This is a genomic window from Aeromonas sp. Marseille-Q7275 (assembly GCF_965119515.1).
On the sequence record NZ_CBCPLW010000020.1, the window covers coordinates 1 to 56093 of the forward strand.

At 63.4% G+C, this 56093-nt stretch carries 46 protein-coding genes, 12 tRNA genes, 1 pseudogene and 1 riboswitch (1 of these 60 running past the window's edge); of the genes and pseudogenes, 29 read left to right on the forward strand and 30 right to left on the reverse strand.

All coding sequences use genetic code 11. The features are described from left to right. Window positions 1-186, reverse strand: a 186-nt coding sequence (locus tag ACWPWQ_RS16980; RefSeq protein ID WP_454010327.1) for a hypothetical protein, incomplete at its 3' end; no start/stop codon positions are given. Between the two features lie 111 nt (window positions 187-297). Here ACWPWQ_RS16980 and ACWPWQ_RS16985 point away from each other — a divergent pair. The 7 genes from ACWPWQ_RS16985 (at window position 298) to ACWPWQ_RS17015 (ending at window position 8054) form a co-directional block, all read left to right on the forward strand. Continuing rightward, on the forward strand, window positions 298-2904 hold the full coding sequence (locus ACWPWQ_RS16985; RefSeq protein WP_454010328.1) for a TonB-dependent receptor plug domain-containing protein: 2607 nt from the start codon (window positions 298-300) through the stop codon (window positions 2902-2904). Between the two features lie 103 nt (window positions 2905-3007). Then, a complete protein-coding gene (locus ACWPWQ_RS16990) occupies window positions 3008-3772 on the forward strand; it encodes a DUF3450 domain-containing protein (protein WP_202046608.1) in 765 nt (254 codons plus the stop codon). Further along, window positions 3769-5142: a MotA/TolQ/ExbB proton channel family protein gene (locus ACWPWQ_RS16995; RefSeq protein ID WP_454010329.1), complete on the forward strand. Its 1374-nt coding sequence runs from the start codon at window positions 3769-3771 to the stop codon at window positions 5140-5142. Before ACWPWQ_RS16990 ends, ACWPWQ_RS16995 begins: the two co-directional genes overlap by 4 nt. 10 nt (window positions 5143-5152) lie before the next feature. Beyond that, window positions 5153-5680 (forward strand): MotA/TolQ/ExbB proton channel family protein, encoded by a 528-nt coding sequence (locus tag ACWPWQ_RS17000; RefSeq protein WP_139439732.1) that lies wholly within the window; start codon window positions 5153-5155, stop codon window positions 5678-5680. Between the two features lie 67 nt (window positions 5681-5747). Beyond that, window positions 5748-6155: an ExbD/TolR family protein gene (locus ACWPWQ_RS17005; RefSeq protein ID WP_005327075.1), complete on the forward strand. Its 408-nt coding sequence runs from the start codon at window positions 5748-5750 to the stop codon at window positions 6153-6155. Between the two features lie 16 nt (window positions 6156-6171). Next, window positions 6172-6807 (forward strand): energy transducer TonB, encoded by a 636-nt coding sequence (locus ACWPWQ_RS17010; RefSeq protein WP_454010330.1) that lies wholly within the window; start codon window positions 6172-6174, stop codon window positions 6805-6807. Window positions 6808-6818: 11 nt separating this feature from the next. Next, window positions 6819-8054, forward strand: a complete 1236-nt coding sequence (locus tag ACWPWQ_RS17015; protein WP_247625654.1) for a tetratricopeptide repeat protein — start codon at window positions 6819-6821, stop codon at window positions 8052-8054. A 340-nt stretch (window positions 8055-8394) separates the two neighbouring features. Here the strand turns inward: ACWPWQ_RS17015 and ACWPWQ_RS17020 are convergent, their stop codons facing one another. Next, a complete protein-coding gene (locus ACWPWQ_RS17020; RefSeq protein WP_454010331.1) occupies window positions 8395-11430 on the reverse strand; it encodes a glycosyl hydrolase family 18 protein in 3036 nt (1011 codons plus the stop codon). Window positions 11431-11543: 113 nt separating this feature from the next. After that, a riboswitch (cyclic di-GMP riboswitch) is annotated at window positions 11544-11627 on the reverse strand. A gap of 294 nt (window positions 11628-11921) precedes the next feature. Here ACWPWQ_RS17020 and ACWPWQ_RS17025 point away from each other — a divergent pair. Further along, window positions 11922-14081, forward strand: coding sequence for an ExeM/NucH family extracellular endonuclease (locus tag ACWPWQ_RS17025; protein ID WP_454010332.1), 2160 nt, complete (start codon window positions 11922-11924; stop codon window positions 14079-14081). 149 nt (window positions 14082-14230) lie between these two features. Here ACWPWQ_RS17025 and ACWPWQ_RS17030 read toward each other — a convergent pair. The 6 genes from ACWPWQ_RS17030 to gltX form a co-directional block, all read right to left on the reverse strand. Continuing rightward, a tRNA-Ala gene (locus ACWPWQ_RS17030) sits at window positions 14231-14306 on the reverse strand. Between the two features lie 40 nt (window positions 14307-14346). Further along, window positions 14347-14422 (reverse strand) — tRNA-Ala (locus ACWPWQ_RS17035). Between the two features lie 58 nt (window positions 14423-14480). Then, window positions 14481-14556, reverse strand: a tRNA-Ala gene (locus tag ACWPWQ_RS17040). 63 nt (window positions 14557-14619) lie between these two features. Continuing rightward, window positions 14620-14695, reverse strand: a tRNA-Ala gene (locus ACWPWQ_RS17045). Window positions 14696-14723: 28 nt separating this feature from the next. Continuing rightward, window positions 14724-14799 (reverse strand) — tRNA-Ala (locus ACWPWQ_RS17050). 237 nt (window positions 14800-15036) lie between these two features. After that, window positions 15037-16452, reverse strand: coding sequence for a glutamate--tRNA ligase (gltX, locus tag ACWPWQ_RS17055; protein ID WP_139436726.1), 1416 nt, complete (start codon window positions 16450-16452; stop codon window positions 15037-15039). A 251-nt stretch (window positions 16453-16703) separates the two neighbouring features. Between gltX and ACWPWQ_RS17060 the strand changes: the two genes are divergently transcribed. From ACWPWQ_RS17060 to ACWPWQ_RS17070, 3 genes are all read left to right on the forward strand, one after another. Beyond that, window positions 16704-18806: a methyl-accepting chemotaxis protein gene (locus ACWPWQ_RS17060; protein WP_454010333.1), complete on the forward strand. Its 2103-nt coding sequence runs from the start codon at window positions 16704-16706 to the stop codon at window positions 18804-18806. 99 nt (window positions 18807-18905) lie between these two features. Continuing rightward, complete coding sequence (locus ACWPWQ_RS17065; protein ID WP_429160159.1) at window positions 18906-19574, forward strand: LysM-like peptidoglycan-binding domain-containing protein; 669 nt, start codon at window positions 18906-18908, stop codon at window positions 19572-19574. Window positions 19575-19845: 271 nt separating this feature from the next. Then, window positions 19846-20055 carry a cold-shock protein gene (locus ACWPWQ_RS17070; protein ID WP_005327092.1) on the forward strand — a complete coding sequence of 70 codons (210 nt, stop codon included), beginning with the start codon at window positions 19846-19848 and terminating at the stop codon, window positions 20053-20055. A 363-nt stretch (window positions 20056-20418) separates the two neighbouring features. Here the strand turns inward: ACWPWQ_RS17070 and ACWPWQ_RS17075 are convergent. From ACWPWQ_RS17075 to orn, 6 genes are all read right to left on the reverse strand, one after another. After that, a tRNA-Gly gene (locus ACWPWQ_RS17075) sits at window positions 20419-20494 on the reverse strand. Window positions 20495-20519: 25 nt separating this feature from the next. After that, a tRNA-Gly gene (locus ACWPWQ_RS17080) sits at window positions 20520-20595 on the reverse strand. 38 nt (window positions 20596-20633) lie between these two features. Continuing rightward, window positions 20634-20709: transfer RNA gene (locus ACWPWQ_RS17085), tRNA-Gly, on the reverse strand. A gap of 29 nt (window positions 20710-20738) precedes the next feature. Beyond that, window positions 20739-20814, reverse strand: a tRNA-Gly gene (locus ACWPWQ_RS17090). A gap of 24 nt (window positions 20815-20838) precedes the next feature. Continuing rightward, a tRNA-Gly gene (locus ACWPWQ_RS17095) sits at window positions 20839-20914 on the reverse strand. A 177-nt stretch (window positions 20915-21091) separates the two neighbouring features. Continuing rightward, a complete protein-coding gene (gene orn / locus ACWPWQ_RS17100) occupies window positions 21092-21637 on the reverse strand; it encodes an oligoribonuclease (protein WP_041205122.1) in 546 nt (181 codons plus the stop codon). Window positions 21638-21728: 91 nt separating this feature from the next. Between orn and rsgA the strand changes: the two genes are divergently transcribed. Genes rsgA through ACWPWQ_RS17125 form a run of 5 tightly spaced genes read left to right on the forward strand, consistent with a single transcriptional unit; the run spans window position 21729 to window position 24607 of the window. Then, entirely contained in the window at window positions 21729-22763 is a 1035-nt protein-coding gene (gene rsgA, locus ACWPWQ_RS17105) for a small ribosomal subunit biogenesis GTPase RsgA (RefSeq protein ID WP_041205120.1), read from the forward strand. A gap of 42 nt (window positions 22764-22805) precedes the next feature. After that, window positions 22806-23678 carry an archaetidylserine decarboxylase gene (asd, locus tag ACWPWQ_RS17110; protein ID WP_454010334.1) on the forward strand — a complete coding sequence of 291 codons (873 nt, stop codon included), beginning with the start codon at window positions 22806-22808 and terminating at the stop codon, window positions 23676-23678. Beyond that, complete coding sequence (locus tag ACWPWQ_RS17115) at window positions 23675-23947, forward strand: VF530 family protein (RefSeq protein WP_202046615.1); 273 nt, start codon at window positions 23675-23677, stop codon at window positions 23945-23947. The genes asd and ACWPWQ_RS17115 overlap by 4 nt, the downstream gene beginning before the upstream one ends. After that, on the forward strand, window positions 23937-24200 hold the full coding sequence (locus ACWPWQ_RS17120; RefSeq protein ID WP_454010335.1) for a DUF2960 domain-containing protein: 264 nt from the start codon (window positions 23937-23939) through the stop codon (window positions 24198-24200). Before ACWPWQ_RS17115 ends, ACWPWQ_RS17120 begins: the two co-directional genes overlap by 11 nt. Before the next feature lie 2 nt (window positions 24201-24202). Continuing rightward, window positions 24203-24607 carry a hypothetical protein gene (locus ACWPWQ_RS17125; RefSeq protein ID WP_454010336.1) on the forward strand — a complete coding sequence of 135 codons (405 nt, stop codon included), beginning with the start codon at window positions 24203-24205 and terminating at the stop codon, window positions 24605-24607. Between the two features lie 213 nt (window positions 24608-24820). Here ACWPWQ_RS17125 and ACWPWQ_RS17130 read toward each other — a convergent pair whose 3' ends face one another. Continuing rightward, entirely contained in the window at window positions 24821-25150 is a 330-nt protein-coding gene (locus ACWPWQ_RS17130; RefSeq protein ID WP_268424758.1) for a carboxymuconolactone decarboxylase family protein, read from the reverse strand. A gap of 113 nt (window positions 25151-25263) precedes the next feature. On the opposite strand from ACWPWQ_RS17130, the gene ACWPWQ_RS17135 reads away from it, so the two are divergent. Beyond that, window positions 25264-26181 carry an AraC family transcriptional regulator gene (locus ACWPWQ_RS17135; RefSeq protein WP_454010337.1) on the forward strand — a complete coding sequence of 306 codons (918 nt, stop codon included), beginning with the start codon at window positions 25264-25266 and terminating at the stop codon, window positions 26179-26181. Between the two features lie 63 nt (window positions 26182-26244). On the opposite strand, the gene ACWPWQ_RS17140 is transcribed toward ACWPWQ_RS17135, so the two are convergent. Beyond that, complete coding sequence (locus tag ACWPWQ_RS17140) at window positions 26245-26739, reverse strand: hypothetical protein (protein ID WP_025325936.1); 495 nt, start codon at window positions 26737-26739, stop codon at window positions 26245-26247. A 166-nt stretch (window positions 26740-26905) separates the two neighbouring features. Between ACWPWQ_RS17140 and ACWPWQ_RS17145 the strand changes: the two genes are divergently transcribed. Next, window positions 26906-28876: a putative bifunctional diguanylate cyclase/phosphodiesterase gene (locus tag ACWPWQ_RS17145; RefSeq protein WP_139436744.1), complete on the forward strand. Its 1971-nt coding sequence runs from the start codon at window positions 26906-26908 to the stop codon at window positions 28874-28876. Window positions 28877-28959: 83 nt separating this feature from the next. Here ACWPWQ_RS17145 and rraB read toward each other — a convergent pair whose 3' ends face one another. Next, window positions 28960-29295, reverse strand: a complete 336-nt coding sequence (gene rraB, locus ACWPWQ_RS17150; RefSeq protein WP_025325934.1) for a ribonuclease E inhibitor RraB — start codon at window positions 29293-29295, stop codon at window positions 28960-28962. 612 nt (window positions 29296-29907) lie between these two features. Here rraB and ACWPWQ_RS17155 point away from each other — a divergent pair. Both ACWPWQ_RS17155 and ACWPWQ_RS17160 read left to right on the forward strand, forming a co-directional pair. Continuing rightward, window positions 29908-29983, forward strand: a tRNA-Phe gene (locus ACWPWQ_RS17155). A 5-nt stretch (window positions 29984-29988) separates the two neighbouring features. Beyond that, window positions 29989-30064: transfer RNA gene (locus tag ACWPWQ_RS17160), tRNA-Asn, on the forward strand. Between the two features lie 64 nt (window positions 30065-30128). On the opposite strand, the gene ACWPWQ_RS17165 is transcribed toward ACWPWQ_RS17160, so the two are convergent. Beyond that, the gene (locus tag ACWPWQ_RS17165; RefSeq protein WP_080675078.1) at window positions 30129-30350 is read right to left on the reverse strand and encodes a hypothetical protein; all 222 of its coding nucleotides are present in this window, start codon (window positions 30348-30350) and stop codon (window positions 30129-30131) included. 522 nt (window positions 30351-30872) lie between these two features. Between ACWPWQ_RS17165 and ACWPWQ_RS17170 the strand changes: the two genes are divergently transcribed. Both ACWPWQ_RS17170 and ACWPWQ_RS17175 read left to right on the forward strand, forming a co-directional pair. Beyond that, window positions 30873-32150 carry an alpha/beta hydrolase gene (locus tag ACWPWQ_RS17170; RefSeq protein WP_454010338.1) on the forward strand — a complete coding sequence of 426 codons (1278 nt, stop codon included), beginning with the start codon at window positions 30873-30875 and terminating at the stop codon, window positions 32148-32150. Between the two features lie 99 nt (window positions 32151-32249). Beyond that, window positions 32250-35808 (forward strand): annotated as a pseudogene (locus ACWPWQ_RS17175) (ATP-binding cassette domain-containing protein). A 43-nt stretch (window positions 35809-35851) separates the two neighbouring features. On the opposite strand, the gene ACWPWQ_RS17180 reads toward ACWPWQ_RS17175, so the two are convergent. From ACWPWQ_RS17180 to trmB, 5 genes are all read right to left on the reverse strand, one after another. Then, a complete protein-coding gene (locus ACWPWQ_RS17180) occupies window positions 35852-36061 on the reverse strand; it encodes a YgdI/YgdR family lipoprotein (protein WP_041205103.1) in 210 nt (69 codons plus the stop codon). A gap of 202 nt (window positions 36062-36263) precedes the next feature. Continuing rightward, window positions 36264-37547 (reverse strand): rhodanese-like domain-containing protein, encoded by a 1284-nt coding sequence (locus ACWPWQ_RS17185; protein WP_454010355.1) that lies wholly within the window; start codon window positions 37545-37547, stop codon window positions 36264-36266. Between the two features lie 38 nt (window positions 37548-37585). Continuing rightward, the gene (gene glsB, locus ACWPWQ_RS17190; protein ID WP_202046621.1) at window positions 37586-38506 is read right to left on the reverse strand and encodes a glutaminase B; all 921 of its coding nucleotides are present in this window, start codon (window positions 38504-38506) and stop codon (window positions 37586-37588) included. Window positions 38507-38603: 97 nt separating this feature from the next. Further along, window positions 38604-38936, reverse strand: a complete 333-nt coding sequence (locus ACWPWQ_RS17195; protein ID WP_446699530.1) for a YggL family protein — start codon at window positions 38934-38936, stop codon at window positions 38604-38606. Window positions 38937-38978: 42 nt separating this feature from the next. After that, window positions 38979-39692 carry a tRNA (guanosine(46)-N7)-methyltransferase TrmB gene (gene trmB, locus ACWPWQ_RS17200; RefSeq protein ID WP_139436010.1) on the reverse strand — a complete coding sequence of 238 codons (714 nt, stop codon included), beginning with the start codon at window positions 39690-39692 and terminating at the stop codon, window positions 38979-38981. A 276-nt stretch (window positions 39693-39968) separates the two neighbouring features. Between trmB and ACWPWQ_RS17205 the strand changes: the two genes are divergently transcribed. Together ACWPWQ_RS17205 and ACWPWQ_RS17210 are read left to right on the forward strand one after the other, a co-directional pair. Then, window positions 39969-41036: a M28 family metallopeptidase gene (locus tag ACWPWQ_RS17205; RefSeq protein WP_342059115.1), complete on the forward strand. Its 1068-nt coding sequence runs from the start codon at window positions 39969-39971 to the stop codon at window positions 41034-41036. 195 nt (window positions 41037-41231) lie between these two features. Continuing rightward, the gene (locus tag ACWPWQ_RS17210) at window positions 41232-42413 is read left to right on the forward strand and encodes an aminotransferase-like domain-containing protein (protein ID WP_454010339.1); all 1182 of its coding nucleotides are present in this window, start codon (window positions 41232-41234) and stop codon (window positions 42411-42413) included. Between the two features lie 116 nt (window positions 42414-42529). Here the strand turns inward: ACWPWQ_RS17210 and ACWPWQ_RS17215 are convergent, their stop codons facing one another. Next, the gene (locus ACWPWQ_RS17215) at window positions 42530-44080 is read right to left on the reverse strand and encodes an EAL domain-containing protein (RefSeq protein WP_454010340.1); all 1551 of its coding nucleotides are present in this window, start codon (window positions 44078-44080) and stop codon (window positions 42530-42532) included. 281 nt (window positions 44081-44361) lie between these two features. Here ACWPWQ_RS17215 and ACWPWQ_RS17220 point away from each other — a divergent pair, with 281 nt between their 5' ends. After that, on the forward strand, window positions 44362-45267 hold the full coding sequence (locus ACWPWQ_RS17220; protein ID WP_454010341.1) for a TIGR01777 family oxidoreductase: 906 nt from the start codon (window positions 44362-44364) through the stop codon (window positions 45265-45267). Between the two features lie 63 nt (window positions 45268-45330). Here ACWPWQ_RS17220 and ACWPWQ_RS17225 read toward each other — a convergent pair whose 3' ends face one another. Both ACWPWQ_RS17225 and ACWPWQ_RS17230 read right to left on the reverse strand, forming a co-directional pair. Beyond that, complete coding sequence (locus ACWPWQ_RS17225; RefSeq protein ID WP_454010342.1) at window positions 45331-47772, reverse strand: ABC transporter permease; 2442 nt, start codon at window positions 47770-47772, stop codon at window positions 45331-45333. An 88-nt stretch (window positions 47773-47860) separates the two neighbouring features. Continuing rightward, the gene (locus ACWPWQ_RS17230) at window positions 47861-48586 is read right to left on the reverse strand and encodes an ABC transporter ATP-binding protein (protein ID WP_043132953.1); all 726 of its coding nucleotides are present in this window, start codon (window positions 48584-48586) and stop codon (window positions 47861-47863) included. A 57-nt stretch (window positions 48587-48643) separates the two neighbouring features. Here ACWPWQ_RS17230 and ACWPWQ_RS17235 point away from each other — a divergent pair, with 57 nt between their 5' ends. Continuing rightward, complete coding sequence (locus tag ACWPWQ_RS17235) at window positions 48644-49252, forward strand: arylesterase (RefSeq protein ID WP_454010343.1); 609 nt, start codon at window positions 48644-48646, stop codon at window positions 49250-49252. 104 nt (window positions 49253-49356) lie between these two features. Here the strand turns inward: ACWPWQ_RS17235 and ACWPWQ_RS17240 are convergent, their stop codons facing one another. The 3 genes from ACWPWQ_RS17240 to ACWPWQ_RS17250 form a co-directional block, all read right to left on the reverse strand. Further along, entirely contained in the window at window positions 49357-50301 is a 945-nt protein-coding gene (locus ACWPWQ_RS17240; protein WP_139435995.1) for a chemotaxis protein CheV, read from the reverse strand. Between the two features lie 349 nt (window positions 50302-50650). Next, on the reverse strand, window positions 50651-51721 hold the full coding sequence (locus tag ACWPWQ_RS17245) for a porin (protein WP_404837840.1): 1071 nt from the start codon (window positions 51719-51721) through the stop codon (window positions 50651-50653). Window positions 51722-52039: 318 nt separating this feature from the next. Next, window positions 52040-52450, reverse strand: coding sequence for a CBS domain-containing protein (locus tag ACWPWQ_RS17250; protein WP_139435991.1), 411 nt, complete (start codon window positions 52448-52450; stop codon window positions 52040-52042). Window positions 52451-52602: 152 nt separating this feature from the next. Between ACWPWQ_RS17250 and ACWPWQ_RS17255 the strand changes: the two genes are divergently transcribed. From ACWPWQ_RS17255 to ACWPWQ_RS17265, 3 genes are read left to right on the forward strand one after another with little or no spacing between them, the layout of a single operon-like run. Beyond that, entirely contained in the window at window positions 52603-54513 is a 1911-nt protein-coding gene (locus tag ACWPWQ_RS17255; protein ID WP_371159417.1) for an ABC transporter ATP-binding protein, read from the forward strand. Then, entirely contained in the window at window positions 54506-54967 is a 462-nt protein-coding gene (locus ACWPWQ_RS17260) for a DUF2390 domain-containing protein (RefSeq protein WP_162519175.1), read from the forward strand. The genes ACWPWQ_RS17255 and ACWPWQ_RS17260 overlap by 8 nt, the downstream gene beginning before the upstream one ends. Continuing rightward, window positions 54961-55815 (forward strand): 23S rRNA (adenine(2030)-N(6))-methyltransferase RlmJ, encoded by an 855-nt coding sequence (locus tag ACWPWQ_RS17265; RefSeq protein ID WP_005325910.1) that lies wholly within the window; start codon window positions 54961-54963, stop codon window positions 55813-55815. The genes ACWPWQ_RS17260 and ACWPWQ_RS17265 overlap by 7 nt, the downstream gene beginning before the upstream one ends. Before the next feature lie 81 nt (window positions 55816-55896). Here the strand turns inward: ACWPWQ_RS17265 and ACWPWQ_RS17270 are convergent, their stop codons facing one another. Continuing rightward, a protein-coding gene (locus ACWPWQ_RS17270; protein WP_319916290.1) for a hypothetical protein crosses the window boundary here: on the reverse strand, window positions 55897-56093 show its 3' portion. Its footprint extends 10 nt past the window's final position; the window shows 197 of its 207 coding nt (coding positions 11-207); the start codon falls outside the window, past its right edge; its stop codon occupies window positions 55897-55899.

Below are 56093 nucleotides of genomic sequence, written 5' to 3' on the forward strand. Positions count from 1 at the left end.
GTCATTACGCGATATGAAGAACATCGCGACAGGCGATTTATCGATAAGTTCAAAAATAATCAATAAAATGGCAAAATACAAAATTAACAACATCTTTACATTAATGTTCGCGCTCATTGCGGAATAAAACGCCAAAAAGAATGCCATCGCCCTGCATAGTCTTCTAACGCTCCATCTCTTCCCCATCCTGGCCGCTCCATTTGACGTCAATCATCAAACCTTGATAAGCCTTACGCACCGCTCCAACGAGGGCGGTAAGGGAAGCAAACAAAAAAACAATCAGGAAGGATACTAACGATGCTTAGGAAAAGCAGACTCTCTGCTGCCGTAGCGTTTGCCTTGGCGAGCGCGGCAGTTGTGGGCACCCCTGCCCTGGCCGAAGAGGGCCAGAATGTCGAAAAACTGCAGAAGATCAAGGTCACCGGCTCGCGGATCTCCCGGGTCGATGTGGAAGGCTCCACCCCGGTTGTCTCAGTGACCAAGGCAAAGATCGAGCAATCCGGTCAGCAGACCGTCGCCGATTACCTCAAACAGGCCTCTTACAACTCCTTCGGTGGCGTCTCCCCGGCCTCCGGCAGCTCCTTCCAGTCCCAATCCACCGTCGGCCTGCGCGGCCTGGGCTCAGAGCGCACCCTGGTGTTGCTGAACGGCAAGCGGGTAGCGGGTTCCCCCACCATGGGCGGCACCTCCATCAACCTCAACACCATCCCCATGGCCGCCGTTGAGCGGGTCGAAGTCAACCTGGACGGCGGCTCCGCCATCTATGGTTCAGACGCCATCGGCGGTGTCATCAACGTGGTGCTCAAAGAGGGCTACGACGGCCTGACCTTCCAGGGACGCCTCGGCTCCCCGACCGAAGAGGGCGGTGACGAGAGCAGTGGCTCCGTCGTGGCGGGGGTCAATGGCGAGAAGGGTTCGCTGATGGCGGTCTACGAGCACGACAAGAAGGACGTCATCTACAGCCGTGATCGCGATTATCTGGCCAAGCAGGGCAACGATGCCCCCAGCCCCTACGGCCGCAATGTGGAGGGGATCACCGGCCTCGACGCCAACGGGGACCCCATCTGGAAATACGGCCCCCTGGCCGGTGCCACCAATGCCGACGGCAGTTGCAAGGAGCCCTTCGTCGGCTTCGAGGGCGGCTGCAACTTCAACTACGGTCAGGTCGCGGCCACCACGGCCTCCCGCAGCCGTGACACCCTCTACGTGAACGGTCGCTACCACATCAACGACACCGTCGACTTCGTGCCGCAGATCATCGGCTCCCGGGTCGAGAGCTTCGGCCGCTTCGCCCCTGCCGCCGGCGCCTTCGCCATAGATCCGTCCAACCCGAACAACGCCCAGTTCTTCGCCGACAACGGCCTGGACGCCGCCGCCACCCAGGGTCTGGGTGAAGCCGCCTACGCCTACTACCGCTTCACCAACGTCGGTCCCCGTGACAACTATGTCACCGACATGACCGGCAGCCTGAACCTCGGCTTCGAGGGCACTGTCACCACAGAATCCGTGGGCGACATGCAGTGGAACGCCGGTTACATGTACTCCAAGACCGACAACAAGGAGAACGGCACAGGTTACGTGCTGCAATCCGCCGCCCAGCAGGCCATCGCCGACGGCAAGTTCGTCGGGGGCGAGTTCGATCCCAAGAGCACTGCCGCCATGGCAGCCGACACCAGCCGCCGCTCCACCATGGACTTCTACCAGTGGTACGCCGGTGTCCAGTGGGACATGGGTGAGCTGCCGGCCGGTCCGGTCAGCTGGTATGCGGGCGCCGAGTACAACGACTGGGTCTATACCGACAAGTACGATGCCCAGTCCGAGGCCGGCAACATCATCGGCTCCTCCGGCAACTCCTCCGGCGGGGTGCGCGACGTCACCGCCGCCTACATCGAGTCCCTGGTGCCCATCACGGATCAGATCGAGCTGAACCTGGCCGGTCGCTTCGATGACTACAGCGACTTCGGCAGCGCCTTCTCCCCCAAGGCGAGCCTGCGTTACCAGCCGCTGGACAACCTGATGCTGCGCACCTCCTGGTCCCGCTCGTTCCGCGCCCCCAGCCTGAGCGATCTCTACGCGGCTGACTCCTTCTCGGCCGACTGGGCCAAGGACTATGTCTACTGCGAGGCCAACGGCATCTCGGCGGCGGACTGCCCGAACCGCCAGTACGACACCACCCGCACCTCCAACGAGGAGCTGAAGGAAGAGACGGCGGACACCTGGAACTTCGGGGTGGCCTACAGCCCGCTGGATGACCTGAACCTCTCCCTGGACTACTACACCATCAAGATCGAGGACGTGATCCAGCTGAACTCCCTGCAGTCCGTCATCTATGACGAGCTGAACAACGGTGGCTCCAGCAACATCACCCGCAACAGCCAGGGCAAGATCAGCGGTGCCATCGCCCCCATGGTCAACCTGGGGACCCTGAACACCAGCGGTCTGGATCTCAAGCTGGATTACCGCTACGACCTGACCTCCGCCACCATCCGCTATGACCTCGGCGGCACCTACATCCTGGAGTACAAGGAAGGCCTGTACGCCGGTGGCCCCGTCATCGACAAGATCGGCCAGAACGGTCTGCCGCAGATGCGCTTCAGCTCCGGCGTGGGTGTCAACGTGCCCCAGTGGTGGAACATGGATACCTACCTGAGCGCGAACTACATCGACTCCCAGAGCCAGGACTACATCGCCGACACCGGTGAGGAAGTGGGCCACATCGCGTCCCAGACCACCTGGAACCTGAACGTCGGCGTGGATGCGCCCTGGAACGGCAAGATCCAGGTCGGGGTGAAGAACATGTTCAACGCGGGCCCGTCCCTCGAGAGCGATGGCTTCACCTATGACGAGGAGCTCTACAGCATCGACGGTCGCATCTACTACCTCGACTACGCCCAGAAGTTCTGATCCACCAGGAAAGTGACGAGCCGGCCCCCTCGGGCCGGCTCTGCCCAAGGTTCCAAGGAAGTCACGGAGATAGGGTAATCCTATGAAAACAAGGACTATTACAATGAAGAAAGCGCTCCTCGGCAGCCTGGTTTCGGCTGCCCTGCTGACCAGCTTCAATCTGAGTGCCGCCTCTGCCGGTCAGGCAGTGGACGCTCAAGCCGCCACCGACAATGCCTCCAAAGTATCCCAGCAGAAGATCGACAGCTACGCCGAGTCTGCCGAGTCTGCCCTGGCCCAGTACAAGGCCGCCCTGCGCCAGGTCGACAGCCTGCGCACCTACAACGAGCAAGTGGGCAAGATGGTCGACTCCCAGAGTGCCGAACTGGCCTCGATGCAGCGCCAGATAGCCCAGATCGATCAGACCAGCACCGAGGTGGTGCCCCTGATGCTCAAGATGATCGACTCCCTCGATCAGTTCGTCGCCCTGGACCTGCCGTTCCAGAAGGTCGAGCGGGAGGACCGCGTGGCGGCCCTGACCGACCTCATGAACCGGGCCGACGTCACCATCTCCGAGAAGTACCGCAAGATCCTCGAGGCCTACCAGATCGAGGAGGGCTTCAGCCGCACCATAGAGTCCTACAAGGCCAGCCTGGACAAGGACGGCGGCGAGAAGACCTACGAGTTCCTGCGCGTCGGCCGCATCGCCCTGCTCTACCAGTCCCCGGATGGCAACGAGACCGGCATGTGGAACAAGAAAACCCGCCAGTGGGAAGAGCTGCCCCAGGAGTATCGCAGTGCGGTTGAACAGGGCCTTCGCATCGCCAAGAAGCAGGCGCCCCCCGCCCTCATCAAGCTGCCGGTTCAAACTGCGGAGAAAGCATCATGAAAGGAATCAGACTCGCCATTGCCTCCCTGATCGCGGGAGCCACCCTGATCACCCTGCCGGTGACCGCCGCCGAGAAACCGGTGGATCTCAATGCCCTGCTGAGCCAGGTCAAGGCCGCCAGCACCAGCGAATCCCAGCTCAACAAGGAGCGGGAGGCCCGCTTCCTGGCTGACAAGAACGAGCAAGGGGCCCTGCTGGTCAAGGCCAAGGCGGAGCTGGCCGCCGAGACCGCCAAGGGCGAGCAGCTCAAGGCCACCTTCGATGCCCACGACAAGCAGCTCACCGAGCTGACCGAGACCCTGCGCCAGCGCTCCGGCAACATGGGCGAGATGTTCGGCGTGCTGCGCCAGTTCGCCGGCGAGTTCAAGGGGATCTTCAACGCCTCCGCCCGCCGGGTCGAACACCCTGAGCAGACGGCCCTGCTGACCCGCCTGGCGGAGAGCAAGGAGCTCCCCTCCAGCGACGATCTGACCGCCTTCTGGACCACCACCCTCGGCCGCATGGTCGATGGCGGCAAGGTGAGCCAGATCCCGGCCACCGTGGTCTACGGCGAGGGCAACCAGGCCGAGAAGACGGTGACCCAGATAGGCGAGTTCAACACCGTCTCCGAGGGCAAGTACCTCACCTTTGTGCCGGAGACCGGCAAGTTCGAGCAACTCTCCCGTCAACCGGAGAAGAGCGTGCTGGAGCCGATCGCCGAGTTTGAACAGGGCAACGGTACCGTCGAGCCCATCTTCATCGACCCGTCCCGCGGGGTGATCCTCTCCCTGCTGGTGCAGTCACCGACTCTCAAGGAGCGGATCGATCAGGGGGGTGAAGTGGGTTACGTCATCATGGTGCTCGGCGTGCTCGGCACCCTGCTGGCCATCTTCTGCGGTATCCGCCTGTCGTTGATCGGCTCGTCCATGCGCAAGCAGCTGAAATCCGAGCAGATCATCAAGGGCAACCCCATCGGCGAGATGCTGGGGGCCTATCAGTCCCACCGTGGTGACAACATAGAGGATCTGGAATCCAAGCTCGACGAGATCATCCTGCGCAACGTGCCCAAGTTCGAGAAGGGCATCAGCATCATCAAGCTGATCGCCTCGGTCGCGCCGCTGCTGGGTCTGCTGGGTACCGTAGTGGGGATGATAGCCACCTTCCAGGCCATTACCCTGTTCGGTACCGGGGATCCCAAGCTGATGGCGGGCGGCATCTCCGAGGCCCTGGTCACCACCATGCAGGGTCTGGTGGTCGCCGTGCCCATGCTGTTCCTCTACACCATAGTGCAGACCCAGAGCCGTCGTCTCATCCAGGTCCTGGAAGAGCAGAGCGCCGGTTTCGTAGCCCGTTATCAGGAACGTCTGCACGCCGCCAAAGCCGCAGCCTAAGGAGTCACCCATGTGGTTCTGGTTGATTGAAGAAGTCGAGTCGGTCCGCCGGTTTCTGGGATTGGGGGGCGACGTACTGGTCGCCCTGTTCTTCCTGACCCTGATGATGTGGGCCCTGCTGCTGGAGCGCTGGTTCTACTTCATGGCGGTCTATCCCAAACAGGTGAAGCAGACCAAGGCGACCTGGCTGGCCCGCAGCGATCACCTCTCCTGGTCTGCCAGGCAGATCCGGCGCGAGCTGGTCTCCCGGGTCGCCATGGCGGTGGACAAGGGGATGCCGGTCATCAAGGTGCTGATCGCCCTCTGTCCGCTGATGGGGCTGCTCGGCACAGTGGTGGGCATGGTGCAGGTGTTCGACACCCTGGCCATCACGGGCACGGGTTCCCCCAGGGCCATGGCCTCGGGGATCTCCAAGGCGACGGTACCGACCATGGCAGGCATGATTGCCGCCCTTTCCGGCCTGTTTTTTGTCAACCAGCTCGATCACAAGGCCAAGTTGGCGGTGCAGAAGCTGGAAGACAACCTGAAACACGGCTGATGCAGGATGCACATCCCCGGCAGGCCCAGGCCCGCCGGGGCACAGAACAAGCAAGGAGTTTTTTGCCATGAGAAAACGTCACAGCGACAGCGGTGCCGATGAGGCGGCCATCGATCTGACCCCCATGCTGGACATAGTGTTCATCATGCTGATCTTCTTCATCGTCACCACCTCGTTCGTCAAGGAGTCCGGCGTGGAGATCAACCGCCCGAGCGCCAGCACGGCCGAGACGGTGAAGAAGGGGAACATCATGGTCGCGGTCCGCGAGAACGGCCAGGTCTGGGTCGACAAACGGGTCGTCGAGGTGGGCGCCGTGCGTGCCAACATCGAGCGGCTGCGGGCGGAGAACCCGGAGAGCGCCGTGGTGATCCAGGCCGATACCGAGTCCCGTTCCGGGCTGGTGGTCCAGGTCATGGATCAGATCCGCATGGCCGGTGTCCAGAACATCTCCATCGCGGCGAGCAAGAGCAGCTGATGCCGGAGCGAGCACCATGAGATACCTGATAGCGATAGCTGTCTCCTGTGTGGTGGTGTTCTTCCTGTTTCTGGGAATGAACAAGCTCATCACACCGGATCACCGGGAGCTGACGGAGAGAGAAGACGTCACCATGACTGACTTCATTCGCCTCAAGCCCCAGGAGACCCTGCAAGAGAAACAACAGGAACTGCCCAAACCGCCGCCCCCGAACCGCCCGCCGCCCCCACCCGAGATGGAGGTGGCGAGCACGAACAGGCCCAAGATGGACAGTGCCCCCATGGACATGCCCAAGCTCGACATCCCGGTCAACATCGGCGGCGGCAACGCCCTGGGTGCCTACAGCACCGGCGGCGGTGGTGGCGGCATGGGCGGCAACAACGGCGCCATGCCCATGGCGACGTTCGAGCCCATGATGCCCCGCAAGGCGGCGCTGGCCGGTCTCGCCTCCGGCAAGGTACTGGTGGAGTTCACCGTCACCGAGCGCGGCACCGTCAGCAACATCCGGATCGTCAAGGAAGAGCCCCGCAGCTACGACCTCGGCAAGGAGGCGCGCAAGACCATTGCCAAGTGGACCTTCAAGCCGGCCATGGTGGACGGCAAGCCCCAGGCAAGCCGCATGCAGCAAGAGATCGAGTTCGCGGTCAACTAAGGAAGGTGGCGATGAAAAAGTTACATACCCTGATCCTCGCCCCGGTGGCCATGGCGGTACTGCTCAGTACCGCCGGCTGGGCCGCCGAGCAGCCCGCCCTGTCTGACCGCGCCTACCGCGCGGTCAACAAGGCCCAGGCGTTGATCACCGAGAAGAAATACGGCGAGGCCAATGCCAAGCTGCAGGAGGCGCTGTCCGGTGCAGGCGAGCGGGTCTACGACAAGGGGGTCATTTTGCAGACCCTGGGCTTCGTGGCCGCCCAGCAGGAAAAATACAGTCAGGCGACCAGATACTTCGCCGATGCCATCGCCACCGGCGGCCTGCCGCAGCCGGTGGCCCAGCAGGTGCGCTACAACCTGGCCCAGCTCTATATGGCGGAGGGGAACTTCAAGGGCTCCATCAGCACCATGAAGGAGTGGTTTGCGAACCTTAGCAAGGACGAGAAGCCGACCCCGCACGCCTACATCACCCTGGCCAACGCCCATGTGCAGCTCAAGCAGTACCGGGAGGCCATACCGGCGGTGGATCAGGCGATCAAGCTCTCCGCGGGCAAGGCGCCGGAGTCCTGGTATCTGCTGAAGATGGCGGCCCACTACGAGCTGAAACAGTACAAGCCGGCCACCGAGGTGCTGACCGCCCTGGTGGACAAGTACCCGGAGAAGAAGAAGTACTGGACCCAGCTCTCGGCCATGCACATGCAGGCGGGCAACGATGCCAAGGCCCTGGCGGCGCTGGAAGGCGCCTACAACCTCGGCATGCTGACCGAGGCGGCCGAGTTGCAGCGGCTCGCCAACTACCTGGCCTTCGCCGGCATTCCCCACCGCGCCGCCCGCGTGATGGAGAAGGCGATGAAGGAGGGGACCATCGAGAGCAGCGCGGCCAACTACAAGACGCTCGCCAACTACTGGCATCAGGCCAAGGAGCTGGATCCTGCCATCGACACCCTGGCCAAGTCCTATCAGCTGGCCCCCAGTGCCGAGCTGCAGCTGAAGATGGCGCGCATGATGATCCAGAGCAAACGCTACAAGGATCTGGTCGCCCTGGCCGCCAAGCCCGCCGCCAATGCCAGCGGCGAGCAGCGGGCGGATCTGAAGTTCCTGACCGGGGTCGCCTACTTCGAGCAGCAGAAACCCAAGGAGGCGCTGAGCGCCTTCACCCAGGCCGCCCAGAATGGCAACGTCAGTGGTCGCGCCTCCCCCTGGATCAGCTTCCTGAAGGAGCAACAGGGCGGCGCCGTCACTCAATAAACCGGCACGCCATGGGCAGGCATCCGTCCATGGCGACTGCCCATCCACAAGGGGGTCAGCCCCGCAGCTTGCCTGGTGGCAATTGGCCGCTCTTCGGAGCGGTCTTTTTTATGGTCCCCTCCCCCGATTGTCACGAGCTCCCTTCCTTGTATAAGGCGCAAAAAAATCCGGAGCCTGGGCTCCGGATTGGGTCATTGGGTTGACGCGGGGTTAACCCCTCAACCGATTATCTGTCGCTGCATACCAGCTTCAGCAACCGGGACAACTCAGTAGTTGCACACCAGCTTCCAGCCGCCATCGCCCGCTCTGAGCTCGCTGCTGGTACTGCAACCGGGACAACTCAATAGTTGCACACCAGCTTCCAGCTGCCGTCACCCGCCTTGGGCTCGCTGCTGGTCCACCAGTTGGCCTGCCACACCGCCTTGCCGTTGGTCATGCGGTCGTTGCCATTGGCGTGATCCCCGCGCGGCCAGGTCGGATAGGCATTGTAGTCCGCCGGGTTGACGTTCTGGCTGGTGCAGCTGGTGCCACCGCTGCCGCCGTCACCGCCACTGCTGCCCAGTACCGCCTCGGCCAGGGCCGGGAAGTCGGACTTCAGGCCTATGGTCTGGCTGCCGGCAATCAGGCGCATGCCGCTCGGCACGCCGGCGGCCGGCAGGTAGTAGGTCATGGCCACTTCCACCTCGGTGCCCGGCGCCCAGGCCTTCCAGGCCGGCAGCGTCAGGGCCACCTTGTGGAAGTCCTTCTCATTGGCGATGCCGTCGGAGTTCTGGTTGCCGCCGCTCTCCACCACTTTCAGCCCCATGCCGCTCTGGTCGGTGATGGTGTCCGAGGTGGAGGTGGGCATCAGGAACTCGATGCGAGTGCCGCCCGGTATGGTCTGGGTCGACTTGTTAGTGAGCTTGAGGGTCGGGTTGATCGGGTAGTTGGAGTCCCCTTCCTTGAAGCCGGAGAGGCTCACGCCGATGTCGAGCTGGGCGGCCGGGGCCGGCAGATCGTTCTGCTTCAGGGCCGCCTTGTCGGCCTTGCTGAACTTCTCGTAGGCGAGGCTGGTGAGGGTACTGCCCATCACGTACTCGTTCTTCGCGGCGTCGAAGTCATAGTCTCCCGCCATCTCCCAGAACATGACGCCCCCCAGGCCGCGCTTGACTATGTAGTCGAGCTTGTGACCCATGGACTCTTCATCTTCGGTGGAGAGGAACACCTTCTTCTGCTCGTTCCACAGCCAGGGCGCATGGGCCTTGTCGTCGTAGTAACGCACATACTGGCCTTGCATCACGTGGGCCGGGTTGTTGGGATCCAGACCCCAGGCCTGGCCGTAGCTCGGCAGTGTGGTGATGCCGAGGCTGGCCGCGTGCTCCAGGTTCTTGGCATGCCACATGGGCACGGCGCCACCGCCTATCTCCTTGCCGTTCTTGTCCAGATCATGCCAGATGTTGTCGATACCGACCGCCCCGTTGCCGCAGGGGATGGTGCTGCCACCAGTGCCCGGCTGGCAATCGCTCTGGCTCGGCAGCGCCGCCTTGCCCCCCAGGCCGTGGGTGCCACCGGTGACCCCCTGCCAGCCACGGGTGTAGTAAGGCACCCCTATGTTGATCTTGCCCGCCGCCAGGGCGCCGCGGAAGTAGTGGGCCGCCCAGGCGGAGTTGAGATAGCCGATGCCGCCAAACTGGACCTGGGTGTAGACACCCCACTGGGACAGCTCGGGATCCGCCTTGTTGTCGAACAGGGCGGCGTTGTGGCCGACGAAGTGGTTCCAGGCACCGTGGAAGTCATAGGTCATCAGGTTGACGTAGTCGAGGTACTGGGTGACCTGGAAGTTTTCCATGCCGCGCAGCAGGTAGGCCGAGGCCGGCGAGGCTATGGTCAGCATGTACTTGCGACCGTCCTCGGTCCCGGCGCTGTCGAGCTTGTTGCGCAGGGTCTTCATCAGCACTTCATAGTTCGCAAACAGCTTGCCGCGACACTGGTTGGAGAGCGGGAAGTCGTTGGGGTTGCCCGCATCCTTCATGGAGGTGGGGTACTCGTAGTCGATGTCCACCCCATCGAAGCCGTACTGGCGGATGAAGCCCACCGCCGAGTCGGCGAAGGCGTTGATGCCGGCGGTGTTGACCGAGCAGTCGCCCTTGGTGGTGGCGGCGTAGAAGCCGCGGGTATCGGCCCAGCCCCCCACGGAGATGAGGGTCTTCACGTCCGGGTACTGCTTCTTGTACTTCGACAGCAGGTTGAAGTGGCCCTGATAGGCGAACTCGGGATCCATCTCGGCGCCCGGCACTCCGTTCCAGGTCAGCTTGGTGGCGGCGTCATCCACCTTGATGGTGTGGCTCTGCTCGTCCACCGCCGCGAAGGCGTAGTTGATGTGGGTGATCTTGTCCCAGGGGATGTCGCCCACCAGGTAGGCGGGCAGACCGTTCTTGCCGGTGCGCCAGGAGGTGAAGTAACCGATGACGCGGCGGCCATGGTCATCCCCCATGCACTCGCTGCCGTCGGCGCGGTAGATCTGGCGCACGTCGCAGGAGAGGTTGCCGCCGGTGGGGGGCAGCGCCGCCTCTTCCACCTGGACGTCCACCAGGGCCGACTCGCCGGAGAGATTTGCCTTGTCGGTCGCCACCAGCTTGAGGCCGGTCAGCCCCTTGTTCTGGGGCGTCCAGCTCAGTTGCCAGGGGGCGCTGCTATCCTCGCCCACCTTCTGGCCATTCACGAAGAGCTCGACCTTGGCGACGTCGTCATTGGCGTCGGTGACATTGCCGGTCACGGTGAGGGCGCGGCCCAGGGTCACCCTGGCCCCGGCGGCGGGGCTGGCGATGCTCACCTTGGGCGCCTCTGGCGCCACCACGGCGGCGACCTGGAAGCTCGAATCCGCCTCGCTCAGCACCTTGCCGTCTTTATCCAGCGCCCGTGCCTTGAGGGCGTGATTGCCCACACCGGCGGCAGACCAGCTGGCACTCCAGGGGGAAGCCGTGGCCGTGGCGACCAGGGTGCCGTCGATCAGGTATTCCACCCGGGCGAGCGCCGTGACCGGGCCGCTCAGGGTCACCGCCAGGGCCAGGCTGGCCCCTTCGCTGACGCTGCTACCCACGGCGGGGGAGCCGATGGCGACCACCAGGGCCGGCGGCGGCACCTCGCCGCCATACAGCTTCCAGGCATCGGCCCAGACGGCGCCGACACCGGGTTCGTAGTGGTAAGGCGACGCGCCGCACCAGCCGGAGTAAGGGAATTCCTTGCATTCATAGAGGGCGCCTGCGTTGCTGACGATGTCGCCAGCCTTGTAGGCGGTGCCGGCCTGATAGGCGGGATAGGCGGCCTGCGCCCAGGCAGGGACGGCCGCAAGGGCAACCAGCATGGCGAGCCTGCAGGGCCTCAAGATCTGTTGCATATTGTTATCATCCTTGTTTTGTCTTGGCTTTTAAGACCGGGAAAAGCGCAATCGCAACAGGGAACAAGGGAGCGACAACAGGCCATGGACGGGCCACAAACCCTCAAGTCACCCTGGGTAACCCCGCTGTCTGGCCCGCTTGGGGCAGATCGGAGGCTTTGCGTCCCGGCATCACTGCCGGTTTGCCCTTTGCCTGGGTTCCGTGAGGAACGGCTCGAGTATAGGAAGCAAGTGGCAACCGCTCAATCTTTATTCTCTAAGGAAAATATGTGAATGCCGGCCGACTCACACTTCCCCTCAATCGGCCAACTAACCATTAAGTCATTAATATCAATCTGTTAGCCACGTCAAAAAAACGGACTCAGCCTCTTTTGTCTCCCCATAATGTGCGTTGCCTCACTGGTCAGAGCTGCCAGAAATGTGACAATGCGCGCCCTTGGCCAAAGCGCCAAGGCTATGGAAACACTGGCAAAAATAAAAAAGGAATACCCATGAAAGGAAGACCTACCCTGCTGTCCCTGGCCGTGGGGCTCGCCCTCGCGTCCCCGTCTCTCCATGCCGCCGGCTTCAGCTGCCCGGCCGACAGCGCCCTCACCCCCATCCCCGCTATCCAGGGCAGCGGCGACAAGAGCCCCCTCGTCCCGGGCGATCTGTTTGAAAGCCCCGGGACTGTCAAGGTCAAGGCCCTGGTCTCCGCCCTCGGCGAGAGCCTGAACAGAGGCTTCTACCTGCAGGATCTGCAGGGGGACGGCAACCCCGAGACGTCGGACGGCATCTTCGTCTACCTCAACGACAAGCAGTTCGCCAGCAAGTACCCGGACATCCAGCCGGGGGCCCTGGTCTGTCTGGAGGCCAGGGTCGAGGAGTTCTACGGCCACACCCAGCTCAAGCCACTGGTTGACGGCAGCACGCCGCGCCTGGCGGTGCTGGCCCAGGGCGCAGCCCCGGCCGCCACGGCGCTGCGGGTACTGGAAGGGGAGACCCTGGCCCGGGCCCTGGAGCGTCACGAGGGGATGCGGGTGCGCCTCGATGAGGGCAGCGAGCTCAAGATAAGCCGCAACTTCAGCTACGACTACGCCGCCAGGCGCAACAACCTGGTGCTCGCCCACGGCGCCCCGCTGATGAAGCCGACCCAGCTCCATGTGGCAGGCAGCCCAGAAGCCGTGGCGCTGGCCGAGGCCAACGCCGGCAACCGCGTCTTCCTCGAGTCGGACTTCAAGGCCGCCAACGGCAAGCTCCCCTGGCTGCCGGCCTGGGAGCCGGAGCAGGGCTATCTGCGCATCGGCGATGCCCCGGTCAACCTGGAGGCCATGGTGGGCTACAGCTATGACGAGTACCGCCTGATCGTGCCCAAGGATCAGCGCATCACCGCGGGGGATCTGCTGCGCACCGACGAGAACGATCGCCAGGGTGCTCCGGCCCGCGCTCATGGCAGCGACCTGCGGATCGGCAGCTTCAACGTGCTCAACTACTTCACCAGCCACTCCAGCGTGGGGGGCGCCCTCAACGTGCTCTGCGCGGATCAGGCGGATGCGGACAGCGCCAAGGGCTGCAACCGCGGCGCCAAGAGCCTGGAGGAGTTCCAGTTGCAGCGCGCCAAGATAGTCAACGCCATCGCCGAGATGGACGCCGATCTGCTCGGCCTGATGGAGATGGAGAACAACGGCTTCGACGAGCACGCCGCCCTCCACGATCTGGTGGAGAGCCTCAACGCCCGCCAGAAAGAGGCGAACAAGCACTACGCCTTCGTCACCCTGCCCAAGGCCCTGCTCACCGAGGAGCGCTTCTTCGGCGGCGACGCCATCATGGTGGCCATGATCTATCGCCCCGCCCTGCTCGCTCCGAGCGGGGATGCCGAGGTTATCCGCCTGCCTGAGCAGCGCTACACCGCGGGTGGCGTCGCCAAAAGCGCCGGTCAGCGGGACTCCCTGGTGCAGCGCTTCACCGTGGCGGGCAGCGACGCCCCCCTGACCCTGGTGGTCAACCACCTGAAATCCAAGGGTTCGGGCTGCTATGAGAACGGGGATGGCAAGACGGAGCCTGCGGATCTGCAGGGCAAGTGCACCGAGTTTCGGGTGAGCGCCGCCAGGGTGCTGGGAGAGGCGGTGAGCAAGATGCCGGGCCAGGTGTTGCTGGTGGGAGACTTCAACTCCTACGCCAAGGAGGATCCCATCCGGGTGCTGACCGACTATGCGCCGGTCGCGGGGGAGCGCCAGATCCGCTCCGCCTCCCACACCTTCATCGGCGAGCAGCCCTACGAGCAGATGGGCCAGGCGGTGGGCAAGGGTTACGGCCTGGTGGATCTGAACGTCAAGTTCAACCAGGCGAAAGCCATCTCCTACAGCTACGAGGCCGAGCTCGGCACCCTGGACTACGCCCTCGCCAACCCGGCGCTGGCAGACAAGGTGATGGCGGTGGCCGACTGGCACATCAACTCCTTCGAGAGCAACCTGTTCGAATATGGCGGCGCCTTCACCGGCGATCTCATCAAGTCGGACAACCCCTTCAGCGCCTCGGACCACGACCCCGTCATCGTCGACCTCAAGCTCAAGGAAGCGAGCAAGGGGGGTGGCGGCGCCATGGGGGCCCTGCTGCTGGCCCTGCTGCTGGCCCTGTTGCCGCTCGCCTGGCGGCGTCGGCACTCGTCATGATCCGTATTGAATAACGCCAAAAGCCCGCGACAGCCGCGGGCTTTTTCATTTTGGCCATTTGATTTGTAAATGAAGAGGCAGTCATCATGAAAAAAATAAATGCCAGAACAAACAAAAAGGCCACCGCGATAACGGTGGCCTTAAGTATTTGGTGGAGCTACGCGGGATCGAACCGCGGACCTCTTGCATGCCATGCAAGCGCTCTCCCAGCTGAGCTATAACCCCAAGTTGTGGCGAATCAAGGTCAAGACCTTCACTCTGAATTTGGTGGAGCTACGCGGGATCGAACCGCGGACCTCTTGCATGCCATGCAAGCGCTCTCCCAGCTGAGCTATAGCCCCAAATTCTTTCTTCATTAGACAACGGGTTCTGGCGGCCAGTTGCCTTACTGCTAAATAGTGGTGGAGCTACGCGGGATCGAACCGCGGACCTCTTGCATGCCATGCAAGCGCTCTCCCAGCTGAGCTATAACCCCACAAAGGTCGGCCTGGGTGATACACACCGCACTGCCCTGGGTACTTCATGTCAATCAGGAACCTGGTGGAGCTACGCGGGATCGAACCGCGGACCTCTTGCATGCCATGCAAGCGCTCTCCCAGCTGAGCTATAACCCCTTGGATTCCAGATTGTTCGAGGAGAATTTGGTGGAGCTACGCGGGATCGAACCGCGGACCTCTTGCATGCCATGCAAGCGCTCTCCCAGCTGAGCTATAACCCCAACTCACCTCGGCGCTACCAAAGTTATCTCTGGCAACGGAGGCGCATGATAGGCATCACCCGCTTTGCTGTCAACCCAAAAATAACGCCCGCTGGAGCGTTTAGTCAAAATTCAGGCAGTTAGCTGTTTTTACCGCCAACTGCGTCGCTATGTCGCTGTTTTATGTCATGAATCTGAGCACCGCGCAAAAGCAAAGGGCCCCCTTGCGGGAGCCCTTTTTCAAGCAATGGCAGAGGCTTATTCGGCTGCCATGCGCGCTTCAATGTACGCCAGGGCGCGATCGATACGGGCAAGGACCCGCTCCTTGCCCACCAGCGCCATCACGGCGTCGATGGCGGGGGACTGACCCAGCCCGGTCACGGCGACGCGCAGCGGCATGCCGACCTTGCCCATGCCCTGACCCAGCTCGGCGGCGGTGGCTTCGATCAGCTCGTGCAGCGCCTCCGTGGTCCAGGTCTCCAGCGCCGCCAGCTTGGCCCTGGCCAGGGTCAGCGGCTCGGCCGCGACGCCGCGCAGGTGCTTCTTGGCGGCCGCTTCGTCGATGGCCTCGTACTCTTCGAACAGGTAGCGGCTCTGGGCGGCCACCTCCACCAGGGTGTTGCAGCGCTCGGCCAGCAGGGTCACCACGGCAGGCAACGCCGGGCCCTTGCTGGTGTCGATGTTCTGGGCGGCCATGTGCCATTCCAGGTGCTTGGCCACATAGGCCGGATCCAGGCTGCGCATGTAGTGGTTGTTGAGCCACAGCAGCTTGTCGGTGTTGAAGGCGGAGGCGGACTTGGAGATGGCATCCAGGCTGAACAGCTTGATCATCTCCTCCAGGCTGAAGATCTCCTGATCGCCGTGGGACCAGCCCAGACGCACCAGGTAGTTCAGCAGGGCTTCCGGCAGGTAGCCGTCGTCGCGGTACTGCATCACGGAGACAGCACCGTGGCGCTTGGAGAGCTTGGCGCCATCGTCACCCAGGATCATGGAGACGTGGGCAAACTCAGGCACGGGCGCGTTCAGGGCCTTGTAGATGTTGATCTGGCGCGGGGTGTTGTTGATGTGGTCTTCGCCACGCACCACGTGGGTGATCTCCATGTCCCAGTCATCGACCACCACGCAGAAGTTGTAGGTGGGGGCGCCGTCGGTGCGGCGGATGATGAGATCGTCGAGCTCGGTGTTGGCGAACTCGATGCGGCCACGGACGTGGTCATCGAACACCACTGAGCCTTCGGTGGGGTTGCGGAAGCGAATGACGTGGGGCGCATCGGCCGGGTGATCGTGGGCGGCATCCCGGCACTTGCCGTCATAGCGGGGCTTCTCGCCGCTCGCCATCTGGCCTTCGCGCAGCGCCTCCAGACGCTCCTTGGAGCAGAAGCACTTGTAGGCGCGGCCATCGGCCAGCATCTCGTCGATGATGCCGTTGTAGCGATCGAAGCGCTTGGTCTGGTAGTAGGGGCCCTCATCCCAGTTCAGCTCCAGCCATTCCATGCCCTCAATGATGGCGTCGATCGCCTCCTGAGTGGAACGTTCCAGGTCGGTATCCTCGATACGCAGCACGAACTCGCCGCCCTGGCTCTTTGCGAACAACCAGGAATAGAGTGCGGTACGGGCACCGCCGACATGCAGAAAGCCGGTCGGGCTGGGAGCAAAACGGGTTTTGACTTTCATCTTTAAGCCTTGTGTAGAGGGCCTTGGGCCAATGCGTTAGAAAAAACCGTCGCATTTTAGCACTCAGAATCACGGATGGGAAAACCATGCAATAGCCGGGGCCTAAACAGGTCTTGATTCCGCCGGGGTACCGTTCTTTGAGAGGGATCGCAGAACCGCCCCTCATTTTCAGCTTTGCTGATCAACATTGCTGGAGGAATCTCCCGCCATGCCGATAATTCATACAACTTTCTACTCACAAGGAACACGAGATGCAGTTTCGCTCCATCCAGAATCGCATCCTGGTACTGGCGGGGGTCGCCATGACCACGGCCCTGGTCATCCTGATCCTGCTCAACCAATACTCGAGCAAGCAGTCCCAGCAGCTGACCATCAGTTCCAGCCGCGCCGCCCTGCAGCAGGAGGCCTGGCAGAAGGTGAGTGCCAACGCCCGCGCCGAGGCCGCCACCATCACCCAGTTGCTGCAAAAGGGTCTCTCCTATACCCAGCAGATGGCCAGCGTCTTCGCCCAACAGCAAGGGGGCAAGCTGCCGCTGGATCGCCAGCAGGCCACGGATCTGCTCAAGGCGCAGCTCGGCCTGGAACCCCAGCTCTATGGCGCCTTCGCGGGCTTCGAGCCGAACGGCTTCGACGGCCAGGACAGCGCCTTCGCAGGCCAGAGTGCCCTTGGCAGCGATGACAAGGGGCGCTTCGTCCCCTACTTCTATCGCGACAAGGAGAACATTAGCTCGGATCTGCTGCTCTCCATCGAGAAGAGCGACCCGGACGAATTCGGCAATCCGGCCAACGACTACTACGCCTGCCCGAAACGGGAGGGGCGCTCCTGCCTCATCGATCCCTTCAAGGTGGACATCAACGGCCAGCAGGTGCTGGTGAGCACCATCACCACCCCCATACTGGTGGGCGGTCAGTTCAAGGGCATTGCCGCGCTGGATCTGGCGGTGGACTCCATCAGCCGCCAGGCCCAGTCCCTCAACAGCAACATCTATGACGGCAAGGGAGAGACCCTGATCGTCAGCGCCGCCGGCGTCATCACAGGCACCAGCGGGGACCCCAGCCTGCTCGGCAGCCGCGCCGACAAGCTGCTGGGCGACGGCTGGCAGCAATACCTCAAGCCCGAGCTGCAACGCCAGGAGCTCGACGAGGCGTTTCGCATCTCTGTGCCCATCGCGGTGCCGGGCATGGCCCGCAACTGGGCCATCATAGTCACCCTGCCCTATCAGGTGGTGCTGGCGGGGGCCGATCAGCTGGAGAGCCAGCTCACCGAGATGAACCGGGCCGCCATGACCCAGCAGCTCATCGGTGCCCTCATCGTTCTGGTGCTGGCCCTGGCCACCATGCTGGTGATCGCCCGCAGCATCACGGGCCCCATCCGCCAGATGGTCAGCCTGGTGGATGACATCGCCGATGGCGAGGGGGATCTCACCAAGCGCCTGAACACCCGCTCCCAGGACGAGCTGGGGTCACTGGCCCGCGGCATCAACCGCTTCATCGACAAGTTGCAGGTGCTGCTCGGGGACGTGCAGAAGACAGCGAGCGAGGTCCATCGCCACGCGGGGGATACCGACCGCATCGCCGGCCAGACCGACAGCAACCTGCAGCATCACCAGGCGGAAATGGAGCAGATGCTGACCGCGGTGCAGGAGATGTCCTATGTCAGCCAGGAGGTGGCCACCCACGCCAACAACACCGCCGACTCCGCCAAGCAGGCACAGGGGGCGGCGGATCAGGGCAAGGTGCGCTTCCAGCAGGTGATCCAGTCCATGCACAAGGTGGCGGCCGAGGCGGGCAAGGGGGCCGAGGTGGTCGAGGGGCTGGCCCACGACAGCGAGCAGATCACCAGCATACTCACCGTCATCCAGGGCATCGCCGATCAGACCAACCTGCTGGCGCTCAACGCCGCCATCGAAGCGGCCCGGGCCGGCGAGCAGGGGCGCGGCTTTGCGGTGGTGGCCGACGAGGTGCGCAAGCTGGCGGGCAACACCCAGCAGGCGGTGCAGAACACCCAGGAGCTGATCGAGAAGATCCGCCACAGCTCGGCCAATGCGGTCAACGCCATCCAGCAGAGCCAGCAGCTGACCCATCAGGCGGTGGGCGAGGCCGATCTGGCGGAGGCGGCCCTCGACAGCATCTTCCAGGCCATCGCCACCATCAACGACATGACCTATCAGATAGCCTCCGCCGCCGAGGAGCAGAGCTCGGTTTCCGAGACAGTCTCAGGCAACCTGTCAAAAACCAACGCACTGGCCAACGACATCGCCCAGGATGCGACCAATACGGCGAAAGCCAGCCAGGCCTTGCGCCAGGCGGCCGAGCGTTTGCAGCAGTTGCTGGGGCAATTTCGTCTCAGCTGATAATTTTCATGCTCAGGGCTCTCCCCCTCGGGGGCGAGTCCGTTTACCATAGGCGCTATATTTGCCTGATGGCAGGCAATGTAGTGAGAGGTAAATGCCGTGCCCACCCCGGACCGTCGCCCACGTGGCCATAACAGACGAGCCCAGCAGCGTCGCCAAGACGAATCACAAGGAACCCTGCTCCATCGTATCAATGCCGCTACCCTGCCCCTGCGTCAGCGCCTCGGTCAGGGCATGAGCGGCCTTGGTCAACGCAACAAGGAACCCAGAACCAGCTCATTCAAGCTGGTGAGCCCGCTGCCGCGCAAGCACACCATAGGCCTGCTGGTGCTGGTGCCTCTCTGGCTGTTGCTGCTGGCCTGGGAACCCGCCCCCGCCGCCCCCAGGGCGGCCCCTTCCGGTTCGCTCGCCGTGCCGCTGGCCGTGCCGACCCAGGCGCTGACCGTGGGCAACGGGGCCGCAGGCAGTGCGCCGGTCGCGGCCAAACCGGTCGAGGAGAAGGTGGATGGCACCTGGCTGCAGCACGAGGTGCAGGCCGGCGAGACCCTCTACTCCATCTGGCGCAAGTTTGAACTGCCCGGGGCCGAGCTGAGCCGCCTGATCGCCATAGAGGGGCCGGACAGGCCGCTGACCCGGCTGCAATCGGGCAAGTCGGTGTTCATCCTGGTGGACACAGGCCGCCGCATCCAGCGGGTCGAGATCCGCTCCTTCGGTCAGGCAAACTACCGCTACGACCGACAGGGTGAAGGGTTCGCCCTCAAGGAATAAAAAAACGGGAGGCCATGGCCTCCCGTTTTTTTGACCAGAAGCATGAAACAAGCCGCTGACTTCCCAATACTTTTAGCTCGCTCAAAAAATGAAAAGTGCCAAATTGACAAGGGATCGGGCTCCAGTACAATCGATTGTGCTTTAGACAGGGATTGTACTGCATGCCACTGGAACAAATTGACGTAGTCAGTCATGGGTAGGCCCCTGCATTCTAGGCAAATGCTGCCCAACAAGGCGTTAGTTTCATTTTGTTATAGATAGGACTTACCACATGTCTGACATTCGCACCGGCCAAGTAAAATGGTTCAACGAAACCAAGGGTTTTGGCTTCATCGAGCAATCCCAGGGACCGGACGTTTTCGTTCACTTCTCCTCCATCCAGAGCACTGGTTTCAAGACCCTGGCTGAAGGTCAAAAAGTCCAGTTCACCGTGACCCAGGGCAAGAAAGGCCCGCAGGCTGAGAACGTGACTCTGCTCTAAGCCGCACTCGTGAACTCGCAGGAGGAGCCAAGGCCCCTCCTATTTTTTTGCCCGCCGTTTCCCCTTCCCCGCCACGATCATAAGCCTGTCCGCAGCAACCACAACCCTCCCCAACACCTGTGCACAAAGCGGCGACAGAAGACATGGGTCTGATCTGGCTGAATGCCGGATACGACAAATCATCGCTACGCGATGTGATGGACAATTCAAATGGATGATGAGGACTTCGAAGAGAGATTGGAGCGGGAAACGAGACTCGAACTCGCGACCCCAGCCTTGGCAAGGCGCGGATCATGCTCTACCAACTGGATGTGGCAATGAGTGCGTTTAAATATTGGATTTGTGTACTTCGAGGAGAGAGATTGGAGCGGGAAACGAGACTCGAACTCGCGACCCCGACCTTGGCAAGGTCGTGCTCTACCAACTGAGCTATTCCCGCAACAGGGTGTCTTCTGCAAGTGATTTGGAGCGGGAAACGAGACTCGAACTCGCGACCCCGACCTTGGCAAGGTCGTGCTCTACCAACTGAGCTATTCCCGCATCGGAATAATCATCTGCAGTAGCTTACTAATACGTATTGGAGCGGGAAACGAGACTCGAACTCGCGACCCCGACCTTGGCAAGGTCGTGCTCTACCAACTGAGCTATTCCCGCTACATGTGTCTTGAGGCTGTGCTGATGATTGGAGCGGGAAACGAGACTCGAACTCGCGACCCCGACCTTGGCAAGGTCGTGCTCTACCAACTGAGCTATTCCCGCATCGGAATATCATCTGCAAACTTTTGGAGCGGGAAACGAGACTCGAACTCGCGACCCCGACCTTGGCAAGGTCGTGCTCTACCAACTGAGCTATTCCCGCAACTACCTTAAAACGGCCGTACAGCATTTGGTTGCTTGCGCTACTGTACGGGAGCCGAATTATAAGAGCAGTCATTCCAATTGCAAGGGCTTTTTTGTCACTGTGCAGCCGTTCGCTCAAAAGCTGGCCGAACTGCCGATTTTAGCAACCGGGCGACGGCAACCCCTTGCCGGAGACTCAGATTTTGAAGACGTGGCTGCGGTAGAACTGCAGTTCGGCGATGGACTCGCGGATGTCGTCCAGCGCCTGGTGGGAACCGCTCTTGGTGAACTTTTCCAGCAGCTCCGGCTGCCAGCGGCGCACCAGCTCCTTGATGGTGCTGACGTCGACGTTGCGGTAGTGGAAGAAGGCTTCCAGCTCGCCCATGTGCTTGACCATGAAGCGGCGATCCTGGCCTATGCTGTTGCCGCACAGGGGGCTGGTGCGCTCCGGCACCCACTGGCGGATGAACTCGAGGGTCTCGGCCACGGCACGGGCCTCGTCGTGCTCGCTCGCCTTGACCCGGGCCACCAGCCCGCTCTTGGTGTGGGTGTTGACGTTCCACTCGTCCATCTTGGCCAGCTCTTCATCGCTCTGGTGAATGGCGATGACGGGTCCTTGTGCCAGCACGTTCAGATCCTTGTCGGTGATGATGGTGGCAATCTCCAGAACCACGTTCTGTTCGGGGTCCAGCCCCGTCATCTCCATGTCGATCCATACCAGGTTCTGCGCGCTGACTGTCATGATTGCTCTCTCTATTGGGAGGAATGGCGGAATTTTGCCAATTTGCATGTATCATACTGGCTTTGGATCTGTTCATAAACTGGCGAATCGAGTGGCAAAGAAAGCAAAACTCAATCTGGGTCAACAGAGGCGCGTTCAGGCCAACCGCGAGCGGCGGCTGCAAAAAGATCACACCACTGTGGTGGATGACACCCTGTTTGGCCCGGCCATCGAAGGGGTGGTGATCAGCCGCTTCGGCCAGCATGCGGACGTGGAAGCCGTCGATGGCACCATACACCGCAGCAACCTGAGGCGCAGCAGCATCAACAGCCTGGTGTGCGGTGACAAGGTGGTGTGGCGTCCCGGCCTCAATGCCGCGACCGCCGGGGTCATCGAGGCGGTGCATCCCCGTCACTCGGTGCTGACCCGGCCGGACTTCTACGACGGGGTCAAACCCATCGCCGCCAACATCGACCAGATAGTCATCGTCTCGGCGGTGATGCCCGAGTTCTCCACCAACATAGTCGATCGCTACCTGGTGGCCGCCGAGGATGTGGAAATCGCCCCCCTCATCGTGCTGAACAAGGTCGACATGCTGGACGAGGCGGCCCGCACCCGGGTCGAAGGCCAGCTCGCCGCCTACCGCAAGCTCGGCTACCCGGTGATCCTGGTGAGCTGCGAGAGCGGCGAAGGGCTCGATGCGCTCAAGGCCGCCCTGACCGACAAGATCAGCATCTTCGTCGGCCAATCCGGGGTGGGCAAGTCGTCACTCACCAACGCCCTGATGCCGGGGCTCGGCGTGCTCACCGGCGAGATCTCCGAAAACTCGGGGCTGGGCACCCACACCACCACCACGGCGCGGCTCTATCACTTCCCGAGCGGCGGCGATCTCATCGACTCCCCCGGGATCCGCGAGTTCGCCCTATGGCACCTGGAAGCCGATCGCATCACCTGGTGTTTCGTGGAGTTTCGCGACTACCTCGGCAGTTGCAAGTTCCGTGACTGCACCCACAAGGACGATCCCGGCTGCGCCCTGCGGGCGGCGGTCAGCAGTGGCGCCATCAGCCCTGACCGCTTCCACAACTATCACCGCATCCTGGAAACCATGCAGGAAGCCCGCCACGGTCGGCAACAAGCCCGGCTGTGACCCAATCAACCTCCCTCTTTTTAGAAAGAGCAGATGAAGATCATGAGCATCACTGACAACCTGAAAATTGCCGGTCAATACTGCCTGCCCAAACACGCCCTCTCCCGCCTGGTCGGCAAGCTTGCCGCCGCCGAGGCTGGCAACCTCACCACCCGGGTGATCGAGGCCTTTATCAAGCAGTACGGCGTCGACATGAGCGAAGCGCTGCACGAAGATCCGGCCCACTACGCGAGCTTCAACGCCTTCTTCACCCGCGAGCTCAAGCCGGGGATCCGCCCCCTGGTCGAGGATGCCATGACCCTGGCCCTGCCGGTGGACGGCACCGTCAGCCAGCTCGGCCCCATTAACCAAGGCCGCATCATCCAGGCCAAGGGCCACGACTACAGCGCCCGCGAGCTGCTGGGCGGCTTCGAGGATCTGGTGGCGCCATTCAAGGATGGGGACTTTGCCACCATCTATCTGGCACCCAAGGATTACCATCGCATCCACATGCCGCTGGATGGCGTGCTGGAGAGCATGGTGTTCGTGCCGGGGGATCTCTTCTCCGTCAACCCGCTCACCGCCGAGAACGTGCCCAACCTGTTCGCCCGCAACGAGCGGGTGGTTGCCACCTTCCGCACTCCGCACGGCCCCATGGCGCTGGTGCTGGTTGGCGCCACTATCGTCGCCAGCATCGAGACCATCTGGGCCGGCAACATAGCGCCGACCAAGCAGAAGGAAGTAGTGCGCTGGGATTACACCGGCGACGAGGCCATCACCCTGCAAAAAGGCGCCGAGATGGGCCTGTTCAAGCTCGGCAGCACCGTCGTCTGCCTGTTTGGCCCGGGCATGCTGGCCGGTTTCGAACCCCACCTGGCCAACGGCGTCACCACCCGCATGGGTCAACCCTTTGCCAAGCTGGCGGAGCAGGCATGAGTGACCAGTCGAAGCCTGCTAGCTCGCAGAAAAACAACCCGCTGCACGGGCTGACCCTGGAGGCGATCGTCACCGCCCTGGTCGAGCACTACGGCTGGGAAGCCCTGGGGCAGCAGATCAACATCCGCTGCTTCACCGAGGATCCCAGCGTCAAGTCCAGCCTGAAGTTCCTGCGCAAGACTCCCTGGGCGCGAGAGAAGGTAGAGAGCCTCTATCTCTACGTTCAGCGCAAACAGGCCAAACAGAAGGAAGACCCCAGTGGCGTTTAAGATTACCTACACCTACAAGAAGCAGGCCAAAGAGATAGGCTACGCCAACGACAAGTTCAACAGCATCTATGACGCCATCGCCGCGGCCGAGGGGCTGGATCTCTCCAGCTTCCACGCCATGGAGGCCCAGCTGGCCCAGGTATGCCGCCGCGACAAGAAGAGCGTGAAGGACTACAGGGAGAACTACTTCAAGGAGCTGGGCTTCTCCAACGTCGTGATCGAACGGGACAATCTCGAAGACAAGCAGGTGTGAGCATGCGAACCCTGACTCTGATGGCCGCCTCCCTGCTGCTGGCGGCCTGCAGCACCCAGACTCCCCAGCTGGTCGGCAACGATCAGGATGCCCACGGCTGCCGTGCCAGCGCAGGTTACCAGTGGTCCCCCCTGCTCGGCCAGTGCGTACGCCTGTTCGAACAGGGGGTGCGCCTGCAATCCCTCGAGGCCACCGAGACCGGCAGCGCCTTCGTGCTGTTCAACGCCGATCGGAGCAAGGCCGAGCTGACCCTGCCAAGCGGCGAGCGGATCCCCCTTGACCGCCAGGGCGAGGAGGGAAACTGGTCCTGGCAGGGAGGGGCCTACCAGCTCTTCCCCTGGAAGGGCTATGTGCTCAAGTCCGGCGAGCAGGCGCTGTTTCACGGTGACAGCGCACTCCAGCCCTGATCCCCAGAGATAAGCATCCAACCCCCGGCCCAGCCGGGGGTTTTGTTTTTGGAAAGCGCGAACCATGGCCGGCAGGCCAGCCCGCAGACAAAAAAGCCACGCCCGTGGGCGTGGCAAAGGTAGGCAGGGTCACTCAACTTGCTGTGACCAGCGGGGACTGGCCGGCAGACCGACAACCTGGCGGCAGGGCGGCGTCAGAGCCGCCCCCCTGGCTCAACGGTCGATGGCATCCAGCACCCGGGCGGAATAGACCATGGCGGCCCCGGCATTCATGGCAACGGCAACCCCCAGTGCATCGGCAATCTCCGCCCGGCTGGCCCCCTGCTTGAGGGCGGCATCGGCATGGACGGCGATGCAGCCATCGCAGCGGGTGGTGACGGCCACCGCCAGCGAGATGAGCTCGCGGGTCTTGCCATCCAGGGTGCCGTTCTTGCTGCCGGCGGACGACAGCTGCTGATAACCCTTGAGGGTATCCGGGCTCAGGGTGCCCAGCTCCATGACGCGGCCCATCAACTGTTTACGGTATTGATCCCAGTCTTGCATCTTGACTCTCCGGTGTGGCAGAACAGGCCCCTGCCTGCTCGATGAAGCCAGTATTGCATCGAGACTTGAGTCGTTTAATACTTTAAAGACGCAAATAACAGTCAAATAGAATCATGAACCAGATAGACCAGCTGATCAGCCAGGCCGGCATCCAGGGCACGTTCGATGTGCGCTGCCTCTATCGCGGCGGTTTCAGGCTGCCCCACGAACAGAGCCCGGCCGGGGTGATGCCGTTTCACCTGCTGATGAGGGGAGAGATCCGGGTCACCACGGCGCAGGGAGACGACGTGGCACTGCGCCCGGGCGATCTGCTGCTGCTGCCCGGTGGCGAGCCTCATGCCATCTGGCGGGAAGGCGACCCCCTGACCCTGGCCGAGCCGGGCGACGGGTTGCTGCCGCAGAGGGGCGATGGCGGCGATCAGGTGGAGTTTCTGTGCGGCGAGTACCGCTATCAGGGACCGCTACGGCCGCTGTTGCTGGATGCCCTGCCCAGCCCGCTCTGCATCCCGCTGCTCGCCAGCGAGTCCCGTCAGGCGCTGGAGCTGGTCTTGAGCTTGATCCAGCAGGAGCTAGCCCGCGAACAGCAGGGCTCGGGGGCGGTGCTGACGGCCCTCAGTCAGGTGCTGCTGGCCATGGGGCTGCGGGCCCATGCCAGCGATCCACACGGGGCGCTCGGGCTGGTCGGCGCCCTGCAAGACCCCAGGCTGGGCCGCTCGCTGCAGGCCATGCTGGCCGACCCGGCTCACCCCTGGAGCGTGGATGAACTGGCGGCGCTGGCCGCCATGTCCCGCGCCACCTATTTTCGCCACTTTCGCCAGCGGCTGGGCTGCAGCGTCTGGGAGTTCATGGTGCGGGTGCGGATGGTGCGGGCGGCCGAGCTGCTGCGCCACCCGGATCAACTCCCCCTCGGCGAGGTGGCGCAGCGGGTCGGCTATCAGTCGGAGGCCTCCTTTGCCAAGGCATTCAAGCAGTCGAGCGGGATGGCGCCTGGCCGCTTTCGCCAGCAGGGCTGGCCGGCCCTGCCCGGCTAGCGGGCCAAAAACAAAAACCCCGTTGCAGGCAACGGGGTTTTCATGCGCACAGCCAGGGCAGGATCAGTTGCCCAGGGTGGCGAACAGACTCTGCTCCAGGCTGCCACGGGAGACGCAGACCGGGGTGATGGAGGGAGCCAGCACGCGCTCGCCGGAGGACTCGACGAAGTAGAGCTGGGTGTTGCCCTTGACGTTGACGGTCGCCACGCTGTTGTTGCCGCTCTGGGTGATGATCAGGTTGATCTGCAGATTGGGGTTGCCCAGTGCGACCTTGGAACCCATGGTGCCGCAATCCAGCCACTCCAGCCCCTCGGCCGAGTTTTCAACGTTGGCGGTCATCAGACCTGAGCCACGCTGGCTGTTTTCGATGTTCAGACCGTGATCGCCAAACCACTTCTCGGCGCGGGCCCACACCAGATCCACCGGAATTGCCATCTCCTGGGTGTTGTTGGTCGCCTTGGCAACCGGCGGGGTATAGCGGTACTGCTCGCCACCATTGTTGTCACTGGCACAACCCACCATCAACAGGGCCAGGGCGCCCCCCATTATCTTCTTCATGCTGCTTCTCTCGTCCATAAGGCCATAGGCCAACCGGCGGCTATTATGGCGATCACGACACAGACTGTCAGCAGGGATCCTCATAAATGGCGGATTCTTAACCCAGGCTTTACAAAACTGACCTGTTATCATAGATTTGCTCGAAGTCTCCCCCGTGAGTGCTCACGTGAATTCTTCGCTCTCCCTGGCACTGCTGCAGCAGATCATCGACCAGTTACCCATGAATATCTTCTGCCGGGATACGGCCGGACGGTACCTGTTTGCCAACAAGGCTTTCGCCCGGGAGGCCGGGCTGCCGCAGCCGAGCGACCTCATCGGCAAGACGGACGCCGAGATGCCCTGGGGCGATCTGTTTCGCGAGGAGGACGGGCGCCTGCTGGCCGAAGGCAAGCCCCTGCTGCACCAGCAATTGCACTGCCACGGTGGCGCCGGCGCCAACTGGATGGAGATCCACAAGGTGCCGCTCTATGACGAGCAGGGCAACCCCCTCGCCCTCTTTGCCATGGTCAGCGCCATCGACCAGCGCAAGGAGCTGGAGCAGACCTTCCGCCAGCAGCAGCTGCTGCAACGCCGCCTGCTTGACGCCATTCCGGATCTCATTCGCCTCGAAGATCACCAGGGCGTGCTCATCGACTGCAATCAGGCCTTCCTCGACTTCATGGGACTGACGGCAAGCGATGCCCTGGGTCGGCGAGTGCCCCCCCGCCTGCCCGTCGAGCAGACCCTGGGACAGGGGGAGTATTGCGTGGTGGATGCCCAGGGCAAGGGGCGCCACCTGGAGGTCACCCGGGTCGAGGTGCCGGACGACGAGGGCAACTCCCTCGGCATTCTCACCCTGAGCCGTGACATCACAGGGCTGCGCACCACCCAGGCCCAGTTGCAACAGGAGCAGCACTACGACAGCCTCACCGGCCTGCTCAAGCTCTCCCACTTCCTGCAGACCAGCCGCCACCTCGGCGCCCGCAAGGCCAGCCTGCTGCTGGTGGATCTGCAACATTTTCGCGAGATCAACGATCGCTTCGGCATCCGGGTTGCCGACCGCCTGCTCAGCCAGGTGGCGCGCCGCCTGCAACGGCTGGCGCCGCCCCAGTCCCTGCTCTGCCGGGTCGCCGCCGATGACTTCGCCCTGCTGCTGCCCGAGCTTCCCCTCTCCCTGGATGAGTGGAGCCGCAACCTGCAACAGGAGTTGATGGCCCCCTACCAGGTCGAGGAGCACAGGATCCAGATCCCGGTCTTCCTCGGCATCGCCCACGGCAAGGCCAAGGAGGCCGAGCGCCTGCTGAGCCACGCGGAAGCCGCCCTGGCCCAGGGCAAGCGCCAGCAGCAGCACTGCACCCTGTTCGATCCCGAGCTGGACGCCAAGCTCAAGCGCCGTCAGCACATCGCCGCCCAGCTGCCGCTGGCCATCAAGTCGGCCGAGCTGACCGCCGTCTACCAGCCCATCATCTGCACCCACAGCAACCGGCTGCACGGGGCCGAACTGCTCTGCCGCTGGCCTCATCCGGAATTCGGCATGATCTCCCCCGACGAGTTCATTCCCCTGGCGGAAGAGCTGGGGCTCATCGGCCAGCTCGGCCAGCTGATGCTGGAGCTGGGTTGTGCCCAGCTGGCCCGCTGGCAGGTGGCGGCCCCGGATCTGGTGCTCTCCATCAACCTGTCACCGCTGCAGTTCCGCGACCCCGAACTCTGCCCACAGATCTTCGACTGCATCGAGCGCCACGGGCTGGCCCCCTGGCAGCTGGAGCTGGAGATCACCGAGGGGGTGCTGATGGAGAATGCCGACGAGATAGAGAGCAACCTGGCCTGCCTCATCGAGGCGGGCTTCCAGCTCGCCATCGACGACTTCGGCACGGGTTACTGCTCCCTCGCCTATCTGCCGAGGCTGCAGGTGGCCACCCTCAAGCTCGACAGAAGCTTCACCCAGGGGCTGGCCAGCAACCAGGCCACCACCGCCATAGTGCGCTCCGTCATCGGGCTCGGCCATGAACTCGGCATCAGGATCACCGCCGAAGGGGTGGAAACCGTGGAGCAGCAGGCCTGGCTGGCCCAGGCGGGCTGCGATCGCCTGCAGGGTTACCTGTTCAGCCGCCCCCTGCCCCCCGCCGAGTTTGCCCGCAACTACCAGTTGCCGGCCTGAGACACCGCCAACAACAAGGCCACCCGAGGGTGGCCTTGTTGTGTTTGCAGACGGTGCACACTGGCACATCGACTCTGGCGCGCTTACTCCTGGAAGTAGGTGCCCCAGCCGTCGTAGTCCACGCCATATTTTTCCAGGATAGGCAGCATCTTCTCGATGTCGGCCACTATGGTCTCGATATCCAGCTTGCACTCCACTGTGGCATCGAAGCAGAAGATGGTGGCGCCATCGTCCAGCTCCATCTCCTCGGCATCTGTCACCTCAAAGCCGGCCTTGAACAGGTCGACCGCCGCCTTCTCCAGCAGATCGAAGTCCTGGCAGGCAAAGTGGTGCTCAATCTCGTAGTCCAGACTCGGATTGCTGCCATCGGCCAGCAGCTCGTTGACGATGGCGGTGGTCTCGTCGCGCCACTCTTGCATGTTGATACTCATATAAACCCCAGGCGGTATTGGATGGATGTCAGCCCCTGCTGGCAGGCACGCTGCGGCCGCGTCGGCCCGGGTCGCCGCCAGGGGATGGTTGCGGCAAAGCATACCCGCAGAGCGCAACGGGCTCAATGCGGCGAACCAAGATAACTGCCTTGCCCGCTCCCCACCAAAGGGGGGTGTCCGTAAAAAGGTCAAAACGTGCAATAACCCGCCTTTGACAGGCACAGTCCCCTCCGGCTTGAGGCAAGCAAGACAGATTGCAGGCTCTTTGGGGATCGGTGTTTCCCACCCTGGAGGTGCCGATGACAGAGGGTCAGCCCGGGAGCATGACAGAACTCGCTTGAATGACACACCCTCAGAAGCAAGGCGCCCGCTCATCGGCTCGCCCCTATGATGGGCCTGTGTCATGGCCGTCACTGAGTCATGACGCCCGTCCAGGGGGAATCCGCCCCCCCCTTTTGCCCGGGTTGCCCATGAAAACGGCACGACAGGGCGGAAAAACGGATGAAACAGGGCCGATTGTTCGGTTATCGAGCGAACGATGCCACAATCTGCCCCCGGCGGTTGACACCTCGGCGCAGAAAGGGTTTAATGCGCGCCGTTGCCCAGATAGCTCAGTCGGTAGAGCAGGGGATTGAAAATCCCCGTGTCGGCGGTTCGATTCCGTCTCTGGGCACCAATAATTCCTCCTTAGTTCAGTCGGTAGAACGGCGGACTGTTAATCCGTATGTCGCTGGTTCAAGTCCAGCAGGAGGAGCCAAATTCGAAAGGCCCGCTCATCTGAGCGGGCCTTTCTGCATCTCCCCTTCCCGAAATGTCATTCCCTAATAGCGATTCTCGTCACCGTGCCAGACATGACCGGCAGAACATGCCCGGGCAACCTCGTGACAAGGATCATCGGCATGAGAGCGAAAGAAGTGCTGATCTTGTTGCAGCAGGAGCGAACTCATCGAGTGGCTGATACCGGCCAGAGCCTCGCCAGCGGTCAATCCTGCAACCCGGTGATCTGTGGCCAAATGAGCCAGTACCCTTTCACGACTATTCATGATCGTCTCCCTCTGTGGATCCCGTCGTAAATTGACCATAGCAGCAGGTATCAGACTACCGCAAACCCGCGCCGGCAAAGGGCCCCAGGCCGGTCCATCCCTGCCGGGAAAGGGGAACAAATGAAGAGGCCCACCCTGTCGGGTGGGCCTTTCATGGCTGCTAGCCGCCGTTACAGGCCGCCAGCAACAGGGTCGCCCCGCAGGTGGCGCTGAATACCAGCAACCCCGCCTGCAGCACGCCCTCAGGATCCGTCTCTTTTCTTCTCTTTCTGAACCTTATCCATCGCGGCTTCATCGAGCCCACCTCATCCTGTTGTGTCCAGCTCCCCTGCCCTCCTCGGCAGGCCGCTCATCTTGATCCCGGTTCGGCTCAAGGTCAATCGGTCCGCAACAATAAAGCGGCCGGGCGCTCGGGAGAGGGCCTCGTCATGGGTCCGCCCAATATCGGGAAAACCGGCGTGACCCGTCTGCGAGCCGGGGCTATGATGAGGCCGACGATTTCCGATCCCAGGGAGACCCCAGATGAGCAGCCCCTTGCACTATGTGCTGGATGGCATCCATTGCGAGCCACACTTCTTCACCGTGCCCCTCAACCACCAGAAACCGGATGACGAGGAGAGCATCACCCTGTTTGGCCGCACCCTCTGTCGCCAGGACAGGCTGGATGACGAGCTGCCCTGGCTGCTCTATCTGCAGGGGGGGCCGGGCTTTGGCGCCCCGCGCCCGACCGCGAGCGGCGGCTGGATCAAGCGGGCCCTGCAGGAGTTTCGGGTGCTGCTGCTCGATCAGCGCGGCACCGGCCACTCCAGCCCCATCAACGCCGAGGCGCTGGCCGGGCTCACCCCGGTGGAGCAGGCTGGCTACCTCGGCCATTTTCGCGCCGACAGCATAGTGCGGGATGCCGAATACATTCGCGAGACCCTGAGCCCGGACCGGCCCTGGAGCCTGCTTGGCCAGAGCTTCGGCGGCTTTTGCAGCCTCACCTACCTCTCCCTGTTCCCGGACAGCCTGCACGAGGTCTACCTCACCGGCGGCGTGGCCCCCATAGGTCGCAGCGCGGACGAGGTCTACCGCGCCACCTATCAACGGGTGGCGGACAAGAACCGCGCCTTCTTCGCCCGCTTCCCCCATGCCCAGGCCATCGCCAACCGGCTGGCCAACCACCTGCACCACCACGACGTGCGCCTGCCGAACGGCCAGCGCCTGACGGTGGAGCAGTTGCAGCAGCAGGGGCTGGATCTCGGCGCCAGCGGCGCCTTCGAGGAGCTCTACTACCTGCTGGAGGACGCCTTCATCGGCGAGCGGATCAACCCCGCCTTCCTCTACAAGGTGCAGGCCATGCAGCCGTTCAACACCAATCCGGTGTTCGCCATTTTGCACGAGTCCATCTATTGCGAGGGGAGCGCAAGCAACTGGGCGGCCGAGCGGGTCAGGGGGGAGTTTCCGGCCCTGGCCTGGGCGCCCGGCAAGGATTTCGCCTTCACCGGCGAGATGATCTTCCCCTGGATGTTCGAGCAGTTCCGCGAGCTGATGCCGCTCAAGGAGGCCGCCCACCTGCTGGCCAAAAAGGCCGATTGGGGCCCCCTCTACGACCCGGCGAAACTGGCCAAGAACCCCGTGCCGGTCGCCTGCGCCGTCTATGCCGAGGACATGTACGTGGAGTTCGACTACAGCCGCGATACCCTCAAGGGCCTTGGCAACAGCCGCGCCTGGATCACCAACGAGTACGAGCACAACGGCCTGAGAGTCGACGGCGAGCAGATCCTGGACAGGCTCATCCGCATGAATCGGGATCGCTGATCCCGCTCGGGCGACGAGCCCGCCATAAAAAGAATATCGAGGGCGGCCCATGAGCCGCCCCGCCCTGTCGGAAGCAACACAAAACAACAAGGACACCCTTTGGATCATCCGGAAACCTCGGCCGGCTGGCTGAGCCGCCTCTTCTATCACTGGACGGGCCCGCTGCAACGCAAGGGGCTGACCGAGCCCCAGGTCGGTCTCGACGATCTCTACCCCCTGCTGCCGGAAGACAGGCGCGACGCGCGGGCCGATGCCTTCCTCGCGCTCACCGCCGCAGCGCCAGTGCGCCCCTGGCCCATCATGGCCTTTATCTGGCGCCACTACCGTCGCCGCATCGGCCTGCTCACCCTGTTGCAGCTGATCGGCATGCTGGCCACCCTGGCCAGCCCCTGGCTGCTCAACCACAGCATGACCCAGCTCGGCACCGATGCCAGCACCGGCCACAAGCTGCTGCTCGCCTTCGCCCTGTTTGCCTCGGTGCTCGCCGCCGGCATGCTGGCGGAGCACTCCCTGCAGCTGGCGCTCAAGATGCACGTCCCCATTCGCCGCCTGCTGGCCGAATCCCTGCTCGCCAAGGTGATGAAACTCGGCGGCAAGAGCTTCGATGACAGGGCCGGTGGCCGGGTACAGAACCTCATCAACCGGGACGTGTGGGACATCACCTGGATACTGGCGGATCCCGCCATGCCGCTCACCATGGCACTGCAACTGGCGGGCACCATAGCCCTGCTGGTGTGGCAGGTGGGCAGCGCCGGTCTGGTGGGCTTTGCTGTGCTCACCCTGCTGCTGCTGCTCTCCACCCGGGTGGTGCGCCGCATGAACCAGCAGGAGCAGCAACTCAAGCGCCAGCAGGACGAGCGCAACGGCATACTGGCGGAGTACATCAAGAAGCTGCGGCTGGTGCGCCAGAACGGCCTCGGCGCCTTCTTCACCCGGGCGGCGAACGCCAAGCGCCAGCAGGAGCTGGGGGTGCTCGGCCGGGTGCTCAAGCTCGATGCCATCAACAGCTTCCTGATGATGAGCACCCCGCTGCTGGTGACGCTCGCCACCTTCACGACCTATCTGGCCTCGGGCCAGAGCCTGACCCTGCCCCAGGTGTTCACCACCATAGCCCTGTTCGCCGTGCTGCGGATCCCCATGATGCGGCTGCCTTACCTCATCCGCACCCTGATCAACTTCAATACCGGCTTCAACCGGCTGTGCGAGTTTCTGAGCAGCCCGGAGCAGCACCGGGATCTCGGCGATCCCAGCCTGCCGGTCGGCAGCCTACGGCTGGAAGAGGTCACCGCCCTGCACCAGCAAAAACCGGTGCTGCAGGGGGTCAGTCTGCATCGAGCCGGGGAGCTGGTGGGGATCACGGGGGCAACCGGGGCGGGCAAGAGCTGCCTGCTGCACCTGGTCGCCGGTTTGACAACGGCTTTGGGGGGCTGTCCGTCGCAACGGCCGGGTGGCGCATCTGGGCCACAAGCCCTGGCTGATGAACGACAGCATCCGCAACAACATTCTGTTCGGCCAACCCTGGGACGAGGCACGCTACCACTGGGTGCTCGGTGCCTGCGCCCTCACCACGGATCTGGGGCTGCTGAGCCACGGGGATCAGACCCTGGTGGGTGAGCTCGGCACCCGCCTCTCCGGCGGCCAGCAGCAGCGGGTCGCCCTGGCCCGCGCGCTCTATGCAGAGGCCGACATTCTGCTGCTGGACAACCCCTTGTCTGCGCTGGATCCCATGGTCTCGGCCCAGGTGCTGGAGCAGGGGCTCGCCTTCAAGCCTGGGCCGACCCGGCTGCTGGTGAGCCACGACCCGGATGTGCTGGCCCACTGCGATCGGGTGATCCGCATCGAGCAGGGCCGCCTGGTGGAGCTAGACGCCCACCAGCTGGCGGATCTCATCCAGCACCCGCAGCCCACTCCTCCGGTCCCTCCCCAGGAGGCGGAGCAGTTCAGCGAGGAGAAGGTGGTGGAGGGCAAGGTGGACTGGGGGCTGTTCGGCTTCATGTGGCAGCGCCTGGCCGCCCCCGGCGCCATCCTGATCGCCCTGCTGCTCACCCTGGGTCAGGAGGGGCTGCGCATCGCCTCGGATCTCTGGCTCGGCGGCAAGGCCGAGGTGAGCGATGTGAATACCCTGCTCGGCATCTATGTGCTGCTGGGGGCGGGATCGCTGGTCTGCATCATGGTGGTGCGGGTCATCAACTACAAACTCGGCCTCAAGCTGGCCTGGACCCTGTTCGACGGCATGCTGGGCCGCATCAGCCGCGCCCCCATGGCCTTCTTCGACAAGGTGCCCCAGGGGCGCATCCTCAACCGCTTCGACCGGGATCTAGGGGAGGCCCAGGAGGTGCTGCTGTCCATGCTGATGGGGCTGTTCGGCATGCTGGTCTCTGTGGCTCTGCAGGTGGTGGTCATCGGCATCAACATTCCCCTGCTGCTGCTCATCGCCCCCCTGGTGGGCTGGGCGCTCTACGTGCTGCAGCGGCGCTACCGGGCGGTGCAGCTCAAGCTGCGGCGCCAGTCCTCGGTGCTGCGCTCCCCGCTCTACATCAGCATCAGCGAGACCATTCGCGGCGCCCCCGCCCTGCGTCTGGCCGGGGCCGAGCGCTTCGCCCTGGATCAGGTGCTGCATCACTATGACAACAACCTGCGCAGCTGGTACACCACCACCTCCATCAACCGCTGGCTCGGCATGCACCAGACCCTGCTCTCCGCCGCCCTGGTGGGGGCAGTGGCACTGATGGTGGCCTTTGGCAACAGCCCGCTGCTGGGGGCCGTGGCCATCACCTACGCCTTCACCGCCTCGGCCATGCTCAACTCCCTGATCCGTACCTTCGCCGAAGTGGAGCAGGTGATGAACGCGGTGGAGCGGGTGCGTGAATACAGCGAGATAGAGAGCGAGCGCCAGGAGGGAGAGGCCCTCGCCACCCCCCATCCGGCGGTGCGCTTCGACAATCTGGGGCTGCGCTACCCGGGCGCCAGCCAGTGGGCCCTGCACAGGGTCAACTTCGAGCTGGCCCCCGGCGAGAAGGTGGGGGTGTGCGGGCGCACCGGTGCTGGCAAGAGCTCCCTGCTCGGGGTGCTGCAGGCCATGTATCCGGCCTCCCAGGGAGAGATTTACTACGGCGATCAGCCGCTCTCTGCCCTGGCGCCGGAGGCGGTGCGCGCACTCTATGACACCGTCTCCCAGATCCCCCTCACCTTCTTCGGCACCCTGCGCGCGAATCTCGCCCCCCTGAGCGAGCAGAGCGACGCCGCGCTGGAGCAGGCGCTGGCCCGGGTCGGCCTGGCCGAGCGCTGCGCCGGCCGGCTGGACGAGGATCTCGACCGGCTGCAACTCTCTGCCGGCGAGACACAGCTGCTGGTGATCGCCCGCATCCTGCTGTCGCGCCGCCCCCTCATAGTGCTGGATGAGGCCACCTCGGATCTCAGCCACGGCGGCATGCGCAAGATGGCAGAGCTGCTCTATCGCTACCGGCCACAGGCCAGCTATCTGGTGATAGCCCACCACCTGGAGCCGCTCCTGTCGGTGGACAAGGTGGTAGTGATGGAGGCAGGCACAGTGGTGGAGCAGGGCTCTCCGGTCAGCCTGCTGGCCAATCCGGGCTCCCGCTTCCACCAGCTGTTCGCCGGTCAGGTGAACCGCCAGGTGGGGGAGCTGACGGGCTGAAACAAAAAGGGCTGCCCGCGGGCAGCCCTGCTCTTCGTGCCTCTCAACGCTCCATGATCTGGGTGATGTCATCCTTGTTGATCAACATCTCCCGCCCCTCTTCGTCGTAGTAGCGGTACATGCCCGTGTCCTCATCCAGCCTGGGCTTGCTGTCGGTAGTAATCATCTTCCCGTCCCGGGTGCTCATGATGTATTGGGAGCTGCACGCCACCAGCCCCAGCATGCACACCAGGATCATCATCAGTCGTTTCATCGCCCGCCTCTTCTCCCTCCGGCATCCTCAGGACGAGGATGTTTCTTGAAGCCTAGCTCAAGCGCCGCCCCCCGAACGAGTGCGGCCAGAATATGAAAACAGCTATGTTGATCAGAGAGTTAACAGCGGGATGAGCCTGGATGCACCAATGAAAAAGGCCGGACATTCGTCCGGCCTTTACCAGGGCAACGCATTGGCGTCATCAGCCCTTGGGCTTACGCTCACCGGTGACTGTGGGGTTCTTGGGGTCTGAGCTCCACTCGTACCAGCCGCCGTCGTAGACGCTGATCCGCTTCCAGTCCATCAGCCAGGCGTAGAAGAAGGCCTCGGAGGCGCGCCAGCCGGTGCCGCAGTAGAAGGCGGCCTGCTGGGTCGGCTCGATGTTCCACTGATCCCACATGGCGAGGATCTCGCGGGCCGGTTTCATGGTGCCGTCCGGGTTGTGGAAGTCGCTCATGCTGTTGGCATCCACGCCGCCGTGACCCCACTTGGCCCCGGGAATGTCGCCCTTGGGCTTGATGTAGCTGTAGCCGGAGGTGTTGCCGACAAACTCGTCCCAGGTGCGCACGCTGACCAGGGCACTATCGGGCTGCTTGAGCAGCGCCTTGGCCTGGTCCAGGGTGGTGTAGTACTCGGGATGGGCCGGAATGGCCACGCCAAACTCCTTCACCGGCTCAAACTTGTTGGCAAGGCCGGTTTCGGTGCGCAGGTGCTGCACGAACCAGGCATCCAGGCCGCCGTCCAGCAGGCGCACGTCCTCCACCCCGGCATACATCATCAGGTGAGCGGCACGGGCCGCCGCCATGGTGTTGCGACCATAGAGGATGACGGTGGTGTCGTGGCGGATGCCGTTCTCCAGCAGCAGCGCCTTGAGCGCCTCGTCAGAGACCTTGTTCCACAGCGGCTCCTCTTCCAGGCGGTTGGTGTCGATGTAACCGGCCCCCGGGATATGGCTCAGCAAGTAGGCCTTGGGCGAGCCCCAGTCCACCTCGAAAACCTTCCAGTCCCCCTTGGGGGCGGCCGCCACCGGCTTGCCGGCCTGCAGATCGGCGAGCCAGAGCGGGTAGACCAGCTGCTGCCAGCGGGCCAGGTGCTCGCGCGGCGCGCTCTGCCAGCCCTGCAGCTCGAACAGCTGCTTGATGCCCTGCTGGCGCAGCAGACGGGCCACCTCGGCCACTTCCCGCGGGGCGCCGTAGAGGGCGACCGGCAGATCGGCCTTCAGCCCCTTGCTCGCGAGCGCCTTGGGCCACTCTTCGTCACTGTATTTCCACTCGGCGGAAAGGTTCTCTGCGCCGGCCACGTGGCCCCCCTGCTTTTCGCCTGCCATGGGCCAGCCCTGGTAGAAGTAGCTGGGGCGGGTATCCAGGATCACGGCCTGCTTCGCCTTGGCATCGGCCAGGGAGAGAGGAGGCAGTTCGGCGGCCAGGGCGGGCCAGGCACACCAGAGCAGCAGGGCGGCCAGGCCGCTGCGCCACAGTCCAGTCATTCGTTTCATGATGTTGTCTCGATGCATAGTGAACAAAGTTAAAAAATGGAGCGGCCGAGGCGCTCGGCCAGCAGCTCCAGCGCCGCCGTGCCCGCCAGGGAGTTGCCCGCCTTGTTGAGTTCGGGGGACCAGACGCAGACCACCAGCTCGCCGGGGATCAGCGCCATGATGCCGCCCCCCACCCCGGACTTGCCCGGCATGCCGACCCGGTAGGCGAAGTCGCCCGCCTCGTCATAGAGGCCGCAGGTGGCGAGCAGGGCATTGACCTGCTTGGTGGTGCGGGCTGGCAGCAGCGGCGAGCTCTCGCCGAGCGGCACGCCGCGGTTGGCCAGGTAGATGAATGCCCGGGCCAGATCGACGCAGCTCATGCGGATGGCGCAGGCATTGAAGTAGCTCTGCAACACCTTGTCCACCTCGTTCTCGAAGTTGCCATAGGCCTTCATCAGGTAGGCGATGGCGGCGTTGCGGGCGGCGTGCTGATATTCGGAGCGGGCCACCACCTGGTCCGCCATGATGGCGGGATTGCCGCACAGGCGACGCACCAGTTCCAGGGTCCGTTGGCGCGGGGCCGTGAGCCGGGTCTCCAGCAGATCGCTCACCACCAGGGCGCCGGCATTGATGAAGGGGTTGCGGGGAATGCCGTGCTCGAACTCCAGCTGCACCAGGGAGTTGAACGGCTGACCTGAGGGCTCCTTGCCCACCCGGGCCCAGATCTCCTCCTCCTGGTAGAGGGTGAGCGCCAGGGTCAGGCTCAGGGCCTTGGAGATGCTCTGGATGGAGAAGGGCTCGCAGGCGTCACCGGCGGTGAACAGCTCCCCCTCCACGGTGCAGACGGCGATCCCGAGCCTGTCCGCCGGCACCTGCGCCAGCGCGGGAATGTAATCGGCCACCTTGCCCTGCCCGAGCAGCGGGCGCACCTCTTCCAGGATGCTGGCCAGTAATTCGGATGACAACACCATCGACGATTCCATGACGTGAGACGAGGTGAGGCGAGGCTCACCGACAAAAATCCCGCCGGCGGCGGGATTTTCTATCTGCCCGAGAGGCAGTCGGATATCAGGCCGGCTCACCGTACCAGAGATCGAACAGCTCGGTGACCACCACGGCCTCCATCCCCTTGCCTTCCAGCCAGGATCTGACGGCGGCGCGGTCCTCTTCGGTACACTTGCCCAGTTGCTGGGTGCAGATCATCCCTTCCCAGGCCAGGTGGCCTGAACCGGCGAAGGCCAGCTTACGGGGTTCAACAACCTCATCGATCATCGCATCGACTACCGCATCGATGGTCTCTTCGGCAGTGCCGACCGGGAAGTTGAAACTGATGTCGAAACCCATTTCCTGGAATTCATCGACGCGCAGTTTCTTACGCAGACGGCGGCTACGATTGGCCATGATAGCTCCTCAAGTTAGTGGATACGGAGTTGACGTGCCAGCTCAGCTGACACGCTTGAAAATCAGATCCCAGACCCCGTGGCCCAGACGATGGCCACGTTGCTCGAATTTGGTCAGCGGGCGCCAGTCGGGACGGGGCACCCAGTTGCCGGTGGCGGAGGTGTTCTCGTACCCCTCGGCGGCGCTCATCACTTCCAGCATGTGCTCGGCGTAGTTTTCCCAGTCGGTGGCCATGTGGAAGACGCCACCGATGGCGAGCTTCTGGCGGATGTCCTGGGCGAAGGCCGGCTGTACGATGCGGCGCTTGTGGTGGCGGCTCTTGTGCCAGGGATCCGGGAAGAAGAGCTGCAGGCAGGAGAGTGAACCGTTCGGGATCATGTGCTCCAGCACCTCCACCGCATCGTGACAGATCACGCGCAGGTTGGTGACGCCCGCTTCCTGGGCGGTGCCGAGGCAGGCCCCCACGCCCGGGGAGTGCACCTCGATGCCGATGAAGTTCTTCTCGGGGGCATTCCTGGCCATCTCCACCAGGGAGGCGCCCATGCCGAAGCCGATTTCCAGCACCACAGGGGCTTCGCGGCCAAACAGCGCCACCATGTCCAGGGGTTGTGGTGCAAAATCGATGCCCATGACCGGCCAGAGCTCTTCCAGGGCCTTCTCCTGCCCTTTGGTCAGGCGGCCTTCGCGACGGACGAAGCTGCGGATCTTGCGCATGAACTTGCCGTCTTCGTTAAATACATCTTGGGTCACAGGCATATTTGTCTCGTTATTTCATCAATCCGGGTAACAGAACCGGGGTCAATCCGGGTTTAGGCCGACCTGGTGGTTCGTTATTTCATCAATCGGCAAAAACAGGGGAGCGAATTATCCCAAGATAGGCCCAAGGCGCAAGTGTTTCGCACAACAAATCCCCCCTGACTGACCAATTCCGCCACTGCGGTTGACAAATGCCACCCCCTTCACAGAATCTGCGGGGCGTCAGGTGCATCCTGACGCGGAAAAATAAAACCATACACAACAAAGGATTGCAGTATGAAAAAAGCCCTTTTGACCCTCGCCATCTCGGCCCTGCTGGCCGGGTGCAACCCCTCGGACAATGACTCCCAGCCCCCTGCGCCCGCCACCCAGGCCTATGAATACCTGGTGCAGCTGAGCTCGAGTGCCGAAGGCATAGGTGCCAGACCCACGGGCACCGAGGCCGAGACCCGTGCCGCGGCCTGGATCCAGGACCATCTGACCGGCTGGGGCTACGAGGTGCAGAACCAGCCCTTCAGCTACACCCGAAGCGGCACCGAGAAGCACTCCCAGAACCTGGTCGCCGAGCTCAAGGGCCAGAGTGACAAGGTGATCCTCATCGGTGCCCACTACGACAGCACCGGCGAGAAGAAGGGCTCCGAAGGCGCCACCGACAACGGTGCCGGTGTCGCGGCCCTGCTGGCGGTCGCCGAGGCGCTCAAGGGAGAGACCCTGCCCTACACGGTGCGCTTCGCCTTCTTCGGGGCGGAGGAGAACGGCCTCAACGGCTCCAAGGCCTATGCCGCCAGCCTCGACAGCGACGCCGTCGCCAAGCTGCTGGCCATGGTGAACTACGACACCATAGCCGGGGGCGACATCGTCTACGTCCACTCCGCCCACTCCGACGTGGCCGAGTACAACTGCGCCGAGCCGGGCCGCTACAGCTTCGATCCCAAGGTGCGCGATCGCCTGCTGGCCATCTCCAAGCAGAGCGCCACCCCGTTCGCCATTCACCCCAGCTACGACGGCTACCCGGAAGGGGAGACCGGCAGCTGGTCGGATCATGCGCCTTTTGCCTGCCTGGGGGTGCCCATCGCCTACGTGGAGGCCACCAACTTCACCATCAACGGGGAGGATGGCTATGACGGCTACTCCCAGAGCACCAACCCGGCGCTGTGGGACTGCTACGACGAGGCCGGCAAGAGCGCCTGCGATCGGGACAGCGAGACCCAGTGGGGCAAGATCTGGCACACGGAGCACGACCGCCTCGACAAGATGGCCGAACTGTTCCCGGGCCGGGTCCAGCAGCAACTCGGTGCCAACACGGATCTGATGATCAGCTTCTTGAAAGATCCCGGGCTCTGAGCTCAGGGCAGATGAACGCCTGGCAGGGGTTTTGGCGCCCCCGGCCAGGGTAGAGACGATAAAATTCGGGCAGGTGCCAAACCTGCCCTTTTTTATGGATTTTTGTGACAGCCATTGCCTCATTTCTGAAATCTGATACAAACGGATAACCTGGCGGTTGAATGGAGCGACCGCCACCTAGTCAGAGAGAACCCTATGCAGCCGTTTTTTGCCCAGCGCTTCGAGAAGGTCGAGCCTTCCTTTATCCGTGAAATCCTGAAAGTCGCCGCCAATCCGGAGATCATCTCCTTCGCCGGCGGCCTGCCCAATCCCCACCTGTTCCCGGTCAAGGCCATCGAGCAAGCCTGCCAGGACGTGCTGCGCGAGCAGGGCGCCGCGGCGCTGCAATACGCCACCACCGAAGGGTTCGCCCCGCTGCGCCAGTACATCGCCGATCGCTACCAGAGCCGCCACGGCATGGAGGTCAACCCGGACAACATCCTGATCACCAGCGGCTCCCAGCAGGCGCTGGATCTGCTGGGCAAGGTGCTGGTGGACGAAGGGCAGGATCTCATCATCGAAGAGCCGGGCTACCTGGGTGCCATCCAGGCGTTCTCCGTCTATCAACCGAATTTCAGGCCCATCACGCTCGGGGAAGAGGGACTGGATCTGGCCGCGCTGGATGCGCTGCTGGAGCAGGGTTCCAGCGCCAGGCTGCTGTACGGCGTACCGAACTTCCAGAACCCGAGCGGGGTCTCCTATAGCCGTGCCAACCGCGAAGCCCTGGCCGAGCGGCTGGTGCGCCACGATCTGCTGATAGTGGAGGACGACCCTTACGGCGAGCTGCGCTTCGAGGGGGAGCACCTGCCCCCCATCGCCAAGCTGGCGCCAAACAATACCGTACTGCTCGGCTCCTTCTCCAAGACGGTGGTGCCCGCCTTCCGTCTGGGCTGGATGCTGGTGCCGGACTGGCTGCGCAAGAAGGTCACCATCGCCAAGCAGGCCACGGACCTGCACAGCAACGCCTTCAGCCAGCAGGTGCTGCACCGCTTCCTGACCGATCACTCCCTCGACGCTCATCTGGAGAAGATCAAGGAGGTCTATGGCCGCCAGCGCGCCGCCATGGAGGCCGCCCTGAGCCGTCACTGCCCGCCCGGCGTCAGCTACACCCGCCCCGAGGGGGGCATGTTCCTCTGGCTGACCCTGCCAAAAAGCGTCAGCGCCATGGCCCTGTTCGACGAGGCGATCAAGGAGAAGGTCGCCTTCGTGCCCGGCGCCCCCTTCTATGTGCGCCCCGAGATCCAGAACACCCTGCGCCTGAGCTTCTCCTGTGTGGATGAAGCCACCACGGAAGAGGGCATCAAGCGCCTCTGCCGCGCCCTGTCCCGCATGCTCTGAGCCTCTGGGGATGAAAAAAACCAGCGACCCGGGTCGCTGGTTTTTTTTATGCCTCGCTCTCAGCCCTTGTCAGCAGGCGAACAAGCCATGGGCACCGAGCACCTTGGCGCTGACCCTCAGGCTGACGGGGGCTGCTGGGTGGGCAGCAGGCTGGCAAAGGCCGTCATCGGCATGGGCCTGCCATAGAAGTAGCCCTGCTGGAAATCCACCTGGCGCTCCCTCAGGTAATCGGCCTGCACCTGGTTCTCCACCCCTTCCGCCACCAGCAGCAGACCGAGCCGGGTCGCCAGATCGATGACGTTCTCGACGATGTGGCTGGAGAGCGCATCCGAGCCAATCATGCCGACGAAGCTCTTGTCGATCTTGAGGAAGTCCACCTGGAAGGCCTGCAGATAGGTCAGGCTGGAGTGGCCAGTACCGAAGTCGTCGATGGCGATGAAGACGCCGAGCTGATGCAGTTCGGCAAACAGCCGGTCTGTCGTCTCGTCCGCTACGATGAGCTCCCGCTCGGTCAACTCCAGCACCAGCTTGATGGGGTTGTTGCGGAAGGCGTCGATGAAGTCCCGGCAATCGTCCAGCAGGCTCAGATCCTTGCAGTGGCTGGCGCTGATGTTGAAACCGAAGTGGAATCCCCTGGGCAACTGATCCGCCAGGGGGGCAAAGGTCTCCCGCACCTGGGCCATCAGCAGCCGGGTCATGGGGACGATGAGGCCGCTGTCTTCCGCCAGCGGAATGAAGCGATCCGGCGAGATCATCCCCTGACGGGGATGCTGCCAGCGCATCAGCACCTCGCAGCCACTCCAGTGTGCATCCTTCCCCGTCACCACGGGCTGCAGATAGGGGATGAACTCCTGCTGATCCAGCGCCCGCTTCAGCTCCTGGGTCGGGGAGGTCGATCGCCCCATCAGCCAGAAGATCCCCACCCCGAACAGCACGCTCAGAAGGGGGTAGACTATGATGCCGACCTTGGAGTAGTCCCAGATGTGGGCCCTGTATTCATCGACCGATACCCTGGTCACCACCTTGAACGGATACTTGCCGGAGGCCTCCTCCAGGTAGCCCGGACTGTCCGACGGGATGAGGCGGTCGGTGAGCTGGCTGTCCCGCAGCAGCATCTCCTGGCCGACCACCAGCCCGAGGGGGGAGTTGCGGCTCAGCATGTCCAGAATGTTGAGCAGGTAGTAGCCATCTATCCCCACCAGCACGCTGAACCTGCCCATCTCCTCCCGGTAGACGATGAGGGGGCGATTCGGGGTGACGGGGTTGCCCTTCATGAGATCCAGCTTGCCACCCACGTAGTCGCCCAGCTGGATCTCCCCGCTGACAGGGCCATAGAGGGAGGTGCAGTAGATGGTCGTACCCTCTGCCAGGTTGACGCTGCGCACATCCGGCACCGTCGCCACCTGATCCCGCAGCCCCTGAACCACCTCGAGGCAGGGCTTGTTCAGACTGCCGGCAAGGGCCGATGCCGCCAGCTGGGCGTTGTCCAGGGTGCGGTCGAACATCAGCCTGGCATGTTGCAGCCGCTCCACCGCATCCTGCTGCACTCCGGCAGCGGTCTGCCAGGTGATGACGGCGAGCCCCAGCACCATGGGCAGCAGACCCGCCAGCAGGGCACAGGCCAGCCGGACATAGAATAGACGCACCCTTAAACGACGAAATGGCATAACCGTCCTCATGGTCACGGCGAAAAAGCAGGCGAGTTTACCCGCTGCTGCCCGCTTGGCAAGCAATGATGATGCGCTCGGGTGAAATCCAGATGGCACCCGCTCTGGGAGGCAAGCCCCCCTCCCCATTCAGCTCCCATGCCTTTCGCCAGCGCCAGCACCCTGGCGCAAGGCGCGCGAGGCGGCGCCATCATGAATTTATAATGCTCATAAAAACAGGAGCTTGTCCATCCAGTGCCCAGCCTCTAGAGTAGAGCCAACAGCCATCAGGGAGGCAGCACATGAAGATACTGATCACGGGGGGAACGGGCTTTATCGGCCGCCGCCTGGTGGCACACCTCAAGGTGGCGCACGAGGTGGTGGTGCTGACCCGCCAGGGCAGCCGGGCCTATGAGCTGCTTGGCCATGACGTCACCCTGCTGGACAACCTGGACCGGCTGGACCACCTCAATGACGTGGACATCGTCATCAACCTGGCCGGGGAGCCCATCGCCAGTGGCCGCTGGAGCGAGTCCCGCAAGCAGTTGCTGTGCAACAGCCGCTGGCTGCTGACCGAGCAACTGGTGGATCTCGTCAAGCTCTCCAGCACGCCCCCCAGATTGCTGCTGAGCGCCTCCGCCATCGGCTGGTATGGCCGCCAGGGGGATGAGCCCCTGGACGAGCGCTGCCACCATCCCCACGACGAGTTCACCCACCGCCTCTGCCAGCGGTGGGAGCAGCTGGCCCTGCAGGCCCGCAGCCCCCAGACCCGGGTCTGCATAGTGCGCATCGGCCTGGTGCTCGGCACCGATGGGGGCGCTCTGCCCAGGATGCTGCCCCCCTATCGGCTGGGGCTCGGTGGCCCCATGGGCCCGGGCACCCAGATGATGAGCTGGATCCACGTGCAGGATCTGGTGCGGGCCATGCTGTTTCTCCTCGAGCACGACGAGTGCGAGGGGATCTTCAATGGCACGGCCCCGCAGCCGGTCAGCAATCGCCAGTTCAGCCAGACCCTGGCCGGCACGCTGCATCGCCCGCACCTCTTCTTCGTGCCAGCCCGGGTGCTTCGGCTGCTGATGGGCGAGGCGGCGGATCTGCTGCTCACCGGCCAGCAGATCCTGCCCGCACGCCTGCAGGAGGCGGGGTTCCACTTCACCTATCCGGCCCTCCCCGAGGCACTCGGCAACCTGCTGCAGTCCCCGCGCTGAAACCACCATGAAAAATCCCGACCTGGGTCGGGATTGTTACTATTGGCACCTCGCCAGCGGCCGTCAGAGCAGCCCCTGTCCCAGACCTCTTAGCCGGTCGCTCAGGGTGCCCGCCAGCAGCTGACGGCGCATGCCCTGACCGGCCAGGGTCACCAGCAGAGCCCCCAGCAAGGGCAGGCCGGCCCAGATGGCCCAGTGGAACTGCCACTGGCCATCGAACCACCACCACTGCAGGCCAAAGGAGCAGAGCTCCACCACCATGGCGGCGCACAGCCCCGCCAGGGCGCCGCTCGCCACCAGCTCCCAGCGCAGCATCTTCTCGAGCAGTTTGCTGCCCGCCCCCAGGGTGCGCATCAAGAGCAGCTCCCGGCGCCGATGGGCCATGCTGGCCTGGGTCTGGGTCAGCAGCACCAGCAGGGCGGCCACCGTCACCAGCCCCAGCATCAGCCCCAGCGCCCGGCTCACCTGATCCGAGACCAGGGTCAGCCGCCCTATCAGATCCTCCACGTCGATGAGGCTCACCGTGGGGTGGCGACGGATGAGCTCCACCTCGGCGCTGCGTCCCTCAGGCGGCAGACGATAGCTGCCAAGCCAGGTCTGGGAGAAGGGGGCCAGCACGTCCGGCGAGAAGATCATGTAGAAGTTGGGTCTCATGTTGTCCCACTTGATGGACCTCAGGCTGGTCACCCTGGCCTCGAAGCTGCGCCCCTCTATGGTGAAGCTGAGGGCGTCCCCCAGGGCGATGCCGAGCTGGCCCGCCAGCACCTCGTCGACGGAAACCTCCCCCTTGCCGCCAAGCCACTGGCCCGAGGTGACCTGGTTGTCGGGGGGCAGGGTCGCCGTGGTGGTGAAGTTGAGCTCGCGGTTCACCCCCTCCCGGGCCGCATCCTCACCCACCGCCTGACCGGCGATCCGGGTCAGACGCCCGCGCACCATGGGGTAGAAGTCCGAGGTGATGGCACCGGCCTTGTGCAGATCCGCCAGTATGCCGTCGCGCTCCCCGTCGGCCACATTGACCAGGAAGCGGTTGGGGGCATCCGCGGGCAGACGGGCGGAAAAATCATCCAGCAGATCGACCCGCGCCGCCCACAACAGCCCGAACAGCATGAGCGCCAGGGCAAAGCCCGCCAGCTGGAACAGGCCGCTGCCGCGCTCGCGGGAGAGGTGACTGATGGCCAGACGCAGGGCATGAGGGCCCTTGAGCCGACCACCGAGTCGCAGCAGCCCGGAGGCCAGCAGCGCCAGCAGCACCATCAGCAGCCCCATGCCCCCGATGAGACCGAGCGCCAACCTGACATCGGCGGTAAAGCCCCAGACCAGGGCAAACAGACCGAGCAGCCCCACGGGCACCGTCAGCCAGGGGGGAATGCCCGCCTCCAGCTCCCGACGCAGCACCCGCAGCGGCGGCACCTTGAGCAGGCGCAGGAAGGGGATGAAGGCCAGCAGCAGGGTGATGAAGAAGGCGACCGCCAGACCCAGGGCAAAGGGGCGCCAGGAGGGCGGCGGCAGATCAGCTGGCAGCAGATCCCCCAGCAGTTGCAGCGTCAGCCACTGCATGGCGCTCCCCGCCACCAGGCCGATCAGGGCACCTATCAGGGTCAGGGAGGCGAGGAGCGTCCCCATCAGTTGCCAGAGGGTACGCCGCGACGCCCCCAGCGTCTTGAGCAGCGCCACCATGTTGGTCTGGCGCTCGGCGAAGTGACGCACCGCTATGCCCATGGCCAGGGCCCCCAGCAGCACGCCGGCCAGGGACGCCAGGCGGAAGAAGCGCTCGGCATTGGCCAGGGACTTGCCGACCTGGGAGCCCTCGTCGCCCGGCTTGATCAGCTTCTGCCCCGCCGTCAGCTTGGGCTTGAGCCAGCGCTCATAGCGGGCGACCCCCTCCCGGGGCCCCTTGATGAGATAGCGCCACTGCTGGCGGCTGCCCGGCAAGAGGGCGCCGGTCGCCTCTATATCGGCGCTGTGGATCAGCGCCCTTGGCGCCATCTGGAAGGGGCTGAAGCCCTGATCCGGCTCCTGGCCCAGCTCCCCCGCCACCGTCAATCTGGTGTTGCCGACCTCCAGCTCGTCCCCGAGTTTGGCACCGAGCAACTGCATCACCCGGGCGGAGAGCCAGATCTCGCCGGGCGCAGGGGCACGCTGGGGCATCAGCTCCAGCTTGCCATAGAAGGGGAAATCGCTCGGCACGGCGCGAATGGACGCCAGCTGCAGGCCGTCGCCGTGAAACAGCATGCTGTTGAAGCTGACCGTGGTCTGGACGAGGAGCCCCTCCTGCTTCGCCTGGGCGAGCCAGGCCTCGGGCGCCGGGGTGGCGGAGCGCAGCACCCGATCCGCCCCGATGAAGTCACGGCCCGAGGCCTTGAGCCCCGCATCCAGCCGATCCGCCACCAGGGCCACGCTCAGCACGCAGGCCACGCTCAGGGCCAGCGCCAGCACGAACCAGCGCAGCTCCCCGCTGAATCCTTCCCGGCGCAGCAGTTTGAAACCCAGTCTCCATTGACTCATGACTTGCTCCTCGCCTGCGTCAGTCCGGGCAGCCACTTGTCATTGACGCCTTCCCCGCACATTAACGTGAACCCCAATCGCCATTGATTCATGACAGCTCCCTGACACGGGGAGCCAAGGTGGCTTCGGATGCTGGCGCATCTGCCTCCAGCCGTCCCGCCGCCATCACCAGCTGCCGCTGGCAGCGCTGGGCCAGCTCATGATCGTGGGTCACCACCACTAGTGTGGTGTTGTGTTCGCGGTTGAGACGAAACAGCAGTTCGATCACCGTCTCCCCCGTCTTGCTGTCGAGGTTGCCGGTGGGCTCGTCCGCCAGCAGCAGGCTGGGGCGGGTCATAAAGGCCCGGGCGATGGCGACCCGCTGCTGCTCCCCCCCGGACAGGCGCGGCGGCAGGTGGTGCAGCCGCTCGGCCAGCCCGACCTGGGTGAGCAGCTCGCGGGCCCTGGGCTCACAGTCGGTCTCGCCGCGCAGCTCGGCCGGCAGCATGACGTTCTCCAGGGCGCTCAGGGTGGGCAGCAGCAGGAAGGACTGGAACACGAACCCCACCTGCTCGGCGCGCAGTCTGGCCCGCCCCTCCTCGTCCAGCCGGGTCAGGGACTGGCCCAGGATCTCTATCTCGCCGCTGCTCGGCAGGTCGAGTCCGGCCAGCAGGCCGAGCAGGGTGGACTTGCCGGATCCGGAGGCGCCGACCAGGGCCAGCGTCTCGCCGGTATTGACTTGCAGATCGATCCCTTCAAGGATGGTGAGACTTTCCTGGCCGAGGCGAACGGTTTTGCCGAGCCCCCTGACGGTGATAATGGGCGTTGAACTCATGATGCGTTTCCTGTTTGCCTTAACCTGTAATGACAATAGATCCTGGGAGTTGAATGCATGACCCGTGTCTTGTTCGTCTTGAGTTGCCTGTGTTGCTGGATCTCATCGGTCCAGGCGCAAACCCTGCTGGTACTGGGGGACAGCCTGAGTGCCGGCTACCAGATGCAGGCCGAACAGAGCTGGCCTGCCCTGCTCAACGAGAAGTGGCAGCAGCAGGGTGGCGAGCACAGGCTCATCAACGCCAGCATCAGCGGTGAAACCACCCAGGGAGGGCTGGCCCGCCTGCCCGCCCTGCTCGAGGAGCACAAGCCTGACTGGGTACTGATCGAGCTGGGGGCCAACGATGGCCTGCGCGGCTTCGCCCCCGCCATCACCCGGGCCAACCTCACCAAGATGGTGGAGCTGGCCAAGGCCAGCCAGGCGAAGACGGTGCTGACCCAGATCCAGCTGCCCCGCAACTATGGCGCCCGCTACCTGCAGCAGTTCGAGCAGATCTTCCCGGAGCTGGCGCAGGCCAATGACCTGCCGCTGATGCCCTTCTTTATCGATGATATTGCGCTTCGCCCTGAACTCCTGATGAACGATGGCCTCCATCCCACGGCCGAAGCCCAGCCGCAGATCCGCGACCGGGTCGCGAGCTTTATCGAGCCCCTGCTGACCCAGTGACCCCAGGGGACGGCATTGGCCTCCTGCCCGCCAAAACAGAACACCCGCCAAGGCGGGTGTTCTGTTATCGAGCTGGCTTGAGGCGATAAGCCCTTGAGTCGGGTTCAAGCTCCCAGGATCTGGCGCATGCGCTCCTGGGTGACCCCGACCAGCAGATCAGGCTGGAACTTGGAGATGAAGCGGTCGCATCCCACCTTCTTGACCATGGCCTCGTTGAAGTTGCCGCTCAGTGAGGTATTGAGGGTGATGAAGAGATCGGCCATGCGCGGATCGCTGCGCACCTCGTGGGTCAGGCGGTAGCCATCCATCTCCGGCATCTCGGCGTCCGTGATCATCAGCATGATCTCGTCGGTCACCTTCTTGCCCGCATCGCACCACCCCTTGAGCAGCTTGAGCGCCTGCAGCCCATCCTGGCACTCGATCACCTCGAGGCCGAGCTGGGCGAGGGTCTCGCGCACCTGATTGCGTGCCGTGCTGGAGTCATCGACGATGAGCACCCGGCGCCCCTGCATCTGGGGCAGGATCTCCTTGTCCAGCACTTCCGCCGAGATGCGGATGTCATAGGTGATGATCTCCGCCAGCACCTTCTCCACGTCGATGATTTCGACAATCTGGTCGACCCCGCCCTCCGGGATGCGGGTGATGGCGGTGAGGTAGTTGGCGCGCCCCGCCGAACGGGGGGGCGGCAATATGTCCTTCCAGGTCATGTTGACGATGTGGGCCACCTGCCCCACCAGGAATCCCTGAATGGTGCGGTTGTATTCGGTGATGATGAGGTTGGATTCGTTGTCGACCGCCATGGGGCGCATGCCGATGGCACCGCGCAGGTTGATGACGGGAATGGAGACGCCGCGGATGTTCGCCACCCCGCTGATGTTGTGATGGGAGCCCGGCATCTTGTTGAGATGGGGCAGCTTCACCACCTCCCGCACCTTGAAGACGTTGATCGCAAACAGCTGCTGGGATCCCAACCGGAACATCAGCAACTCCAGGCGATTCTCCCCCACCAGCTGGGTACGTTGATCCACTGAATCCAATATGCTCGCCATATAAAGCCCTTACGTCCGTTTTCCGAGTGCCGCCCCGCCAGAGGGGCGCCAGCATGCCAACCAGACCCGCATTCCCCCGGCAGGAGCAACGCAAGTCTCTATAGAAATAATGAAAAGGGTCGAGAAAAGATAGGATCTTGACCGCGGGGCGTGATCCTCACCCCATAGCCCCATGCCAGCAGCCCTCATCTCCATCGGCCCGACAAAGAGAGTTATCGACCAGCAGGGAAGAATGCTGAACCCGGGATTGGCCTGATGGCCGAGAAAGGGCACATCTGGTGTTGCGCCCATAAAAAAACCGGCCGCGAGGCGGCCGGTCAAAAAATACAGTAGGCAGTCAGGGAACGACTTAGAAGTGGTACTGCATGGCCACGCCAACGACGTCGTCGGTGTTCTGGCCAAACTTGTTGTACCCGTCAGTGCCGTCGCTGTTCAGCAGGTTGGCCTTGTAATCAACGTAGACATCGAAGTTGTCGTTGATGTTGTACCAGGCACCGATGGACACGTACTCGGTCAGGGTGTCATCCAGGTTCTGGTCGGAATCTTTCACGTCCAGGCGGTTATACGCCAGGGACGGCTTCCATTGACCCCAAGTGTACTGAACCACGGCTTCGTAACCGTTGCTCTCGGAGGCATAACCGTCGTTGCCAGCCTGGTTCACATAGACGTGATTTTCACCGTAGGCGTAGGTCGCGGCAGCGTACAGGTTGTTGGCGTTGTACTTGATACCGACTGCGGTCAGCTTGGCGTCTTCGCTGCCACCGAAGTTGGCATTGGCAGCCTGATCGGCAGTCTTGCCAGCCTGGTTATAGGCCAGACCCAGGCTGATGCCCATGTCGAAGTTGTAGTTGGCAGACAGGGCGTAGCCCTCTTCGGAGCCCCTGGTCCAGCTGGACGCGCTCTCGTTCTGGGCTTCGTTCTCGCCGGTGAACTGGGCACCCAGCACCAGGCCGTCGAAGGTGTAGAGGTACTGAGCCAGGCCGTTGGTACGACCGGTACCGAACACTTCGGTACCCTTGCCCAGGCCATCTCCGCCCCACTCCGGCAGAACGTCGGTGTAATCGTTAACGGCCTTGGCAATCAGACCGTCCTGACGACCGTAGCTGAAGGCGCCGAAACGATCGTTCTTGACACCAACGTAGGCATAGCGCAGCTCGTTGTCGGAGCTGTTGGTCGGTACGTTGTACTCGACGAAGCCGTTGGCGACGGTCTCTTCGTTGATGCGGGTCTCACCACCGATGCGCAGACGCAGGTAGCTCTGATCGCCACTCTCGTCGTCGTTGTCGCTACCGTAGTACATGCCTTGAACACGGCCACCGATGTCAAGCTTGGTACCATCCTGGTTGTAAACGGTAGAAGCTTGTGCACCACCGGCCAGCAGCAGGCTGGAGATGGCCATCGTCAATGCTGTCTTTTTCATTGTTCGTTCCTCTGAGGTGTAAACCAGACCTGTGCTCGGTCGTTGTCATTTTGAATCGGGTTCATTTCCGATGACCTAGGGTAGATCTGCGAACCTTGATGGGAACTGAAGCTGGGGTCGATTAATTAGAAATACTCTATTTATCCCGTTTGTCGCGACACTAAGTGTCACAAACACAGGTTAATGCGGAATTTTAAACCATTAAAATTAAAATATCAGAACAACAGAAATGCCATATCTCGACATGGCAGACGTTTGTATCGAGGAAGAGTCAATGAAAACCCGGCAAAGCAGGATCCAGTCGCTCCCAGGGACGCCTCAGACAGGTTGCCAGTCCCGCATGACGCGCAGCAGGTCTTTCCAGCTGACGATGCCGACCAGGGCGCCGTTTTCCAGTACCGGCAGGCAGGAGACATGCTGCTCCAGCATGATGGCCGCGGCTTCCGGCAAGGACGAGTCGGGAGAGATGGTGATGGGCTGGCGACTCATGATCTGATGGGCCCGCCGGTTGAGGGTCTCGGTGTCGCGGTTCATCTCGGCATCCGTGTCGAGATAGGGGCTGAGGGCGCGCAGCAGATCCCGGTCCGAGATGACTCCCACCAGCACGTCATCTTCCAGCACCAGCAGGTGGCGAAAGTGGGCCTGCTCGAAGATCGCCTTGATGACACCCAGCCTGTCATCCATGGAAACGGTCGCAACCCGGGTCGTCATGATCTCTTTAATCAACATGGAAGCCTCCTGCCCCCTGACAGATGTCTCTGTTATGGCACGTTTTTCTTGCCGCAGCCAGCCATGCCCGCCTGCCTCAAGTGCAAATCCGAGTCATTTCACGTAAGATCCGCGCCAGTTTCTCCCCTTCATTGAGCCAAGCAGATCCATCCATGATAGTTGCCAGTCAAATCGAACTGATCCGCGGCGGCCGCACGCTGCTGGACAACGCGTCCGCCACCATACACCCCGGCCACAAGGTGGGCCTGGTGGGCAAGAACGGCTGTGGCAAGTCCACCTTCTTTGCGCTGGTGCGGGGCGAGCTGGCCATCGACAACGGCAGCTTCAGCCTGCCCGCCGGCTGGCAGATTGCCGGCGTGGCCCAGGAGACCCCGGCGCTGGACTGCTCCGCGCTGGAGTACGTGGTCGATGGCGACAAGGAGTTCCGCGCCCTCGAAGCCCAGCTGGCCCAGGCCGAGGCGGATGACAATGGCCTCCTGGTCGCCGAGCTGCACGGCAGGCTCGACACCATAGGCGCCTACAGCATCCGCGCCCGCGCCGCCGAGCTGCTGCACGGGCTGGGCTTTGGTGGCGATCAGCTCGACTCGCCGGTAAGGAGCTTCTCCGGTGGCTGGCGCATGCGCCTGAACCTGGCCCAGGCCCTGCTGTGCCGCTCCGATCTGCTGCTGCTCGATGAACCGACCAACCACCTGGATCTCGACGCCGTCATCTGGCTGGAGAAGTGGCTCAAGGGCTATCAGGGCACGCTGGTGCTGATTTCGCACGACCGCGACTTCCTCGATTCGGTCATCAACCGCATCATCCACATCGAGAACGGCAAGCTCAACGAATACACCGGCGGCTACTCCGACTTCGAACTGCAGCGCGCCGAGCAGCTGGCCCAGCAGCAGTCCATGTACGAGAAGCAGCAGCGGGAGATGTCCCACATGCAGGCCTATGTGGACCGCTTCCGCTACAAGGCCTCCAAGGCCCGTCAGGCCCAGAGCCGGTTGAAAGCCATGGAGCGGATGGAGAAGATCCTGCCCGCCCACGCCGACTCCGAGTTCAGCTTCGAGTTTCGCGAGCCCTCGGCCCTGCCGACCCCCCTCATCGCCATGGAGAACCTGTGCGCCGGTTACGGTGACAAGGTGATCCTGGAGAAGATAAAGATGAACCTGGTGCCGGGCTCGCGCATCGGCCTGCTGGGGCGCAACGGCGCCGGCAAGTCCACCTTCATCAAGATGCTGTCGGGCTCCAATGCGCCGCTCTCGGGCAAGCTGGAGGTGAGCGCCGGGGTCAGCATCGGCTACTTCGCCCAGCATCAGCTCGAAACCCTGCGTCTGGACGATACCCCCCTCGATCACCTGGCTCGCCTCGCGCCGGACAAGTCCGAGCAGGAGCTGCGCAACTACCTCGGCAGCTTCGGCTTCCACGGCGACAAGGCGCTGGACAAGGTGGCCCCCTTCTCCGGCGGCGAGAAGGCGCGGCTGGTGCTGGCCCTCATCACCTGGCAAAAACCGAACCTGCTGCTGCTGGATGAACCGACCAACCACCTGGATCTGGAGATGCGCCACGCCCTCACCATGGCGCTGCAAGGCTTCGAGGGCGCCATGGTAGTGGTCTCTCACGACCGTCACCTGCTGCGCACCACCACGGATGACTTCTATCTGGTCCACGGTGGCCGGGTCGAACCGTTCGACGGCGATCTGGACGACTACCACAAGTGGCTCGGGGAGCAGGAGAAAGAGGCCAACGCCAAGCCGGTGGACGGCCCCGTCTCCGCCAACTCGGCGGTGGCACGCAAGGATCAGAAGCGGCTCGAGGCCCAGTTCCGCCAGCAGACCCGGCCCCTGCGCCAGAAGCTGGAGAAGCTCGAGGCCAGCATGGAGAAGCTGCAGGGCAAGCTTGGCGACATCGAGAGCCAGCTGGCCGATCCCGCCATCTACGAAGAGAGCGCCAAGGGCAAGCTCTCCGAGCTGCTCAAGTCCCAGGGCCCCCTCAAGGAGCAGCTGGAAGAGGTGGAGCTGGAGTGGATGAGCCTCAGTGAGGAGCTGGAAACCATGGAGCAGGCCTTCTTTGCGTGACGAACAGCTGATGGCAAGCGAGCGGGTCGCCGTGCACGAGCTGCCGACGCCGCTCGGCTTCTGGCACTGGAGCGGCAAGGTCTATGGCCAGCGCAGCCAGGACTGGCTCGAGGTGCAGAGCCAGGGTGGCAACGTCAATCTGGCGCTCCTGCTGCATCATCTGGACTTGCTCGGCATCCCGGTCGACCTCACCGATCTGCAACCGGCCCTGGTCCAGACCGAGGCCGTGCTGCTCCCCTGGCGCACCCTGCGCCAGCAAGCCAAGGCACGGCTGGCCGAGGAGGAGTACCAGGCCATGCTGGCCCACGAGCTGGAGCTGGAGCGGCTGCAACAAGGGGTCCTGCTGCAGACCCTGCGCGGCCTCTCCCTGTTTCGTGGCAAGAGCCACAACCTGTTGAACTATCTATCGTTACTGGGTGCCCAGCAGGGCCCCCTCAGAGACCTAATATGCTGAGCTATCGCCACGCCTTTCACGCCGGCAACCATGCCGACGTGCTGAAACACGCCGTCCAGGCCCTGATCATCGAGTCCCTCAAGAAGAAGGAGAAGCCCTTCATCGTGCTGGACACCCATGCCGGCGGCGGTCTCTACGACCTGCGCGGCGACTGGTCCCAGAAGAAGGCGGAGTACGCCGACGGCATAGGCCGCCTGTGGGACGAGCGGGCCCAATGGTCCGCCATGGCCCCCTATCTTGGCGTCATCGAAGAGATGAATAGCGATGGTCAGCTGCACTACTACCCGGGTTCGCCGGAGCTGTCGCGCCGTCTCGCCCGCGATCAGGACAAGCTGGCGCTGATGGAGCTGCACAACAACGAGGTGGAGGATCTTCGCGCCAACATGGGGTATGACCCCCGCGTCGCCGTGCACCATCGCGACGGTTTCGAGGGGCTGGTGGCCCTGCTGCCGCCGACGCCGCGCCGGGGGCTGGTGCTGATCGACCCTCCCTATGAGCTGAAGGAAGATTACTTCGCCGTGGTCGATACCCTGAAAAAGGCGCAGAAGCGCTGGGCCACCGGCATCTACGCCCTCTGGTATCCCATCCTCGGCCAGGAGGCGGACAAGTCCCGCGACATGCTCAAGGCGATCAAGCGGGAAAACTTCGGCAACGTCCTGGTGGCGGAGCTCGAAGTGGCCGGCCAGACCGCCGATTGGGGCATGAACGGCTCCGGCATGCTGATCGTCAGCCCCCCCTGGATGCTGGACGAGCAGATCGAAGCCTTCCTCAAACCCCTGTGCGCCAAGCTGGCACAAGGCGCCGGTGCCCAGTACAGGGTGGAGTGGCTCAACAAGGCAGCCGACTGAACCCCTTACCGACCGCAAACATGACAAAGCCCCGAAAGGGGCTTTTCTCTCTCTGCCGTTGCCGGGATGACGCCGCTCGCCTCAGGCCCTGACGGGCATATCCCGCCAGAGTGCCAGAATGAGCAGCGCCGGCAGGGCGAAGGGCGGTACCAGGCAGAGCAGCACGCACAGGACGGTGACAAGCACGGGGTGGCGGCTCTTGCGCCGGGCCAGTCGCCAGGCCACGACGCCGACAAGGATCATCAGCAGCAGGATAAACAGCCCAAACAGGGTGGAGT

Coding starts and splice junctions, on each gene's coding strand:
- ACWPWQ_RS16995 (WP_454010329.1), top strand. CDS start 3,769: ATGAAAGGAATCAGACTCGCCATTGCCTCCCTGATCGCGGGAGCCACC.
- ACWPWQ_RS17215 (WP_454010340.1), bottom strand. CDS start 44,080: ATGCCATTTCGTCGTTTAAGGGTGCGTCTATTCTATGTCCGGCTGGCC.
- ACWPWQ_RS17060 (WP_454010333.1), top strand. CDS start 16,704: ATGCAGTTTCGCTCCATCCAGAATCGCATCCTGGTACTGGCGGGGGTC.
- trmB (WP_139436010.1), bottom strand. CDS start 39,692: ATGCCTGTGACCCAAGATGTATTTAACGAAGACGGCAAGTTCATGCGC.
- ACWPWQ_RS17265 (WP_005325910.1), top strand. CDS start 54,961: ATGCTGAGCTATCGCCACGCCTTTCACGCCGGCAACCATGCCGACGTG.
- ACWPWQ_RS16990 (WP_202046608.1), top strand. CDS start 3,008: ATGAAGAAAGCGCTCCTCGGCAGCCTGGTTTCGGCTGCCCTGCTGACC.
- ACWPWQ_RS17025 (WP_454010332.1), top strand. CDS start 11,922: ATGAAAGGAAGACCTACCCTGCTGTCCCTGGCCGTGGGGCTCGCCCTC.
- ACWPWQ_RS17205 (WP_342059115.1), top strand. CDS start 39,969: ATGAAAAAAGCCCTTTTGACCCTCGCCATCTCGGCCCTGCTGGCCGGG.
- rraB (WP_025325934.1), bottom strand. CDS start 29,295: ATGCAAGAGTGGCGCGACGAGACCACCGCCATCGTCAACGAGCTGCTG.
- ACWPWQ_RS17240 (WP_139435995.1), bottom strand. CDS start 50,301: ATGGCGAGCATATTGGATTCAGTGGATCAACGTACCCAGCTGGTGGGG.
- ACWPWQ_RS17015 (WP_247625654.1), top strand. CDS start 6,819: ATGAAAAAGTTACATACCCTGATCCTCGCCCCGGTGGCCATGGCGGTA.
- ACWPWQ_RS17135 (WP_454010337.1), top strand. CDS start 25,264: ATGAACCAGATAGACCAGCTGATCAGCCAGGCCGGCATCCAGGGCACG.
- ACWPWQ_RS17180 (WP_041205103.1), bottom strand. CDS start 36,061: ATGAAACGACTGATGATGATCCTGGTGTGCATGCTGGGGCTGGTGGCG.
- ACWPWQ_RS17020 (WP_454010331.1), bottom strand. CDS start 11,430: ATGCAACAGATCTTGAGGCCCTGCAGGCTCGCCATGCTGGTTGCCCTT.
- ACWPWQ_RS17245 (WP_404837840.1), bottom strand. CDS start 51,721: ATGAAAAAGACAGCATTGACGATGGCCATCTCCAGCCTGCTGCTGGCC.
- ACWPWQ_RS17255 (WP_371159417.1), top strand. CDS start 52,603: ATGATAGTTGCCAGTCAAATCGAACTGATCCGCGGCGGCCGCACGCTG.
- ACWPWQ_RS17010 (WP_454010330.1), top strand. CDS start 6,172: ATGAGATACCTGATAGCGATAGCTGTCTCCTGTGTGGTGGTGTTCTTC.
- ACWPWQ_RS17210 (WP_454010339.1), top strand. CDS start 41,232: ATGCAGCCGTTTTTTGCCCAGCGCTTCGAGAAGGTCGAGCCTTCCTTT.
- glsB (WP_202046621.1), bottom strand. CDS start 38,506: ATGGTGTTGTCATCCGAATTACTGGCCAGCATCCTGGAAGAGGTGCGC.
- ACWPWQ_RS17170 (WP_454010338.1), top strand. CDS start 30,873: ATGAGCAGCCCCTTGCACTATGTGCTGGATGGCATCCATTGCGAGCCA.
- ACWPWQ_RS17250 (WP_139435991.1), bottom strand. CDS start 52,450: ATGTTGATTAAAGAGATCATGACGACCCGGGTTGCGACCGTTTCCATG.
- ACWPWQ_RS17185 (WP_454010355.1), bottom strand. CDS start 37,547: ATGACTGGACTGTGGCGCAGCGGCCTGGCCGCCCTGCTGCTCTGGTGT.
- ACWPWQ_RS17140 (WP_025325936.1), bottom strand. CDS start 26,739: ATGAAGAAGATAATGGGGGGCGCCCTGGCCCTGTTGATGGTGGGTTGT.
- ACWPWQ_RS17230 (WP_043132953.1), bottom strand. CDS start 48,586: ATGAGTTCAACGCCCATTATCACCGTCAGGGGGCTCGGCAAAACCGTT.
- ACWPWQ_RS17130 (WP_268424758.1), bottom strand. CDS start 25,150: ATGCAAGACTGGGATCAATACCGTAAACAGTTGATGGGCCGCGTCATG.
- ACWPWQ_RS17220 (WP_454010341.1), top strand. CDS start 44,362: ATGAAGATACTGATCACGGGGGGAACGGGCTTTATCGGCCGCCGCCTG.
- ACWPWQ_RS16985 (WP_454010328.1), top strand. CDS start 298: ATGCTTAGGAAAAGCAGACTCTCTGCTGCCGTAGCGTTTGCCTTGGCG.
- ACWPWQ_RS17070 (WP_005327092.1), top strand. CDS start 19,846: ATGTCTGACATTCGCACCGGCCAAGTAAAATGGTTCAACGAAACCAAG.
- ACWPWQ_RS17000 (WP_139439732.1), top strand. CDS start 5,153: ATGTGGTTCTGGTTGATTGAAGAAGTCGAGTCGGTCCGCCGGTTTCTG.
- ACWPWQ_RS17235 (WP_454010343.1), top strand. CDS start 48,644: ATGACCCGTGTCTTGTTCGTCTTGAGTTGCCTGTGTTGCTGGATCTCA.
- ACWPWQ_RS17125 (WP_454010336.1), top strand. CDS start 24,203: ATGCGAACCCTGACTCTGATGGCCGCCTCCCTGCTGCTGGCGGCCTGC.
- ACWPWQ_RS17115 (WP_202046615.1), top strand. CDS start 23,675: ATGAGTGACCAGTCGAAGCCTGCTAGCTCGCAGAAAAACAACCCGCTG.
- ACWPWQ_RS17165 (WP_080675078.1), bottom strand. CDS start 30,350: ATGAATAGTCGTGAAAGGGTACTGGCTCATTTGGCCACAGATCACCGG.
- gltX (WP_139436726.1), bottom strand. CDS start 16,452: ATGAAAGTCAAAACCCGTTTTGCTCCCAGCCCGACCGGCTTTCTGCAT.
- ACWPWQ_RS17005 (WP_005327075.1), top strand. CDS start 5,748: ATGAGAAAACGTCACAGCGACAGCGGTGCCGATGAGGCGGCCATCGAT.
- ACWPWQ_RS17195 (WP_446699530.1), bottom strand. CDS start 38,936: ATGGCCAATCGTAGCCGCCGTCTGCGTAAGAAACTGCGCGTCGATGAA.
- asd (WP_454010334.1), top strand. CDS start 22,806: ATGAGCATCACTGACAACCTGAAAATTGCCGGTCAATACTGCCTGCCC.
- ACWPWQ_RS17225 (WP_454010342.1), bottom strand. CDS start 47,772: ATGAGTCAATGGAGACTGGGTTTCAAACTGCTGCGCCGGGAAGGATTC.
- orn (WP_041205122.1), bottom strand. CDS start 21,637: ATGACAGTCAGCGCGCAGAACCTGGTATGGATCGACATGGAGATGACG.